This is a genomic window from Microbacterium kunmingense, assembly GCF_023155745.1.
Lineage (GTDB): Bacteria > Actinomycetota > Actinomycetes > Actinomycetales > Microbacteriaceae > Microbacterium > Microbacterium kunmingense.
On sequence record NZ_JAKNUS010000003.1, the window covers coordinates 340,348 to 398,018 of the forward strand.

Annotated in this window: 52 protein-coding genes (2 of these 52 only partly in view); 26 read left to right on the forward strand and 26 right to left on the reverse strand. The window is 68.9% G+C overall.

All coding sequences use genetic code 11. The features are described 5' to 3' along the window. Positions 1-244 carry the 5' portion of a glucose-1-phosphate thymidylyltransferase RfbA gene (rfbA, locus tag MA875_RS06565; RefSeq protein ID WP_248241217.1) on the reverse strand. 626 nt of this gene lie to the left of the window's left edge, so only the first 244 of its 870 coding nucleotides appear in the window; it begins with the start codon at positions 242-244; the stop codon falls past the left edge of the window. 136 nt (positions 245-380) lie between these two features. On the opposite strand from rfbA, the gene MA875_RS06570 reads away from it, so the two are divergent. The 4 genes from MA875_RS06570 to MA875_RS06585 are packed head-to-tail and all read left to right on the forward strand — an operon-like array spanning position 381 to position 4,524. Beyond that, a complete protein-coding gene (locus MA875_RS06570) occupies positions 381-2,429 on the forward strand; it encodes a hypothetical protein (protein ID WP_248241220.1) in 2,049 nt (682 codons plus the stop codon). Between the two features lie 39 nt (positions 2,430-2,468). Continuing rightward, the gene (locus tag MA875_RS06575; RefSeq protein ID WP_248241221.1) at positions 2,469-3,206 is read left to right on the forward strand and encodes a glycosyltransferase family 2 protein; all 738 of its coding nucleotides are present in this window, start codon (positions 2,469-2,471) and stop codon (positions 3,204-3,206) included. Further along, positions 3,203-3,589 (forward strand): DUF2304 domain-containing protein, encoded by a 387-nt coding sequence (locus MA875_RS06580; RefSeq protein ID WP_248241223.1) that lies wholly within the window; start codon positions 3,203-3,205, stop codon positions 3,587-3,589. Before MA875_RS06575 ends, MA875_RS06580 begins: the two co-directional genes overlap by 4 nt. Continuing rightward, positions 3,586-4,524, forward strand: coding sequence for a glycosyltransferase (locus MA875_RS06585; RefSeq protein WP_248241226.1), 939 nt, complete (start codon positions 3,586-3,588; stop codon positions 4,522-4,524). The genes MA875_RS06580 and MA875_RS06585 overlap by 4 nt, the downstream gene beginning before the upstream one ends. Before the next feature lie 10 nt (positions 4,525-4,534). Here the strand turns inward: MA875_RS06585 and MA875_RS06590 are convergent, their stop codons facing one another. Beyond that, positions 4,535-5,569, reverse strand: a complete 1,035-nt coding sequence (locus tag MA875_RS06590) for a polysaccharide biosynthesis protein (RefSeq protein ID WP_248241227.1) — start codon at positions 5,567-5,569, stop codon at positions 4,535-4,537. A 248-nt stretch (positions 5,570-5,817) separates the two neighbouring features. Here MA875_RS06590 and MA875_RS06595 point away from each other — a divergent pair, with 248 nt between their 5' ends. Continuing rightward, a complete protein-coding gene (locus MA875_RS06595; protein WP_248241231.1) occupies positions 5,818-6,576 on the forward strand; it encodes a glycosyltransferase in 759 nt (252 codons plus the stop codon). Here MA875_RS06595 and MA875_RS06600 read toward each other — a convergent pair. The 4 genes from MA875_RS06600 to MA875_RS06615 are packed head-to-tail and all read right to left on the reverse strand — an operon-like array spanning position 6,561 to position 11,998. Continuing rightward, entirely contained in the window at positions 6,561-7,445 is an 885-nt protein-coding gene (locus MA875_RS06600) for a glycosyltransferase (protein WP_248241232.1), read from the reverse strand. The two genes, MA875_RS06595 and MA875_RS06600, sit on opposite strands and share 16 nt — an antisense overlap. After that, complete coding sequence (locus tag MA875_RS06605) at positions 7,442-9,379, reverse strand: DUF6541 family protein (RefSeq protein WP_248241234.1); 1,938 nt, start codon at positions 9,377-9,379, stop codon at positions 7,442-7,444. The genes MA875_RS06600 and MA875_RS06605 overlap by 4 nt, the downstream gene beginning before the upstream one ends. Before the next feature lie 7 nt (positions 9,380-9,386). Beyond that, positions 9,387-10,325: a glycosyltransferase family 2 protein gene (locus MA875_RS06610; RefSeq protein WP_248241236.1), complete on the reverse strand. Its 939-nt coding sequence runs from the start codon at positions 10,323-10,325 to the stop codon at positions 9,387-9,389. Next, positions 10,319-11,998 (reverse strand): glycosyltransferase, encoded by a 1,680-nt coding sequence (locus MA875_RS06615; RefSeq protein WP_248241376.1) that lies wholly within the window; start codon positions 11,996-11,998, stop codon positions 10,319-10,321. The genes MA875_RS06610 and MA875_RS06615 overlap by 7 nt, the downstream gene beginning before the upstream one ends. A 152-nt stretch (positions 11,999-12,150) precedes the next feature. Between MA875_RS06615 and MA875_RS06620 the strand changes: the two genes are divergently transcribed. From MA875_RS06620 to MA875_RS06630, 3 genes are read left to right on the forward strand one after another with little or no spacing between them, the layout of a single operon-like run. After that, entirely contained in the window at positions 12,151-13,017 is an 867-nt protein-coding gene (locus tag MA875_RS06620; RefSeq protein ID WP_248241238.1) for an ABC transporter permease, read from the forward strand. Beyond that, positions 13,001-13,747: an ABC transporter ATP-binding protein gene (locus MA875_RS06625; RefSeq protein WP_248241240.1), complete on the forward strand. Its 747-nt coding sequence runs from the start codon at positions 13,001-13,003 to the stop codon at positions 13,745-13,747. The genes MA875_RS06620 and MA875_RS06625 overlap by 17 nt, the downstream gene beginning before the upstream one ends. 59 nt (positions 13,748-13,806) lie before the next feature. Next, complete coding sequence (locus MA875_RS06630) at positions 13,807-14,799, forward strand: glycosyltransferase family 2 protein (RefSeq protein WP_308221507.1); 993 nt, start codon at positions 13,807-13,809, stop codon at positions 14,797-14,799. Positions 14,800-14,802: 3 nt separating this feature from the next. On the opposite strand, the gene MA875_RS06635 is transcribed toward MA875_RS06630, so the two are convergent. The 6 genes from MA875_RS06635 to MA875_RS06660 all read right to left on the reverse strand — a co-directional run bounded on the left by MA875_RS06635 (position 14,803) and on the right by MA875_RS06660 (position 20,753). Further along, the gene (locus tag MA875_RS06635; RefSeq protein ID WP_248241241.1) at positions 14,803-15,936 is read right to left on the reverse strand and encodes a glycosyltransferase; all 1,134 of its coding nucleotides are present in this window, start codon (positions 15,934-15,936) and stop codon (positions 14,803-14,805) included. After that, the gene (locus MA875_RS06640) at positions 15,936-17,387 is read right to left on the reverse strand and encodes an LCP family protein (RefSeq protein ID WP_372492537.1); all 1,452 of its coding nucleotides are present in this window, start codon (positions 17,385-17,387) and stop codon (positions 15,936-15,938) included. Before MA875_RS06640 ends, MA875_RS06635 begins: the two co-directional genes overlap by 1 nt. Next, the gene (purE, locus tag MA875_RS06645) at positions 17,384-17,851 is read right to left on the reverse strand and encodes a 5-(carboxyamino)imidazole ribonucleotide mutase (protein ID WP_248241382.1); all 468 of its coding nucleotides are present in this window, start codon (positions 17,849-17,851) and stop codon (positions 17,384-17,386) included. The genes MA875_RS06640 and purE overlap by 4 nt, the downstream gene beginning before the upstream one ends. A gap of 209 nt (positions 17,852-18,060) precedes the next feature. Continuing rightward, positions 18,061-19,194: a 5-(carboxyamino)imidazole ribonucleotide synthase gene (locus MA875_RS06650; RefSeq protein ID WP_248241243.1), complete on the reverse strand. Its 1,134-nt coding sequence runs from the start codon at positions 19,192-19,194 to the stop codon at positions 18,061-18,063. A gap of 101 nt (positions 19,195-19,295) precedes the next feature. After that, on the reverse strand, positions 19,296-19,880 hold the full coding sequence (locus MA875_RS06655; RefSeq protein ID WP_248241246.1) for a PH domain-containing protein: 585 nt from the start codon (positions 19,878-19,880) through the stop codon (positions 19,296-19,298). A gap of 75 nt (positions 19,881-19,955) precedes the next feature. Next, the gene (locus MA875_RS06660; protein WP_248241247.1) at positions 19,956-20,753 is read right to left on the reverse strand and encodes a biotin--[acetyl-CoA-carboxylase] ligase; all 798 of its coding nucleotides are present in this window, start codon (positions 20,751-20,753) and stop codon (positions 19,956-19,958) included. Positions 20,754-21,193: 440 nt separating this feature from the next. On the opposite strand from MA875_RS06660, the gene MA875_RS06665 reads away from it, so the two are divergent. The 3 genes from MA875_RS06665 (at position 21,194) to MA875_RS06675 (ending at position 24,079) form a co-directional block, all read left to right on the forward strand. Further along, positions 21,194-22,036 (forward strand): endonuclease domain-containing protein, encoded by an 843-nt coding sequence (locus tag MA875_RS06665; protein WP_248241250.1) that lies wholly within the window; start codon positions 21,194-21,196, stop codon positions 22,034-22,036. A 187-nt stretch (positions 22,037-22,223) separates the two neighbouring features. Next, on the forward strand, positions 22,224-23,822 hold the full coding sequence (locus MA875_RS06670) for an acyl-CoA carboxylase subunit beta (RefSeq protein WP_248241251.1): 1,599 nt from the start codon (positions 22,224-22,226) through the stop codon (positions 23,820-23,822). Positions 23,823-23,878: 56 nt separating this feature from the next. After that, entirely contained in the window at positions 23,879-24,079 is a 201-nt protein-coding gene (locus tag MA875_RS06675; protein WP_248241253.1) for an acyl-CoA carboxylase subunit epsilon, read from the forward strand. Between the two features lie 279 nt (positions 24,080-24,358). On the opposite strand, the gene MA875_RS06680 is transcribed toward MA875_RS06675, so the two are convergent. Genes MA875_RS06680 through MA875_RS06695 form a run of 4 tightly spaced genes read right to left on the reverse strand, consistent with a single transcriptional unit; the run spans position 24,359 to position 28,633 of the window. After that, positions 24,359-25,411, reverse strand: a complete 1,053-nt coding sequence (locus MA875_RS06680) for a hypothetical protein (RefSeq protein ID WP_248241255.1) — start codon at positions 25,409-25,411, stop codon at positions 24,359-24,361. Then, positions 25,408-26,661, reverse strand: a complete 1,254-nt coding sequence (locus MA875_RS06685) for a sensor histidine kinase (RefSeq protein WP_248241257.1) — start codon at positions 26,659-26,661, stop codon at positions 25,408-25,410. The genes MA875_RS06680 and MA875_RS06685 overlap by 4 nt, the downstream gene beginning before the upstream one ends. After that, on the reverse strand, positions 26,645-27,325 hold the full coding sequence (locus MA875_RS06690; protein WP_248241259.1) for a response regulator transcription factor: 681 nt from the start codon (positions 27,323-27,325) through the stop codon (positions 26,645-26,647). Before MA875_RS06690 ends, MA875_RS06685 begins: the two co-directional genes overlap by 17 nt. Positions 27,326-27,334: 9 nt before the next feature. Then, a complete protein-coding gene (locus MA875_RS06695) occupies positions 27,335-28,633 on the reverse strand; it encodes a class I SAM-dependent RNA methyltransferase (RefSeq protein WP_248241260.1) in 1,299 nt (432 codons plus the stop codon). A gap of 50 nt (positions 28,634-28,683) precedes the next feature. On the opposite strand from MA875_RS06695, the gene MA875_RS06700 reads away from it, so the two are divergent. Both MA875_RS06700 and MA875_RS06705 read left to right on the forward strand, forming a co-directional pair. Next, positions 28,684-29,334 carry a Maf family protein gene (locus tag MA875_RS06700; RefSeq protein WP_248241261.1) on the forward strand — a complete coding sequence of 217 codons (651 nt, stop codon included), beginning with the start codon at positions 28,684-28,686 and terminating at the stop codon, positions 29,332-29,334. 92 nt (positions 29,335-29,426) lie between these two features. Further along, the gene (locus MA875_RS06705; protein WP_248241262.1) at positions 29,427-31,193 is read left to right on the forward strand and encodes an acetyl/propionyl/methylcrotonyl-CoA carboxylase subunit alpha; all 1,767 of its coding nucleotides are present in this window, start codon (positions 29,427-29,429) and stop codon (positions 31,191-31,193) included. A gap of 171 nt (positions 31,194-31,364) precedes the next feature. Here MA875_RS06705 and MA875_RS06710 read toward each other — a convergent pair whose 3' ends face one another. Continuing rightward, positions 31,365-32,486 (reverse strand): alpha/beta hydrolase, encoded by a 1,122-nt coding sequence (locus MA875_RS06710; RefSeq protein ID WP_248241265.1) that lies wholly within the window; start codon positions 32,484-32,486, stop codon positions 31,365-31,367. 155 nt (positions 32,487-32,641) lie between these two features. Continuing rightward, on the reverse strand, positions 32,642-34,096 hold the full coding sequence (locus MA875_RS06715) for an NAD(P)H-quinone dehydrogenase (protein ID WP_248241267.1): 1,455 nt from the start codon (positions 34,094-34,096) through the stop codon (positions 32,642-32,644). A gap of 81 nt (positions 34,097-34,177) precedes the next feature. On the opposite strand from MA875_RS06715, the gene MA875_RS06720 reads away from it, so the two are divergent. The 5 genes from MA875_RS06720 (at position 34,178) to MA875_RS06740 (ending at position 39,893) form a co-directional block, all read left to right on the forward strand. Continuing rightward, the gene (locus tag MA875_RS06720; protein ID WP_248241269.1) at positions 34,178-35,011 is read left to right on the forward strand and encodes a purine-nucleoside phosphorylase; all 834 of its coding nucleotides are present in this window, start codon (positions 34,178-34,180) and stop codon (positions 35,009-35,011) included. Next, positions 35,008-36,729: a phospho-sugar mutase gene (locus MA875_RS06725; protein ID WP_248241271.1), complete on the forward strand. Its 1,722-nt coding sequence runs from the start codon at positions 35,008-35,010 to the stop codon at positions 36,727-36,729. Before MA875_RS06720 ends, MA875_RS06725 begins: the two co-directional genes overlap by 4 nt. Continuing rightward, positions 36,726-38,126 (forward strand): MFS transporter, encoded by a 1,401-nt coding sequence (locus MA875_RS06730; RefSeq protein ID WP_248241273.1) that lies wholly within the window; start codon positions 36,726-36,728, stop codon positions 38,124-38,126. The genes MA875_RS06725 and MA875_RS06730 overlap by 4 nt, the downstream gene beginning before the upstream one ends. 10 nt (positions 38,127-38,136) lie before the next feature. Further along, complete coding sequence (locus tag MA875_RS06735) at positions 38,137-38,721, forward strand: GNAT family N-acetyltransferase (RefSeq protein WP_248241275.1); 585 nt, start codon at positions 38,137-38,139, stop codon at positions 38,719-38,721. A 218-nt stretch (positions 38,722-38,939) separates the two neighbouring features. Further along, complete coding sequence (locus tag MA875_RS06740; RefSeq protein ID WP_248241276.1) at positions 38,940-39,893, forward strand: type IV toxin-antitoxin system AbiEi family antitoxin domain-containing protein; 954 nt, start codon at positions 38,940-38,942, stop codon at positions 39,891-39,893. A 163-nt stretch (positions 39,894-40,056) separates the two neighbouring features. Here the strand turns inward: MA875_RS06740 and MA875_RS06745 are convergent, their stop codons facing one another. Further along, entirely contained in the window at positions 40,057-41,988 is a 1,932-nt protein-coding gene (locus MA875_RS06745; protein WP_248241278.1) for a BglG family transcription antiterminator, read from the reverse strand. 170 nt (positions 41,989-42,158) lie between these two features. Between MA875_RS06745 and MA875_RS06750 the strand changes: the two genes are divergently transcribed. From MA875_RS06750 to MA875_RS06785, 8 genes are all read left to right on the forward strand, one after another. Next, positions 42,159-42,515, forward strand: a complete 357-nt coding sequence (locus MA875_RS06750) for a PTS sugar transporter subunit IIB (RefSeq protein WP_248241280.1) — start codon at positions 42,159-42,161, stop codon at positions 42,513-42,515. 44 nt (positions 42,516-42,559) lie between these two features. Further along, positions 42,560-42,835 carry an HPr family phosphocarrier protein gene (locus MA875_RS06755; protein WP_248241281.1) on the forward strand — a complete coding sequence of 92 codons (276 nt, stop codon included), beginning with the start codon at positions 42,560-42,562 and terminating at the stop codon, positions 42,833-42,835. Between the two features lie 71 nt (positions 42,836-42,906). Continuing rightward, positions 42,907-44,538, forward strand: a complete 1,632-nt coding sequence (gene ptsP / locus MA875_RS06760; RefSeq protein ID WP_372492539.1) for a phosphoenolpyruvate--protein phosphotransferase — start codon at positions 42,907-42,909, stop codon at positions 44,536-44,538. Next, complete coding sequence (locus MA875_RS06765) at positions 44,535-46,199, forward strand: PTS mannitol transporter subunit IIBC (RefSeq protein ID WP_248241284.1); 1,665 nt, start codon at positions 44,535-44,537, stop codon at positions 46,197-46,199. Before ptsP ends, MA875_RS06765 begins: the two co-directional genes overlap by 4 nt. 108 nt (positions 46,200-46,307) lie before the next feature. Further along, positions 46,308-46,745, forward strand: a complete 438-nt coding sequence (locus tag MA875_RS06770) for a PTS mannitol transporter subunit IIA (protein ID WP_248241285.1) — start codon at positions 46,308-46,310, stop codon at positions 46,743-46,745. After that, positions 46,742-47,896, forward strand: coding sequence for a mannitol-1-phosphate 5-dehydrogenase (locus MA875_RS06775; RefSeq protein ID WP_248241286.1), 1,155 nt, complete (start codon positions 46,742-46,744; stop codon positions 47,894-47,896). The genes MA875_RS06770 and MA875_RS06775 overlap by 4 nt, the downstream gene beginning before the upstream one ends. Before the next feature lie 70 nt (positions 47,897-47,966). Beyond that, positions 47,967-48,788: an alpha/beta hydrolase gene (locus MA875_RS06780; protein ID WP_248241288.1), complete on the forward strand. Its 822-nt coding sequence runs from the start codon at positions 47,967-47,969 to the stop codon at positions 48,786-48,788. Between the two features lie 199 nt (positions 48,789-48,987). Beyond that, a complete protein-coding gene (locus tag MA875_RS06785; RefSeq protein WP_248241290.1) occupies positions 48,988-49,869 on the forward strand; it encodes a DUF559 domain-containing protein in 882 nt (293 codons plus the stop codon). Positions 49,870-49,930: 61 nt separating this feature from the next. On the opposite strand, the gene MA875_RS06790 is transcribed toward MA875_RS06785, so the two are convergent. The 7 genes from MA875_RS06790 to MA875_RS06820 form a co-directional block, all read right to left on the reverse strand. Then, the gene (locus tag MA875_RS06790; protein WP_248241291.1) at positions 49,931-51,046 is read right to left on the reverse strand and encodes an adenosine deaminase; all 1,116 of its coding nucleotides are present in this window, start codon (positions 51,044-51,046) and stop codon (positions 49,931-49,933) included. Between the two features lie 28 nt (positions 51,047-51,074). Beyond that, positions 51,075-52,385, reverse strand: a complete 1,311-nt coding sequence (locus MA875_RS06795; protein WP_248241293.1) for a thymidine phosphorylase — start codon at positions 52,383-52,385, stop codon at positions 51,075-51,077. After that, complete coding sequence (locus MA875_RS06800; RefSeq protein WP_248241385.1) at positions 52,382-52,795, reverse strand: cytidine deaminase; 414 nt, start codon at positions 52,793-52,795, stop codon at positions 52,382-52,384. Before MA875_RS06800 ends, MA875_RS06795 begins: the two co-directional genes overlap by 4 nt. 71 nt (positions 52,796-52,866) lie before the next feature. Continuing rightward, positions 52,867-54,162, reverse strand: a complete 1,296-nt coding sequence (locus tag MA875_RS06805) for an ABC transporter permease (RefSeq protein WP_248241295.1) — start codon at positions 54,160-54,162, stop codon at positions 52,867-52,869. Next, positions 54,159-55,520, reverse strand: coding sequence for an ABC transporter permease (locus tag MA875_RS06810; RefSeq protein ID WP_248241297.1), 1,362 nt, complete (start codon positions 55,518-55,520; stop codon positions 54,159-54,161). Before MA875_RS06810 ends, MA875_RS06805 begins: the two co-directional genes overlap by 4 nt. After that, entirely contained in the window at positions 55,517-57,049 is a 1,533-nt protein-coding gene (locus MA875_RS06815; protein WP_248241298.1) for an ABC transporter ATP-binding protein, read from the reverse strand. Before MA875_RS06815 ends, MA875_RS06810 begins: the two co-directional genes overlap by 4 nt. An 82-nt stretch (positions 57,050-57,131) precedes the next feature. Continuing rightward, positions 57,132-57,671, reverse strand: the final stretch of a protein-coding gene (locus tag MA875_RS06820; protein ID WP_248241301.1) for a BMP family lipoprotein. It continues 573 nt past the right edge of the window; the window shows 540 of its 1,113 coding nt (coding positions 574-1,113); its start codon lies off the right edge, out of view; its stop codon occupies positions 57,132-57,134.

Sequence of the window (57,671 nt, forward strand, 5' to 3'; positions counted from 1 at the left end):
AGGGCTGCTGGGCGAAGGTCAGCGAGACGCCGAACTGCGACCCATCACCCAGGAGGCGCTCGAAGAACGGTGCGTCGTGCGGAGTGGTGATGATGAGGATGTCCCGGATCCCCGCCAACATCAGCGTCGACAACGGGTAATAGACCATCGGCTTGTCGTACACCGGGATCAGCTGCTTCGACACACCCAGGGTGATCGGATGCAGACGCGTGCCGGAGCCGCCGGCGAGGATGATGCCCTTCACACGTCCATCGTGTCACAGCCGCTGAACAGGGCTCGATCGGCAGGGGCGGCTGAGACTTTCGCAAAAACACCGCGTGTCACATCAGTCACAAAAACCACAGTGGTAATACAGGGCAACTTCCGCAACAATGTGGAGCGTGACTCGACTCAACGGCTGGAAGCTCGGCCGACCGCATGCGATCCTCACCGCCGCGTCGCTAGCGATGGGATTGCTCTTCGCGTCTCCCGCGGGCGCCATGGATGACGCGCAGGCGGCGAGCCAACTCGCCGGGACGCGAATCGTGCCGGCAGCCGATCTGAGTCAGTTCCGGCCCGGCAACATCATTTCGGACGACCGCTTCTTCGACTCCTCCACGATGACGGAGTCGCAGATCGACGCCTTCCTCAGGCAACGGGTGAAGTCCTGCCAGTCCGGGTACGTGTGCCTGAAGGACTTCCGCCAGACCACCACGACGAGAGCCGCCGACCGATACTGCGGTGAGTATCGTGGCGAGACATCGGAGACAGCGGCTCGCATCATCGCCAAGGTGGCGCAGGCGTGCGGACTGAATCCCCAGGTCCTGATCGTCACTCTCGAGAAGGAACAGGGTCTCGTGACGCACACGTGGCCATCGGATTGGCGATACACCATCGCCATGGGCCAGGGGTGCCCCGACACCGCGGCGTGCGACACCCGGTACTACGGGTTCTTCAACCAGGTCTATGGTGCGGCGCGACAGTTCCAGATCTACACAGAGGGTCGCTACTTCACCTATTACGCGCCGGGGAAGACCTGGAATGTTCGTTACAGCCCGAATGCCTCGTGCGGGTCTTCTCCTGTCTTCATCGAGAATCAGGCAACGGCGAATCTCTACTACTACACGCCCTACCAGCCCAACGCCGCATCGCTGCGCGCGGGTTATGGACAAGGCGATGGGTGTTCGACGTACGGCAACCGCAACTTCTATCAGCGCTTCGTCGACTGGTTCGGCAGTACGCAAAGCAGAGTCGGTGCCATCGTTCAGGCGACCGGGCGGTCAGAGATCTACGTGGTGATGAACGGACGGAAGCATCACGTGCCTGATCTGGCGATGCTGAACCTTCTCCGGACACGGCTTGGAGCCGTGGCCAGCGTCCCGACCAAGTACGTCGATGACCTCCCCGAGGCGCGGCCGATGTCTCGATACGTGCATGATGCGCGCAGCGGAACTCTCTTCCTGCTGGAACCGGACGGGACAAAGCATCGGTTCGCATCCGCCGCCCAGATCGCGATGTTCGGCTACGCGTTTGCCGATTACGTCGACTTGGACAGCCGAGTGGCCGACGCGTTCCCCACGGGAACCGATGTGGCCTCCTTCATCCAGGTCGCCGGACAGCCCGAGATCTATGTCCTCGAGGCTGGGCAACGACGCCACATTTATGACTGGCCGGCATGGGAGTACGCGAGCCGCGGCCTTTCCCGTTACGTGGCCACCATCGACCAGGGCCCAGCAGGTGCGATACCGGTCGGCGCGTCCTACTTGAAGCCCCATACCCTCGTTCGCGCACAGTCTTCGGGCGACGTGATGCTGGTGATGCCGACCACGAAGGTCCTTCGTATTCCCAGCTTCGCTCTTGCGGCCGATTTCGGCGCCGCCGCCTACCAGGTCGTGCCCGACGCCGTGCTTGCGGGCTGGCAGAGGGCCGAGGGAAGCCTCACCCCCTTCGTCTCGTGCGGCACGCAGGTGCTGGCAGCTGACAATGGGAGCGCCCGCATGACGTCAGGCTCCGTTCCCGCGGGTGTCACGGCGGTTCGATTGACCGAGGCTGACTGCGCCGCGATGCCACGCGGCGGCGTGGCGACCGGAGCGCCCTACTTCGTGCAACCGACTACTGCGGGCGAGGTCTACCTGTTGGATTCGGGGCGACTGCGACACGTGCGCACGTACGAGCAGCTCACCGCGCTGAACGGCCAGCGACCGTTGAGCATCCTGCGATGGTCGAAGACCGTCGTCGATGAGGTCGGTATCGGGGCACCCCTCCTGGCAAACGGGACGTTCGTCCAGTTCCAGGGCACTGCCGAGGTCTACCGAGTCGAGCAGTCGACGCTTCGCCACGTGCAGTCCATGGAGACGCTCGTGAGGTTGGGGAACGGCCGTGTTCCACCCATCGAGGCTCTTCCCGCAGAGTTCTTCTCGGCTTACGTCGTCGGTTCGCCACTCCCCTGAACGGGGGTACGTCCCGGCGGTTGATAGGATCGTCGCACTGTGCCCTATCGAGTGTTGATCATCGTTCCCGCATGGAACGAGTCGCGAAACATCGGTGTGACCGTCTCAGAGATCCGGGCAGCTGGCATCGCACATGACGTGGTTGTGATCGACGATGGCTCAACCGATGACACCGCAAACGTCGCACGATCAAGCGGTGCCGTCGTCATTCCTCTTCCTTTCAACCTCGGTGTAGGAGGTGCGATGCGGGTAGGTTTCACCTACGCGCAGCGGCACGGTTACGACGCGGCGATCCAGGTCGACGCGGACGGCCAACACAACCCGGCTGACATCGACCGCGTCCTCGCCGGGTTGAGTGTCGCCGACATCTCGATCGGCGCCCGCTTCGCCGACGTCGGAGACTATTCGGTGAGAGGGCCACGCCGGTGGGCGATGATCTTTCTCGCGCGCGTCATGTCGCGCGTGGCGAACACCCGGCTGACGGATGCTACCAGCGGGTTCCGGGCCGCGAATAAGCGGGCAATCGATCAGTACGTCAGGTACTACCCCGCAGAGTACTTCGGCGACACCCTCGATTCTCTTGTCGCGGCGTGCCACTCGGGCTTGACCGTGACGCAGGTGCCTGTAGCGATGCGACCTCGCCTCCACGGGCAGCCAAGTCAGGGGACCTTCGCGGCAACGGCTTACCTGCTTCGGGCAGTCTTCGCGCTCACCCTTGCGATCCTGCGTCGGTCCAAACGCACTGGGCTGCGTGTAGCCGGAGGGGCGCAGGCATGATCGTCATCTTCGGCATCGGGCTCGCGCTCGTCATACTCGCAATCGTCGTCTGGATGCTGCTGGCGAGGAAGCTCCGCGAGAAGTACGCGGCGATGTGGCTCGTCATCGGACTCGCTGTGCTGGTACTCGGCATCTTCCCCGAGTTGCTCCTCGGGTTGACGCGGCTGCTGGGTGTTCAGGTTCCCGCGAACCTGCTCTTCGCTCTGGCTATCGTCCTCTTGCTCGGCGTGACATTGCATCTCTCGTGGGAGTTGTCCCAGGCTGAGGAGGAGATCCGGCGGGTCGCCGAAGAAGCTGCGATCTCACGAGCCGAGCTGGAGAGCCTCGAGGCACGGATCGCAATGCTCGAGAGCACCGAAGGACGAGCTGGGCAGGACCCGTGACTTTGGAGCCCGTCTGGGCGGTGATCACCTCATACCGACCAGACTCAGGACTGCTCAGTGCGATTGAATCGATCCGCCATCAAGTCACTGGGGTCATCGTCGTGGACGACGGGAGCGAGCCTGCTGCTACTCCCGTGCTCGAGGCGGCACGGGCGACCGGTGCCATGGTCCTGGTGTCGGAGATCAACCGGGGCATCGGGAACGCGTTGAATCGAGGCATCTCGGCGGCCATCGATGCCGGCGCCGCCGGGATCGTGACTCTCGACCAGGACTCCCGGGTGCCGCACGGATTTGTCGACGCGCTCACATCAGCCCACCGCCGCGCGTGCTCGACCGGCGTCACGCCCGGGCCGGTCGTTCCCGAGTATTTCTCACAGGTGCGTCAGGCGTACGCGCACGACTCACACGGGAATCTTCTCGCGCGAGACGTCATTCAGTCAGGCATGCTTCTCGATTCCGAGACCGTGAAGTCGCTCGGCCCGATGGACGAGGACCTTTTCATCGACCTTGTGGACATCGAGTTCGAGTTGCGGAGCCTCGATGCTAGGAGGCCCGCCGTGGCGGCGCCGGGCGCCCGTCTTGAGCATTCACTGGGTCAGCGCTTCCGACGAAGAGGTCCGCGTCTTCCCGGTGTCCCCCGGGTGATGATGCTGAGCTCTCCATTCCGCTACTACTATCGCGCTCGCAATCGCGTACTCGTGGATAGCCGGTACCTGCGTACTCACACGCGCCGGCTGATCCGGCATTCCCTGCGGGACTATGCATATTTCCTGATCGTGCTGACGCTCGCGAGACCGCGGCGGTCGATGTGGCGCCTGCTCAGCGCGGGATTCCGGGATGGCGTCCGCGGAAGCGGCGGCAAGATGCCTCAGCCGCTCGAACGAGTTGCGGCGACAATTCGGTGGGCAGCTGATCCGCTTCCACGGCCTCGCTGACACAGGGACGTCACTGCGGTCGTCGCGGGAGCCGGTGATACTCGCGCAGCGCGGGAATGATAAGAACGGCCAGGACGGAGAATTCCGAGGCAGCAACACCGAGGGCCACAACGGAAGGTGATCCGATGGCAGATCCGCTGATCATCACCGCAAGTCCCACAATGGCCGCCACTATCGTTGCGGCGAGTACAGTCTTGACTCTGTGTCCTGGGATCAAGAGATTCCGGATGAGTGGCGTCGCCGTTGAGATGCACAGAAACGCGACACCGAAGAGGATACTGGGCAGCACCTGTGCAGCGACTGCCGCCCCAAACAGAATTCCCGTCACCCAAGGTCCGAAGAGGGCTATTGAGGCTCCTCCCGCAACCCCGAGGCCGAGGTGTGCGAGGATGGCGGCTCGATTGCGGGCTCGCGCGTCGCGGGCATGCGGATCGAGCACCCAGGCCTGAAAAGCGTTCGCGATGGCTACCACCGCAAGAATTCCGATACGGTACGCACGGTCCGCCGAGGCGAATGAACTCGCGTCCGTCGGGCTCAGCCCGGCGGTGGCAATCGGGATCGCCGTGGAACCGTATGCGTTACCGGTCGCATCGATCGCAGCGGTGGGAGCGAGGGTTCGGAGAACGTGTCGCAACTCGCGATTCATACCGTCGGCGCGAATATAGGCGAACGCTGTCGACCGAGCGTGGATTGCGTAAAGCGGGAGAGTCAGAACCAGCAGCAGGACGGGATACCAGAGCACGGCGCCGGTGAACGCCACGATGGGCAGCGCAACCAGCGAAGCCGCCAGCTTCGGGAGGGCGTCGAACACCATCAGCCCACGAGGATTTCCTTCGCCGATGCAGAACCACGCGGGGGTGAACCCGCCGGCAGTCATCGCGACCGCGATCGCGATCGATTCCAATCGATAATCGGGGCCGCTCACCAGATAGGTGGCGGCAACGACGGCGGGGAATGCGATGACAGCCGTTACAAGGCGCGAGTGAATGCTCTCATGCAGCACGACAGCTTTCTCGCGGGCGTCGGTCGCACGGGCGACTCGCACGGGCCCGACGATACCCCACCCGAAGAGTACCCCGACCATGCCGAGGATTCCTATCGACTGCCCCGCTGAGAAGTTCGCCCAGCCGTCCGCCCCTACGATCCGAGAGATCACGGGAAGTATGATGAACGGAGCGAACGCAGAAAGGATTGGCGCTCCCGTGAATCCCGCGAGCCTGAGCATGAGCGACCGCATTGCGACGAGTCTACTGGCCCAGGCACACCGCACCGGGCGTCTGAGAATCGATGGGAATGAATACAACCACGCGCGTTAGCGTGTGCATGGCGAGTTACAACGGTTCGCGCTTCATCGTCGATCAACTGCGGTCGATCCTTGACGAGCTCGAAGTCGAGGATGAAGTGATCGTCGTCGATGACGCCAGCTCGGACGACACGGTGTCACTGGTCGAAGGGATCGAGGACGACCGAGTCCGCCTTATTCGCGGAGCACAGAACGTCGGTTATGTCCGAGCTTTCGAAAGAGCCATGGAGGCTGCTCGCGGCGATGTCATCTTTCTCGCCGATCAAGATGACGTGTGGGTCTCCGGCCGCAGGGCGGTGTTGCTTGGGGCACTTGACGACGCCGATCTCGCGGCCTCGAATCTCAGATTGCTCCACTCAGGCGACCCGCTTCCCTCGCCTATCACCCGTCGCCCTTGGATGCTCAGCGCGTCAAGCTCTGCGCGGTGGACCTGGAACCGACTGAGGATCCTCTTGGGCATCGCTCCGTACTACGGCTGCGCCATGGCGATGACGAGGAGCTTCAGCGACTTGGCTCGTCCATTCCCCAGGTTTCTGACCGAGTCGCACGACCTCTGGTTAGCCATCCTCGCGAACACGCAACACAGCGTCCGCCACGTTGAGACAGCCACCTTGCTCCGACGGATACACGATTCGAATTCATCGCCATCACGTCCGCGTGGAGTAGCCCCAGCGTTGCGCTCACGGATCATGCTGATCCGCGCGGTGCTCGAGGCGCGGAGGCGAGTGCGAGCTCACCCCGCGATGTGAGCAAGCGCGGCGAGAATCGCTTTTCGATTGCCCTTGCGCAGGATCCGCGGCAGCTCAGCCAATGCGTGAAGGCGCGACATCGGACGGAGCCGGGCTGCTCGTTCCGCACGCTTCCATCCAGCCTCTCGAGCCTGATCTCTGGCGTCGTGATAGTAGCGACGTTCATCGCTGAACCTGACCCCGTTGTACAGGGCCAGTTGGGAGGCGCTGGAGTCGTGACGTCGATAGACGAAAGCAGGCGCTGGCGTGCGGACCAGTACCCCGCTGTCGAAGGCGATGTCCACTAGAAGGGCGAGATCCTGGATTACGGCCAGGTCGTCCCGGAAGTCGTAGCGGCGGATCGTCTCCGTCCGGAATGCGAGTGACGGCCAGTACAGCCAGTTCCCTCGCAGGAGGCTTGCCACGAGGTCTTCCCCCTGGATATGGGAAGTCTGTTTCGCGCTCGGAGCCAGCACCCCCTTGACCCTGTCGACGAGTGGCATGACGCGGGCACCATCTCCGTCCACGATCTCGACGCCAGGTTGGATGATGTCGGCGTCGGGATGTTCTCCCGCGGCCGCGAGCACGGTGCTCACGTAGTTCGGCAGGAGGCGATCATCGAAACCCATGATTGTCACCCAGGGTCCATCAGCCACGTTCACCGCCTTGCGGAAATTCGCCGTGATGCCGAGATTGACAGGATTCCTGATATATCGCACCCGCGGATCACTGATGCCCCCCATGAGGAGACCGGCATCCGGCGACGGATCACAGTCGTCTATGACGGTGAGACTCCATCGCTCGTCGGACTGTGCGAGGACGCTGTCGACCGCCGTCTGGAGGAGACTCACCTCACCCCAGTAGGGAATGACGATCGAAACAAACGTCACTTGTTCACCTCGTCCAAGCCGCAGGACACGACTCGGTAAAGTCTTGCTTCGCCTTCCTCGGCGACGAGCTCGACGAACGGGGAATTCGCAAGCTCGTCGAGCCCCGAGTAGTCGCCTTCGTTCGGCATGAATTCCTCGGGGCCAAAATCGAGGATGAATCTGACATCGGTCTCCGCCAACGCGTCGCAGACCTGCGGAGAGTCACCTTGCGAATCGAACTCGGTATTGATGACGTGCGCCGCATCCGTTTCGTCCATCAAGAGATGGGGCATGAGCACACGACGTCCCGAAATCCCGTAGGCGAAGGACGCGCCCGTCCAGGGATTCGCCGCGATGACCTCCCCCTCGGGCACCAGCGCCGATATTCGATGCATGAGTGCGTACTCGTCCGGAGTTAGGATCGGGCCTCCTGCGCGAAGTTCGTATGTGAACTCAATGTCTGCGGCAGCTTGGCGAATGGCCTCCCCCTGAGTGAGTACGAGCAGAACACCCCCCACGACGGCCAGCGTCACTTTCGACAGCCTCGACGTCCGGCGCCTCAGCGCAACCGCGCCGATTCGGCGACCGACGAAGCGGCTGACTGTGTTCAAACCCAAGACGGCCAATGGCACCACACCGACCGCCCAGACCGACGCAAGTCTCGGAGCGTTGTTGTACCACGGTCCCGTCAACCACATCCGGAGTGTCTCGATGTCCGAGCCGGCAACGATCGCATAGAGCGTCGCCCCGATACCGGCCATACCGAGGATCATCCACCGGGCATACGTCGGACGGCGCACAGCGGAGTACGCACCGACGAGGATGAGCAGAGCGACGACAGTCGCGGCCGGGTATTCATAGACTGCAGCCGAAACCACCTCGCCGATGGCTTGCGGGAACCGCTCTATTCTCGGCCAGTAGATCTGGCTGAGCGGGGGGCGCACGATCCACAGCACGAGGATGCCGAATCCCACATATCCGCCCAGCGCCACCAGCCATAGCCATCGGCGGCTACGGCCCGTGACGAAGCCATGAATTGCGAATCCCACGACAAAGGGCACGCTCAGCGCGAGAAACGCCAGGAGGGCTCCGGGGTGCGCAATGGCCGTACCCGGCACCAGAAGAACGAGCATCAGCACCCAGAACATGCGAGGCCCGAACTGTGGGCCTGGACGAAGCAGGCGGAACGCGCTGGCAAGAATTACCGGCACGCACGCGAGGCCGAGAAAGAGAGGATACAGAACGCCGTAGTGCAGAGGGAGATATGGGAAGGCGGGCAGAGATGCCGCGAGCACGCCGGACCCGACGACGAGCATTGGACGAGACCCCAGCATGGTTCTCGTCAGGAGCATCACTCCGAGCGGCCAGACAAGCGCTGCGATGACGAAGATGAGAGCGTTCGTCGCGGATGCCGCAGACGCGCCCGTGAGCTGAACGATGAGCGACGCAAGAGCGTGCCACCCCGACGGATAGAAGGGCAGCCCTTCCGGTGACGTCATGTTTCCGAGCCACAGCGGTGAAGCGTTGCCCGTATCGATGACGAACTCGATCGCATTCAGATGGAAGAAGTTGTCGTACCGCTGCGAGATCCAGCCCGGGTCACCGATGCTGCGGAACAGGACGAAGGCGATGGTTGCGCCACCCAGAACTGCACCGATCGCGGTGGCGAATGATCGCGACGGGAGCCTCACGGGGCACGGAGTGACCCATCGCGACCACGCCAGGGCCGCGACAACAGCGAGTGCGGTCAGGCCCAGGACCGGCGGCAGTCCCCACGGAAGGCCGAGCCACGGCGCGATAACCGCCGCGACTGACACGAGCGAAACAGTCAATGGCGCCGACGCGGCGACGAGCCAGGCGCCCCGCAATCGCAACGCGGCTCCAACCGCCATTCCCGGCAACCACAGCAGGACGAACGTCGCGAGCAGGACCGGGATGAATTCGAACCAACCCATCGGCACCCTACGAGTCCACGTCGACGAGCAGCGAATCGCGGACGGCCGAGCGTCGAGGCTCCGGGTACCGAACGCTGGGGTTGAACGTCACGCCTGACAGCCACTTGCGCATCAACCGCGCGCGCAGACTCACGGGGACCCGACCACGGTGAAGACTGACGAAGAGCCGAGCACCGAACTCGAGGAAGTAAAGAATTCCTCGGTGATGGAGCTGGTAAGACGCTTCGTTCCTGACGCCGTACTCGAACTTCCAGGCGCTCTTCGCGTCGACCATCGCAAAGTTCACGCCGCGGTTGTCGCCCATGTCATGGACGACCACGCTGTCTAGAACCTGCACGCCGGGACAACGGCGAGTGAGTCGTAGCGTGTACTCCCGATCGTCGAACCAGATGAAGTACTCCGCATAGGGCAGCCCATACTCGGCGATAACCCACCGAGGAATGAGCACCGACACGAAGGAACAGGCGGTCACCATGACATTGCGCTGACCCTGGACCAGGAGTCGACCCCAATCCCACGTCGGAAGAGGGTTGTTCATCTCGCAGATGTTGCCGTCGGTGTAAGTGACGACCGAGCAGGCGAACGGCACGTCCTGTCCCAGGGCCTCGACGGCCTCGTCGAAGCCATCCACCAGTCGGGCCAGCGCCTCGGGCTCCGGGTAGCAGTCGTCGTCCATGATCCAGATGTGATCAGCTCCGAGGCTGTATCCGCGTCGCATGCCCTCAGTGAATCCGCCCGCTCCCCCGGTGTTCTCCGGCATCGTGACCACGACGAGCGGAACAGTCGTGCTGAGGGACGCCAGGTACTGATCGGTGCCGTCCGTGGAGGCATTGTCCACCACGAGCAGCGTGGAGACAGCATGCGTCTGGCGCTCGATGGACGAAATGACCTTCTTCAGCTTCTCGAGTCGGTTGTAGGTGACGACCACCGCTGCCACGGTCACCATGCGGTCACCACGTTCGTGAACCACTCTGTTGCAGACGGGTGTGACAACAACGTGTTCTCTGCCTCTCGTTCACTTCGCCACAAGTCGTACCGGGCCTGTTCGTCGCGGGCGAGCCACGTGACTTTCGCGGCCAGCTGTCCCACCGCCCGATGCGCATTTCGAGACGTCAACGCCCTCGGGGGAATCACGTCTGCCTGGGCGCCCACGTCCGTTGAAACCACCGGAACCCCGTGTGCGATGGCTTCTAACGTCGTAAGAGTCAGTCCTTCGTTATGCGAAGGAATGACCAGGAGATGCGCATCCGTCAGTGTTTCCACGACAGGAACGGCAGATGTCCGGCGCTCGATTGTGCCTTCCAGCCCCAGGGCACGGATGAAGTGATCGATTGCCCCTGCCATATCGCCGTCGCCGTGCATGATGAAGCGGACACGGACGCCGGCCCGGCGAAGTCGGTGCGCCATCGCCACGAAGACCTCAGGGGCCTTCTGCCGAGCCATACGGCCGATGAAGGCGACGGTGAACGGGTCCGCGTCGTCCCTGCGGCGAAATTCCTCGGAGCGGTCCGCGACCGTCAGGCCAACGAGAGGCGCCATGATGACCTTCTCCCGAGGAATGCCCTGGGTTTGTGTCATCCATCGTTCGAGCGCAGGGGAGATCACATGGTGGGTTGTGATCACCTCTTCCACAAGAGCGCTGCTCATGGGGTAACCACCGCCGCGGAACTCCAAGATGTGAGTCGAATCCACGATCGGAATGTCAGGGCGGGAGTCCGAGATCCAGTGGAGGCGGTCGTAAAGCCACTGGTTGTGGTGCACGACCACGCCGCGGATGTCAAAGGAGCGGAGGATGCCGCGGAGAAGCTGCTCGACGCCTGGGGTCTGCGATCGCGCCGTCGGTTCCGAGAACGGGATGAGCAGAGCTCCGTCGAGTTCGGGTCGGGCCAGCCAGGGGTGGTGGGACTCTCTGTTGCTGAGCACGATGGGAAGCAGCCCTGCCTCGCGCACGAGACGGACAGTTTCGAAAGCCCAGCGCTCCGCTCCGCCCATTTCGAACCAGTGCATGCCGACGATGACGGCGCGGGGCGCACCGTCTGGTGGAGTTGGCGCGGGAATGATCGAGAATTCCTCGTGGACCCCGCCCGGCTCGAATTCCTGGTGAAACTGACGGCGAGGCGCGCGCCGCATGTAGCTTCTGTGACGAAGGAGTTCCAGGTCGCGCGCCTCGTCGTAAAGAAGCGGGGCACGAAGACGGACGTCACGCAGTACACGCCGGATCGGGTTGGGCGAACGGTCTCTTGGCGGGTCGTGCGCGAGCACGTCGTCTCGCGAGACGTGGATGTGGCGAACGGGGCGTTCGGCCAAGGACGTCGCGTATGCCTCGCCCGGTTGCGGTTGCCTCTCCTCGGCCTCGATCTCGCTTTTCATCCCGAGCGAAAAGAGCCGGCGGCGGAAGGCGCGAGACAATCCCGTGAACGTCGCGTCGTCGGTCGTCCGCGGAAGGGTTTCCCACGACCCGTCGTATGCGTGCACCGTGAGTTCCCTCGAAGGCGCCATGAGGGCATGAAAGTTGAGCGCTCCGACGAGGAGGCGGCGCTCCCTCAGCGACAGATCGCCGGGGACATCTGCGGCGTCGGGAAGGGAGAACAGAGCAGGCTGGCCGAGGACGAGTGGCATGGTCACGACAGGTCGCTCTCTCGGTGGGATCGGTTCGGACGGCCGGGCGGCAGACTGACGAAGCCTAGCAACGCGTGCTTGGAGCAACCCGACAGCCACGCCTCAGTAGGATGAGACGGCCCATACCGGGCCCCGATCTCCATGAGGAACCAATGTCTCGCGCCCTGACGGACACCACCGCGCTGGAGCAGCCCGGCCGCAGCGTCGGACTGCTCGACGTCTTTCGGCGGCGCTATCTGCTTTCGCTGATCGTTCGGAAAGAAGTCCAGATCCGGTATCGCGGATCAGTCCTCGGCTGGGCGTGGTCGTACGTGAAGCCCCTCGTCCAATTCGTCGTTTTCTACGTCGCGATCGGCGTCTTCCTCGGGATGAACGGCCGAGTCGACTTCTTCCCCATCTACCTGCTCGCGGGCATCACCGTGGTGACGTTCTTCAACGAGGCCTTTGCGAACGGCACCCGGTCACTTGTCGACAACGCGGCACTCATCAAGAAGATCTATCTCCCTCGGGAGATGTTCCCCGTCTCCAGCATGATGATCGCTGCGGTGAATTCGCTTCCGCAGATTCTCGTCATCATCGTCATCGCGCTGTTCTTCGGATGGGCACCCTCCCTGGCACACATTGCCGCGCTCCTCCTCGCTCTCGCGATCGTCGCCTGCCTGGCGACCGGGCTCGGTCTTCTCTTCGGCGCGATCAACGTGACTTTCCGCGACGCGCAGAGCTTCGTCGAAATCATCGTGATGATGTCCGTTTGGGCATCGCCGGTCATGTACCAGTGGGAGATGGTCGCGGGGCAGCTACCTGAATGGCTCTTTACGGTCTACCGACTCAACCCCATCACCCCCGCGGTAGAGCTCTTCCACTATGGGATCTGGTCGCCGCTCAACCCCCGCAACGGACAGTTGTTGCCCGATCTCTGGCTCTTCTCCGGGATCGCGATGGCAACATCCCTCATCGTGCTCGTCGTCGGGCAACTCGTCTTCCGCAGATTGGAGGGGCGCTTTGCTCAAGACCTCTGACCTGACAGGAACAACGTCGAGCATCGTCGTCGAGGACGTGCGAAAAGAGTTCAAGCTCCGGCACACCCACTCGATCAAGGAGACATTCCTTGCAGCCGTGCGGCGGAAACCGTTGACGACGGACTTCCGCGCGCTCGACGGAGTGTCCTTCGCCATCGAAGAAGGCGAGTCGGTTGCCCTCCTCGGCTTCAACGGCTCTGGCAAATCAACGATGCTGAAGCTGATTTCGGGAGTTCTGACGCCGGACCACGGATCGGTCCGAACCCGAGGCAGAGTGGCCGGGTTGATCGAAGTCGGCGCTGGGTTCCACCCGGATCTCTCCGGGAGAGAGAACATCTATCTGAATGCTGCGATTCTGGGGATGACCAAGAAGGAGACGCTGGCGCGCTTCGATGACATCGTTGCCTTCAGCGAGATCGAGCAGTTCATCGATACCGAGGTCAAGCACTACTCCTCCGGTATGTTCCTGCGTCTGGCGTTCTCCGTCGCTATACACACCGAAGTCGACATTCTGCTCATCGACGAGATTCTGTCGGTCGGAGACGAGCCGTTCCAGAAGAAGTGTCTGGCGCGCATCCGCGAGTTGCACGCCGACGGGAAGACGATGGTCGTGGTCTCTCACGACCTCGACATGGTGTCGCAGCTCTGTCAGCGAGGCATCCTTCTTCGCTCGGGGCAGGTGGAGTTCGACGGCGACAGTAAGCGGGCCGTGGAACTGATGCGTTCCTGACCTCTGGTCTAGGTCAACATCGACAGGGAGCGAGCACACTGATTTCACCGAAAGTATCCATCGTCGTTCGTACGAAGGACCGACCCGACCTGCTCAGCCGTGCGTTCCGGAGCATCCTGCACCAGACGTACAACGACTGGGAGTGCATCGTCGTGAACGACGGGGGTGATCCGGCCGTCCTGGAGGGTGTGCTCACGTCGGTCCAGATGGATATGGACGAACGGGTCAAGATCATTCGGAACGAGGAATCGTTGGGACGCTGGCCTGCTGCGAACGCAGGAATACGCCAATCCGCTGGTACCTACGTCGCACTCCATGACGACGATGACTCATGGCACCCACGCTTTCTCGAAGCGACCGTCGGCTTTCTGGACGTGAACTGCGACGAGCTAGGGGTGATTGCGCGCGCTGAGGTGATTCACGAGGCACTTCGCGGAACGGAGGTTGTGGAAGAGGGCCGATACATCCTGGAGGAGCACAATCCGGAAGTTCTCCTCGTCGACCTCCTTCACTTCAACCGATTCGTGCCGATTCAGTTCCTCTATCGCCGAAGCCTCCACGACCAGTTCGGTCTCTACGACGAGCGACTCCCGGCGGCTGCGGACTGGGCGTTCAACCTGCTGGTGTGCTCGGCGAAATCGATTCGATACGTCTCCGGTGAAGTGCTCGCCTACTGGCATCAGCGTCCGTCGGAGACGGGCCCGGAGGGAAACAGCGTCTTCGCAGCCACCGACGATCATGAGAGGGCGGACCGGGCGTTTCGAGATGAGCAACTCCGCGCCTTCATCGCGACGCACGGTGCCGGACTTCCCCTCATCCTTGCGTCACAGAAAGACGCGATCACGTTGCGCGCTGAGCAGACGGATGCCCGGCAGGATCGGCACACTGAAACGCTTCTCGCTGCGATCAGGGAGCAACAAGCGCGGCTCGAGCAATTGTCCACATCCGTCGACAGGATCCAGCATCACCTCGATCGGATGTTGGACACACGCATCCGCGGATTCCTGTGGCGACAGAAGCAGCGCCTCAAGCAAAGGCGCTTCCGCCTCTGACGCTCACAGGTCGGCGTGCAGGTGCCAGACCTTGTCGGCCGCCTCGGCCCATGAGAACGCCCGCCCGCGGTCGGCCGCGAGCACGCCCAGCCGCTCCGCGGCCGACACCGACCCGAGCGCCTCTTCCAACGCCGACCCGAGCGCCTCACTGAGCACCGCGTCATCCGCCTCGTCCACGAGCTGACCGCCGTCCGAGATCACCTCGGCGTGCGAATCGGATGCCGCGGCGAGAACCGGCACGCCGAGGGTCAGCGCATCGACAACCCGCCACGGGAACGCCTCGCGCCGCGACGGCGCCAAGAAGGCCAGTGCCGCACCGAACACCGCCGCACGGTCCCAGGTCTCCAACGCCCCGCGCACGTGCAGCCGTCGCTCCGGAAGCCCCGCCGCTTCGGCGAGGTCGGCGATCGCCGGCTCCTCCCCCTCGGGCGCATCGATGACCACGACGGGCAGGTCCACGCCCGCTCGCGCCACCGCGGCCAGCCCGACCGCAAGACCGTCCGAGACTCGTGACGCCGATCCGGCGAGCAGCACGAAGCCCTCAGGCAGATCCAGCTCGCGCCGCCGGCCCACCTCGTCGTTCGGCACCGCGAAGCCGAGCGGCGCGGCGCCGGGGATCACGCGGATCCGCTCTCCCAGATTCACGACCCCGGCGATGCGGCGTGCGAGCGCGTGGGTCGGCACCACGACGGCGTCGGCGTGCTTCGCGGCACGCTTGATCATCGCCCGCTGGAACGACAGCGCACCGCGCGAGAGCTCTCCCGCGGCATCCCATGCCCGGCTGTCCCAGACGGTCACGACGGTCTGATCGTGGTTGTGCACGCGGTCGTGCCGCACGAGCGGCGCCATCAGCGTCGGCGAATGGATCATCCCCGCGCCGATGCCCGTGGGGGCACCCAGCTGCACGGCCATCGACAGCTCGCGGCGCGGCAGCGCCGCAGGATGCACCCCCGCAAGGCCGGGGACGGCGGCACGCAGCGCCGTGGCATCCGTCTGCGCCGGCACGATCGCTTCGACCTCGGTTCCCGAGGGGGCCCCGGCGACGAGTGCGCGGGCGAGTTCGCGGGATGCCTCGGCGAGGTCGTTGTCGGTCGGCACCGCGACCTGGTCGAGCATGACTCGGAGCGTGGCGGTCATCAGCCCTCCGGCGTGGGCGTCGGGGTGGGCGGATGCAGGGCGGTGCGCACGAGCTCCTGCACGTAGGCGTAGTCGGGGTCGTACTCGTCGATGCCGAACTCGGGGATGAGCTCGATCGTGGTGACCGGCTGCTCCTGCGCCTTCAGCGCCAGGTCGGCAAGATACGGCAGAAGCGACTGCGGCAGGTCGGTCTGGACGATGTCGGCACCTGCTGCGGCGATGTCCTGGAAACGGGTCAGCACCGTCTGCGGCGTGAACTGGTTGAGGATCGCCTGCTGCAGGATGCGCTGGCGCTGCATGCGGTCGAAATCGCTCGTGGTGTACCGCGAGCGGGCGTACCACTGGGCGGTGTCGCCGTCCATGCGCTGCAGCCCGGGCTCGATCCAGCCGATCGCCCACTCCTCGGCGGGCTGGCCGTCGTAGGCCGGACCGCCGCCCTTGGGCAGTCGCTCGGCGACCTCGATCTCCACACCGCCGAGCGCGTCGACGAGGGAGGCGAAGCCGTGCATGTCGATGAAGACGTAGTACGGGATCTCGATCCCGAGGATGCCTTCGGCGGCATCTTTCGTCGCCTCGATCCCGGGAGCCGAGCCGTTCGCGACGGCGTCGGGGTAGAGGGCGTTGCCGTCCTGGCAGACCTCCACCTCGGTGCGCAGCTGATTGATGCCGCTCCCCCACCCGCAGGTCGGGTCGGCGACGCCCTGGTGGCCGTCGGGATAGCGGTCTTGCATCGGTCCCGGTGCGAAGGGGAAGTGGGGCATGTCGCGCGGGATGCCGGTGATCGTCGTCGCACCGGTGTCGGCGTTCACCGACACGACCGAGATGCTGTCGAACCGCATCGAATCGCGACCCTCGCCGCTGTCGGCACCCAGGAGCAGGATGTTGTAGTACCCGTCGGAGGGAGGAACGGAGGGGCCGCTCACGCCGAAGATCGCCCCGAGGGTGTCACGCGCGGTGCCCGTCACCTGGGCGGCGTAGCCGACGGTGCCGCTCGCGACCACGAGGAGGGCGACGGCGAGCGCGGCGATGCCGAAACGGGCGCCGCGCCCGGTGCGCACGAGGCGGACGAGGCGGAGCGTGTCGATGGTCAGCACGATCCACAGGGCGGCATACGCGATGAGGATCACCTGGATGAGGAGGAGCACGAACCAGTTCGTCGCGAGGGTGAGGAAGATCGTCTGCGCGAACGCGGAGGTCAGCACCGCGCCCACCGCGAGCAGCCAGGAGATGAGGGTGGCGGTGATGCCCACGCGACCGAGACGCCGATTGCCGGCGACCACCTGGGCAGAGCCCGGGAGGAGGAAGTTGAGCCCGACGAGCCACCAGCCGCGCTTGGTCATCATCGCGGTCGACCCGGCGTCGGGGAAGCGCAGCGGACGCTCTTCCAGCACGCGGCCACGTGCGCCGGACGATCCGCGCGCCGTCGTGCGCGGAGGACTCGCCACACTCACAGCGAATCCTTCAGGCGACGGTTCTTCTCCTCGACAGCGGCTTCGAGGTCGCGGGCGTACGCCTCGACCTGCTCCGCGACGCGGGGGTCGCCCGAACCGAGGATGCGGACGGCGAGGAGCCCGGCGTTCTTCGCGCCGTTGATCGACACGGTGGCGACCGGGATGCCCGCGGGCATCTGCACGATGCTCAGCAGCGAGTCGAGGCCGTCGAGCGTCGCCAGCTGCACCGGCACGCCGACGACGGGCAGAGCGGTGACCGAGGCCAGCATGCCCGGGAGGTGAGCGGCGCCTCCGGCGCCGGCGATGATCACTCGGATGCCGCGGGCCCGCGCCCCGCGCCCGTAGGCCATGAGCTTGTCGGGCGTGCGGTGGGCTGAGACGACCTCGACCTCGTGCGGGATTCCGAAGTCGGTCAGCGCCTGGGAAGCGTCGCTCATGACGCGCCAGTCGGAGTCGGACCCCATGACCACGCCGACCAGCGGATCGGTGGCCGCGTGCAGCGGGGTGTCGTGATGCGGAGCGGTGCGCGCGTCGGATTCAGCGCTCGCGAAAGACCCAGTCACCCGATAAGGCTAGGGCGCCGAACTGGAAGAAGCCCGCAACGGCGCGCAAGCGCCGGTGCTGAGGGTGCCGTCGGCGCGCTGCGCCGCTGCTGAGGGTACCGTCGGCGCGCTCAGTCGAGGAAGACCGCCGCCGCCGCCCGCGCAGCGTAGGCGACATCGTCGAGGTCGTCGCCTGACACGTTGACGTGCCCCACCTTGCGGCCCGGCCGCGGCGACTTGCCGTACGTGTGCACCTTGGCCTCGGGGTGGCGGGCCATCGCGTCGCCGAAGCGGTCGGTGAGCCCGCCGCTGGACGGCCCGCCGAGGATGTTGATCATGACCGTCCACGGAGCCTTGGGCGCCGGGTCGCCGAGCGGCAGGTCGAGAACCGCGCGGAGGTGCTGCTCGAACTGGCTCGTGACGGCGCCGTCCTGCGTCCAGTGGCCGCTGTTGTGCGGCCGCATCGCGAGCTCGTTCACGAGCACCCGGTCCGCAGTCTCGAACAGCTCGACCGCCAGCATCCCCGCCACATCCAGCCCTTCGGCGATGCCGACGGCGATCTCGCTCGTCACCTGCTGCTCGCGCTCCCCGGTGCGCTGCGCAGGAGCGAGCACCTCGGCGCAGACACCGTCGCGCTGCACGGTCTCCACGAGCGGATACGCGCGCACCTCCCCGGAGGGGCGCCGCGCGACCTGCTGGGCGAGCTCGCGGGTGAAGGGCACGAGCTCTTCGATGAGCAGCTCACCCCCGCGTCCGTCCTCGGCGAGCGCCGTGAACCAGTCGTCGGCGTCGTGCGCCGACGACACCACCCGCACCCCCTTGCCGTCGTAGCCGCCCCGCGGCGTCTTCACCACGGCGCGGCCGCCGTGGTCGGCGAGGAACGCTTCGACCCCGGCGGCGTCGCCGACCGCCGCCCAATCGGGCTGCGGCATGCCGAGCTCTGCGAGCCGGCGCCGCATGTGCAGCTTGTCCTGCGCGAACTGAAGGGCATGCGGGCCCGGGCGTACGGCGACGCCCGCGTCGACGAGAGCAGCCAGAACATCCTGCGGCACGTGCTCGTGATCGAAGGTGATGACATCGACGTCGCGGGCGAAACGCAGCACGGTGTCGGCGTCGCGGTAGTCACCGACCGCGGTGGCGGCGAGCGCCGCGGCCATGCCCTCGTCCTCGGCGAGCACCCGCAGCTCGACGCCCAGCTCGACGGCGGGCGCGATCATCATGCGCGCCAACTGTCCTCCGCCGACGACTCCGACTCGCAACGCCATGGGGCATCCTTCCGCTCGACGCATTCTCTGCCGTGGCCATCTTCGCGCAGACGGCCCGTTCGTGCAGGCCGGCGGTCGCCACCCGAGGCGGCGCCGTCGTCTCAGCCGTGCTGCGGCAGTGGCGGGGGCGGCCCGGGCGGATACGGGCCCGACACCGACGACTGCGCGTCACGGTGAGCGAGGATCTGGTTGACCTCGACCTGGTCGACGAGCACCTCGTGCACGAGGACGACGCCGGGGATGTTCTTCATCCGCATCGGCTCGTCGGCCCCGTTGGACAGGGTGAGGGTTCCCGCACCCCACAGCCGCTGCAGCAGTCCGCGGCGCACCTGGATCGTGTAACCCCGCACATGCGACAGGTCGCGACGGCGGGTCGCGAAGATGCCCGAACGCTCGATGACGCGCCGGGTCGTGATCGTGTAGACGCGGCTCCACCACGCCACGAACGGCAGCAGCACCAGGAGGAAGACCACCACGGCGGCTGCGGTCAGCAGCATCCAGTTCTCAAAGGGTGCCGGGAGGTTGCCCCAGAAGTATCCGGCGGCACCGGCCACCGCGATGAGGATGAGGGCCGACCAGAACAGCCGCCGCGCGTGCGAGCGCACCCGGGCGATCCGCAGCTCGGGCGTCGGCACCCCCGGCGCGGGAGTGGCGGGACGCCCGGCGAAGCTGGTCGGGTGCGTCATGCACCCATTGTCGGGGCGGGGCCCGACAATCCGGCGCACCACACCCGGCGCGCGGCGCTCTCGGCCGCGACCGGATCAGCGCACGTGCACGATGTCGCCGGCCGAGACCGCGGTCTCGATGCCCGTGGCGTCCGCGACGACGAGACGTCCGTCCGCGTCGAGTCGGGTTGCGCGGCCGGTGAGCCGGGTGCCGTCGGGCAGCTGCACGGCGACGTCGGCGCCGAGGGTGGAGCACAGGGCGCTCACCTCTCCGGAGACTCCGGATGCCGCGGCATCCCCTCCCGCGGCGACAAGGGCGCTGAGCTGCTCGTCCAAAGCCGAGAGGAAGTCGGCCACGAGGCGGTCGTCGTCGCACGTGAGGCCGAGGGCCGTGAAGGAGATGGCAGTGTCGACGGGGAGGTCGGCCCGCGTCATCCGCGTGTTCACCCCGGCGCCGACGACGACGGTGTCGGGATCGCCGGCGACCACCTCGGCGAGGATGCCGCAGACTTTGCCGCCGTCGATGAGCACGTCGTTCGGCCATTTCAGCGTGGCCGAGTGCGGCGTGCCGCGCAGCTGTGCGCCGACCGCGCGCGCCATCGCGGCGCCTGCGACGAGCGGGATCCACCCGCGCGCGGCGACCGGCAGGTCGGGCACGCGCACGACGACCGACATCGCCAGGGCGGTGCCGGGCGGTGTGGTCCAGCTGCGGTCGAGCCGGCCGCGACCGGCGCGCTGGTCGGTGGTGAGGAGGACAGACAGGTGCGGCCAGCCGGCGGGGTCTGCGGCGGCGGCCGCGAGGACGTCGGCGTTCGTGGAGTCGGTGGACTCGGTGATCTGGACGCGGGGGCTGACGGCGGCGGCGCGGGGATACCCGTCGGTGGGGATCGGCATGCCTTCACCCTATGCGCGGGTGGCGCGCCGCGCGGGGGGCTTGCGCGTGGGGCGGTGCGCGCCCTCGACCTCCCGCGCCGCGCCTGCGCGCTTCGCTTTGTCCGGCGCGCTCGCCTTCCCGCGCCTCCCGCGCCGCGCCTGCGCGTCTTCGCTTAGTCCGGCGCGCTCGCCCTCCCGCGCCTCCCCGCGCCCGCCCACGTCCGCCCGCGCCTGCCCGCGCCTGCCCGCGCCCGCCCGCGCCCGCCCGCGCGCGGACGATCGGCCGAGCGGAGTACGTTTCCGCGATCGATGTACGCGCCTGGGCAGATCGTACGCGCGCCGGGAAGGCGGACCGGCACCCCCGCGGCAACCCTTCCTGCACATGAGCCGCCGGCGCCGACTCATCCCCAGATCGCCGCGCGGCATGCTCGACCGCCACCCGGCGCCACCATGCTGACCGGATGCGACGCATCATCCTTCCTCCCCAGGGATACCTGCACCGCGCCACGCTCCTCGAGACCGGATGGCGCCCGGACACCCTGCGCCGAGCGATCGCCGAACAGGGACTGCAGCTGCTGCGCCGCACCTGGGTGGTGACGCCCGATCTGGATCCTGACCTCCGCCATGCGGCGACCCTCGGCGGCGTGGTGACCTGTGTGAGTGCCACGGATGCGTTCGGCCTGTGGCGTCCGGACGGCGCGAACCGCCCGCATATCCGTCTTCCGCCCCACTCCAGCAGCGTGTCAGCCGGCGTCCGTTTCCACCGTCAACAGGCGGTCACCCTCGCACCGGCGCGCGAACTCGTCGACGCGATCGAGAATGTACTGGCAGCGGTGGCGACCTGCCTTCCTCTGGCCGACGCGCTCGTCGTGTGGGAGTCGGCTCTTCAGCGCGGCGTCGTCACGCCCGCTCATCTGCGCGCGGTCGCGTGGCGGACGGCGGCTGCTCGCCAGCTGGCGGACATCGCGGGCGCGCTCTCGGATTCGGGCTTGGAGACTCTCTTCGTGCACGGGATGCGGCGGGTGGGCGTGAGCGTCCTGCAGCAGGTGGTGATCGGCGGGCAACCCGTCGATGGTCTCATCGGAGATCGCCTCGTCATTCAGATCGACGGTTTCGCGCACCATTCCGATGCGGCGCAGAGGCGGAAGGACATCCGTCACGACCGGCTGCTGCGTTCCCTCGGATACACGGTCCTCCGCTTCGATTACGTCGACGTCGTGCACAGTTGGCCGCGGGTCCAGGCTGAGGTGCTGCGCGCGATCGCGCAGGGTCTCCATCTCGCGCCCCGCGGGGCGCGGGCGTGAGGACGATCGGCCGACAGGAGTACGAAACTGCCGGCAGGGTACTCTCGCGGACCGATCGTACTCGCGCCGGGAAGAAGGTCGGACGTATGCCGCAGCGCGCGACCCGGCGCCGCGGTTCGCAGCGCACAGCACAACCGCGAACCGCTTGTGCGAACCCTCCAAGGGCTCGCGGGGCCCCGCCGATAGGGTGGAACCCGTGACCGATCAGCCCGACCTCTACACGACCGCCGGCAAGATCGCAGACCTTCGGGCGCGCTATCAGGAGGCCGTTCTCGACGCCGAGGCGACGGCGCAGCAGAAGCAGCATGCCAAGAACAAGCTGACCGCGCGTGAGCGGATCGAGCTGCTGGTCGACACCGGCTCGTTCGTCGAGTTCGACGAGTACGTCCGCCACCGCACCACCGCCTTCGGCATGGACAAGTCCCGCCCCTACGGCGACTCGGTGGTCACGGGCACGGGCACCATCCACGGCCGCACCGTCGCGGTGTACGCGCAGGACTTCTCGACCTTCGGCGGCTCGCTCGGCGAGGTGGCCGGCGACAAGATCATCAAGATCATGGAGTTCGCCCTCCGGGGCGGGATGCCGATCATCGGCATCCTCGACTCCGGCGGCGCGCGCATCCAGGAGGGCGTGGTCGCGCTCGGCAAGTACGGCGAGATCTTCCGCCTCAACACCGCCGCCTCCGGCGTCATCCCCCAGATCTCGATCATCATGGGCCCTGCCGCGGGAGGCGCGGTGTACTCCCCCGCCCTGACGGACTTCGTCATCATGGTCGACAAGACCAGCCAGATGTTCGTCACCGGCCCCGACGTCATCAAGACCGTCACCGGCGAAGACGTCGGCATGGAGGAGCTCGGCGGCGCACACACCCACAACACGCGGTCGGGCGTGGCCCACTACCTCGCCGAGGACGAGGACGACGCGATCGACTACGCCCGGACCCTGCTGGGCTTCCTGCCCGACAACAACATGTCGGAGCTGCCGGTCTACGAGACGGCGTTCGAGTTCGAGACGACCGACGCCGACCGGAGCCTGAACACCGTCATCCCCGACTCGGCGAACCAGCCCTACGACATCCACGGGGTGATCGCGCACCTGGTCGACGACGGCGACTTCCTCGAGGTCCAGCCCCTCTTCGCCCCGAACATCGTCATCGGCTTCGGCCGGGTCGAGGGGCGCACGGTCGGAGTGATCGCCAACCAGCCGTCGCAGATGGCGGGCACCCTCAACATCGACGCCGGTGAGAAGGCGAGCCGGTTCGTGCGCTTCTGCGATGCGTTCTCGGTGCCGATCCTCACCCTCGTCGACGTGCCCGGGTACCTCCCCGGCACCGACCAGGAGTGGACGGGCGTCATCCGCCGCGGCGCGAAGCTGCTCTACGCGTACGCCGAGGCGACGGTTCCGCTCGTCACCGTCATCCTGCGCAAGGCCTACGGCGGCGCCTACATCGTCATGGGCTCCAAGCAGCTCGGCGCCGACGTCAACCTCGCCTGGCCCACCGCAGAGATCGCCGTCATGGGCGGCCAGGGGGCGGTGAACATCCTCTATCGCGGCGAGATCAAGCGCGCCGAGGAAGCAGGAGAGGATGTCGCGGCCGTGCGCACCCGCCTCGCCAACGAATACACCTACAACGTGGCATCCCCGTTCCTCGCCGCGGAGCGCGGCGAACTCGACGGCATCATCGAACCCGCGCAGACCCGGGTCGCCGTCGCGAAGGCGCTGCGCTCGCTCCGCGGGAAGCGGGCGAGCCTGCCCCCGAAGAAGCACGGGAACATCCCGCTGTGAGCGCGGCGAGCGATCCGCGAAACGGCACGGCGGACCAGACCGTTATCCTCCCTCCGGTGGCGATCGATGTGCGCCGGGGCTCTCCCACCGAGGAGGAGCTGGCCGCCCTGATCGCCGTGGTCAGCCAGGAGTACGCGGCCGAATCGGCCGAGGCCGTGGCCGATGACCGCCCCACCCGCAGCGCGTGGTCGGTCTCGCAGCGCGGACTGCGCCGGCCGTTGCGTCGCGACGTCGGGTGGGGCCGCTTCGCCGGCTGAAGAAATCGTCGAAATCGACGATTTGTCCCCCAAACTACCTACAGACAGCCCGTTTCTGACCCTGCATACTGGAGGAGCTGGAACGCTCTGCGTTCGGCCCGACCGCCCGTCGTCTCTTCGACGGTCCAAGCGGTTTGGCTGCGCGAACGGTTTTCGGGTAACCGTTCGCTCAGGCGAGGGGCGGGCGGCTTCGCCGCCCCTCGCCTCCTCCCCCGGATGTGTCGCCCGGTCTCATGACCGCGGGCGGACCCGTGGGCTTGCGATCGTCGGCGGCGCCCGTCACCGTCCGGGGTGATCGATCTCGCGCCAGAGGTCGACGGCATCCTCATCGGACAGGCCGTTCTCGGTGCCCGAGCGCCCGACGACGGTGACCGCCACCCGCGTGTGCGGCGACGTGCGGATGTAGAGCCGGTCCGACGTGGCGGAGCGCAGCGTCTCGGCCAGCTCGGCGCGGATGAGCGCGAGCGAGCGCTCGTCGATGCCGTCCAGGCCCCCCTCGTCGAGCATCGTGACCGACGCGCCCCGGCGCCGCAGGCGCTCCACCTCGGCGCGCACATCGTCGTCGAGGAGTCGCGGTCCGCGCATGTCGTCTCGAAGACGACCCTCCGCAAGGCGCGCCTGCAGGCGCTCCTCGGGCGTCAGCCGTCCACCCGTCGAGACGGTGCGGGTCAGAAGCGGCCCGGCGATCGCGAGGGCCCGCTGCACCTGGATGCGCCGCTCCCGCTGACGGGTGAGCTGAGAGGCCTGCCACGACGACGACACCCGCTGCAGCTCGGCGAGCTGAGCGGTGTCTCGTGCGGCGCGGTCGAGCCCGCGGATGAGCAGCTGGGCGACGACGACCCAGACCACCGATCCGACGAGGCCGAGCCGCAGGGCATCGAGGGGCCCCATCCACAGCGCGGAGAGCACGGCGAGGATCGCGGTGCCGATCCAGGCGAACAGGGGCCGGCGCCGCGCCATCACGATCGTCATGAGGGCGCCGATGCCGCCGAGGTACCAGGTCGCGAACGGTTCGGTGCGGATGTCGGCGGCGACCCCCATCGAGATCGCCGCGGGTACGACGACGGCGTTGGCGATCGCGAGGAGCGCAATCCACACCGGAAGGCGGGTGGGTCCGCGCACCCCAGCAGTCACCGAGGCCTCGACCGGGTCGTCGGCGGCGAGCCGGGGCTCCCAGAAGATGCAGAGCCAGGTCGTGGGGAGGTACAGCAGCAGCGCGGCGATCACCAGCGACGGGTTCTGGACGTCCTCCGTCCACCACAGTCCCCGCGCCGCGAGATAGGCGGTGAAGGCGAAGGCGAGGCCGAGAAGGATGCCGCGGACGGGGATCATGCGCTCACCGGCCGCCATTCCAGGGTGACCGTGGTCCCCCCGGGAGTCGGCTCCACGGTCGCAATACCCCCGACGGCAGCCACCCGGGCGACGATCGACGCCCGGATCCCGAGGCGATCGTCGGGGATGGCATGCAGGTCGAACCCGTCTCCGGTGTCGGAGACGATCACCGCGATGCGGTCGGGCCGGCCCGACACCCGGACGGCCAGGCCTTGTCCTCGCGCGTGCTCGACGGCGTTCGCGACCGCCTGGGTCGCCGCGAGCGTCAGGGCGCGCGCGACCCGCCCCGGAAGCGCCGGCGTACCGGGATCGATGTCGCGGCTGCGCTCAGGGGCGGCTCCGAGGTTCTCGGCGGCACGCTCGACCGCGTCGGCGAGCGCGCCGGCGTCGGTGGGCTCGTCGCTGCCTTCCTCCGCCCCCTGCTCGGTGTTGGCGAAACGGGTGAGCGCCTCCCGGGCCATCGCCACGGCGAGAGTGCGCTCACGCTCGGTGTCGGCCCGCTCGCTGGCGATCAGCGCGGCCAGCACGCTGTCGTGCATGAGCGCGGCGACCGCGATCCGCTCCTCCTCTGCGGCGTTGGCGGCTGCGGCGCGGGCGTAGCTGGCGACGGCCTTGGTGCGGGCGTCATCGACATCGGCCGCGATCCGCCGGAACACCCGACCGAGGGTGATCAGCATCATTCCGAGGATCAGGGCGAAGGAGACGTCCAGGACCAGCGGAATCCACAGCGCGGCGGCCGCGTCGGTCTGCAGGATCCGCACCGAGCCGAAGAACATCGGCACCATCAGCGTCCACGCGACCTGCCACCGGAACGGCACCACGATCACCGAGGCGACCGTGGCGACGTTCACGAGGTACCAGATCCACGGCTGCGTCGTGGGATCCGACGGCTGGCCGGCGGTCGCCGCCGGCCACAGGGCCAGCGCCACGACGTAGCAGACGCAGAAGATCGCCGCGAAGACGCGCTCGGCGCGCCCGACCGCGCAGGCGATCACCATGGCCGCGAGCGGACCGAAGGTGAGGACCATGAGCGGAACGTGCCACCCGGGTGCCTCATCGCTCGGCCCGAGGGCGGTGACGAAAGCCTGAGCGCCGAGGATGAGGCATCCGATGGCGATGGCGATGGTGAGGACGCGCTCGACCCTGCGCCGGGTGAACGAGCCGAGGGATGCCGCGCCCTCCGGCCCCTGCGGGATGCGCGTCGTCGCCTCGGGGGGCGCCGTCCGCTGCGCCTCAGCGCCGACGCTCATGGCCGACCGAGCCCTCCGCCGCCGGCGGGGTGAGGATGCCGTCCTCGATCGCGCGGCGCATCAGGTCGAGCTTGGTGGGCGCGGGCCTGCCGACCTCGACGTACTTCACCCGCACCCGCGTGATGTTCTCCTTCGCCGTGGAGTAGGCCACCCCGAGCCGCTCGGCGACGGCGCGCAGCGGCAGGCCTGCCGCGTACAGGCGCAGCACGTCGCGCTCGCGTGCGGACAGCTGGGCGTCGGCGAACGCGCGGTCTCCTTCGATGGCGCTCGCCCACTCGACGTTGTTCAACGGCTCGCCGCGCGAGACGGTGTCTATGGCGGCGGTGACGTCGTCGATGCGGGAGGACTTGCTGACGATCCCGGCGGCTCCCGCCAGCAGCGCCTCGCGGACGGCCTCGGGCCTGTCGGCGACGCTGTGGATGATGACGCTCGAACCGTCACGGACGAGGCGGCGGACGTTCTCGGACACCGTCGTGCCGTCGCCGAGGGTGAGGTCGAGCACGACGACATCCGCGGGTGCGGACGCGCTGAAGGCGCGCCAGTCGAGGTATTCGGCGACCGAGCTGCCCGAGAACACCACGGTCTGACCGCCCACGCGATCACACGCGGCTTCGAGCCCGAGGCGCACCGACTCGTGATCGTCGATGAGGGCCACGCGGGTCATGTCAGCACTCTATCCACGCGTCCCCTCGGCGGTCAGCACCGCCACCGCTTCGACGTGGTGCGAATGCGGGAACAGGTCGATCGCTTCGACCCGCGCGGTGTCGTAGCCGTGGTCACGGAAGGTGCGCAGGTCTCGCGCGAGGGCGACAGGGTCGCACGCGACGTAGACGACCGCTGCGGGCGCGAGCCCGGCGACGGCGTCGACGACCTCGCGGCCGGCGCCCGCGCGCGGCGGATCGAGGAGGATCGTCCCGCGCGCGAGCGCGTCCGCGTCGGAACGCGAGAGCCCCTGCGCGAAACGGGGCAGCCAGCGGTCGACGCGCCCGGTCTCGGCCCGCGTCGCGGGCCACGCGGCGAGGTTCTCGGTCGCATGGGCGGTGGCGCGGGCGTCGGACTCGACGCTGATCGTCCGGGTGCGGGCGCCGCCGAGGTCGCCGAGCGCCGCGGCGAAGAGGCCGACGCCCCCGTACAGGTCGAGGTGGAGCGCGTCGGGGTCGAACGCGCCGGAGCGACGGAGGGCCTGGGTGACCGTCTCGGTGAGAGTCGCGGCGGCCAGGCGGTGGACCTGCCAGAAGCCTCCGGCGTCGACGCGGAACGCGCGACCGCCGACCCGCTCGGTCACGACCTCCCGGGTCTCGGGACTCTGGTCGGGCCCGCGACGCCCGTGCTCGGGGCGCGGGATGACGCGCACCCGGCCGTCGGCGGGCTGCACGAGGTCGACCCGCCCCTTCTGCAGCCTGCCGAGCGAGGACATCGCCTCCTCGATCTCGGGAGTCGCGAGCGGCAGCTCCGTCACGGTCACCACCCGGTGACTGCGCACCGCGTAAGGTCCCACGGCGCCGCGGTCGTCGACATGGAGGCTCACGCGGGTGCGCCAGCGCGTGGCATCCGGGGATTCCGTTCCGGCCGAGGTCCCCGCCGACACGATGGTGACCTCGCGCTCGGCACCGCCGATGCGGCGGAGGGCGTCTTCGACCACGCGCCTCTTCAGCGCGCGCTGCGCGTCGAGGGCGATGTGGCCGAAGTCGGCGCCGCCCGGGCGATTCGCCGGCGGGGTGGCGAGATCGGCCTGCCGCCAGACGTGCGGCCTCCGGTCGGGCGAGGCCCGGGTCACCTCGACCACCTCGGCACGCCAGAACGCCTTCTTCGAGGTGTCGACGAGCCGGGCCCGCACCTCCTCGCCCGGGAGGGTGTCGGGGACGAAGACGACCCGTCCCCGTTCCCCCTCGCCGGCGCCGTGCCGGGCGACGAACACGCCGCCGTGTGCGACGTCGTCGATGCGGAGATCGAGCTGGTCACCGACATCCATCCCTCAACTCTATGACCGACCGAACCCCGCTCCCTCGCTAGCGTGGGGGCATGCGTGTGCTCCTCGCCTCGACGTCGCCGGCCCGTCTCATGCTGCTGCGCAGCGCCGGCATCGACCCCGAGACCCTCGCGCCCGACGTCGACGAGGAAGCGGTCATCGCCGCGGTCGAGGCCGGGGAGGGGCGCCGGCTCAGCCCGCAGGAGCACGTGCTGCTGCTGGCCCGGCGGAAGGCAGCGGATGTCGCCGCGCGCGTGGTCGCGGACGATCCGGCCTTCGACGGCGTCGTGATCGGCGGTGACTCGATGTTCGAGCTGGACGGGGTGATCCTCGGGAAGCCCTACGAACCCGACGTCGCGGTCGCCCGCTGGCGCGCGATGCGGGGGCGGACGGGGGTTCTGCACTCGGGGCACAGTGTGTTCCGCATCGCGCCGGGCGCACCGGCGCATGAGGAGCACGCCGTCGCCGAGGCCTCGGTGAGCTTCGCCGCCGACGTCACCGACGACGAGATCGACGCCTATGTCGCCACCGGCGAACCGCTCCAGGTCGCGGGCGCCTTCACCGTCGACAGCCTCGGCGGACCCTTCATCGAGCGGGTCGAGGGCGATCCGTCGACCGTGGTCGGGATGTCGCTGTCGACCCTGAGACGCCTGATCACGCGCCACGGCATCACGTGGACCACGCTCTGGCAGTCCCCCGCATGATCGCCCCCTTGTCGTAGGACGCCCACGTTTCTCGCCGGTTCTTGTACGAACCAGTCAAATGACCGACCATCCGCGTCGGTAGGCTGGCCACCATGCCTCGAATCGCCAAGGTGCTCATCGCAAACCGCGGCGAGATCGCCGTCCGCGTCATCCGTGCCGCCCGCGACGCCGGGAAGGCCTCCGTCGCCGTCTACGCCGACCAGGACCGCGACGCCCTGCACGCCCGCCTCGCCGACGAGGCGTACGCCCTCGAAGGCGCCACGAGCGCCGAGACGTACCTGTCGATCGACAAGATCCTCTCCGTGGCCCGCCGCTCCGGCGCGGACGCGGTGCACCCCGGCTACGGGTTCCTCGCCGAGAACGCCGACTTCGCCCGCGCGGTCATCGGCGCGGGCCTGGTGTGGATCGGCCCGTCGCCCGAAGCCATCGAGGCGCTCGGCGACAAGGTGACCGCCCGCGCCGTCGCCGAGAAGGTCGGCGCTCCCCTGGCGCCGGGAACGCCGGGGCCGGTCGCCGGCGCCGACGACGTCGTCGCCTTCGCCGAGTCGGTCGGGCTTCCGATCGCGATCAAGGCGGCCTACGGCGGCGGCGGGCGGGGCCTGAAGGTCGCGCGGACGCTCCACGAGGTGCCCGAGATGTTCGAGTCGGCGACCCGCGAGGCGATCGCGGCCTTCGGACGCGGCGAATGCTTCGTGGAGAAGTACCTCGACAAGCCGCGGCACGTCGAGACGCAGTGCCTGGCCGACAGCGCCGGCAACGTCGTGGTGGTCTCCACCCGTGACTGCTCGCTCCAGCGCCGCCACCAGAAGCTCGTCGAGGAGGCGCCGGCACCGTTCCTCACCGACGAGCAGAACCGCATCCTCTACGACGCCTCCAAGGCGATCCTCCGAGAGGTCGGGTACCTCGGCGCGGGCACGTGCGAGTTCCTCATCGGCGCCGACGGCACGATCTCGTTCCTCGAGGTCAACACCCGCCTGCAGGTGGAGCACCCCGTCTCGGAGGAGGTGACCGGGCTCGACCTCGTGCGCGAGCAGTTCCGCCTCGCCGAGGGCGAGGAGCTCGGCTACGACGACCCGGCGCCGGTCGGACACTCGATCGAGTTCCGCATCAACGGCGAAGACCCCGGGCGCGGCTTCCTCCCCCAGCCGGGCCCCATCCACGTGTTCAAGACCTTCGGCGGACCGGGCCTGCGCCTGGACTCCGGCGTCACCGCCGGCGACAGCGTCTCCGGCGCGTTCGACTCGCTGCTGGCGAAGATCATCGTCACCGGCCGCGACCGCGCCGAGGCGCTCGAGCGCGCGCGGCGGGCTCTCGACGAGTTCGAGGTGGCGGGCCTTCCCACGGTGCTGCCCTTCCATCGCAAGGTGGTCCGCGACCCCGCCTTCACCGCCGAGGACGGCGTGTTCGGCGTGTACACGCGGTGGATCGAGACGGAATTCGACAACGACATCCCGCCGTGGGACGGCGAGCTCGACGCCCCGGCTCCCGGCGAGGGGCGCCACACCGTCGTCGTCGAGGTGAGCGGCAAACGTCTCGAGGTGAGCCTCCCCGACCGGGTCGCCACCACGTCGCACACCGCCGGCCGGCCCGCCGCGGTGCCGCCCTCGCGACGCTCCCACACCGCCTCGGCGGTCGCGGGCGCGTCGGGTGACGCGGTGAAGGCGCCGATGCAGGCGACGATCGTCAAGGTCGCCGTGGCGGAGGGGCAGCAGGTCGTCAAAGGAGACCTCGTCGTGGTGCTGGAGGCCATGAAGATGGAGCAGCCCATCCAGGCCCACAAGGACGGCACCGTCGGCGCCATCAACGCCGACCCGGGCACGACGGTCTCCGCCGGGCACCAGCTGCTGACGATCGCGTAGCGCCGCCCCCGCGCGGGCCGCCGCGCCGCGGCATCCCTCCCCACCCCGCCCGACAGCGCGCGCGTTCGGGGCGCCTTTCGTCGTTCGGGGCGCGACGATCGCGCCCCGAACGGAAATGGGTGCCCCGAGCACCCGGGATCGACGCGCGCGGCCGGCGCGCGGTGTGACCCGCTACGTGGCGCGCAGCTTCGCGAGGAAGGCAGCGGTGCGCTCGAACGCCACGTCTCCCTCGGGCACCTGGACGTCGGGGAAGAAGTAGAACCCGTGCGGCATCCCCTCGGGGAAGTAGCCGTCGACCGTGACGCCCTCGGCGGCGAGCGCCTCGGCGAACGCCTTCGCGGAATCGACGATCGGGTCATGGGTCCCGGTGGCGAGGAAGGTCGGCGGGTAGCCGGCGAGATCGCCGTAGATGGGGCTCGCGAGCGGGTCGGTCCAGGGCGTCGTCGGCAGATAGGCCCCCCGGATGAACCCGAAGAACGCGCTGTCGTAGACGATCCCCCGCGGCGCCTGCGCCTGGAAGGACGGCCACCTCTCCTGCGCGAAGTCGACGAACGCGCCGTACATCAGCACCGCGTCGGGGGCGGCGAGCCCGCGCTCGCGCGTGAGGAGAGGCAGTGCCGCGGCGAAGTTCGACCCGGCCGAGTCGCCCGCGACGGCCACCCACCCCGGGTCGCCGCCGAGCCGGTGCGCGTCGGTGCGGAGCCACGCGTACAGGTCGGCGACATCCTCGAGCGGGGTCGGGAAGGGGTACTCCGGCGCGAGCCGGTAGTTGGCCGAGACCACGATCACCCCGTTGTCCTTCGCGAGGCGCCGGGTGATGTAGTCGGTGTCGGCAGCCGATCCGACGGTGAACCCGCCGCCGTGGACATACAGGATGACGCCGAGCGCGTCGCCGGGGGCGACACCCTGCGGGCGGTAGACGAGGGCGGAGGCGACGCCGTCGCGCACGGGCAGGTACACCGTGTCGACATCGACGTCGGGCACCGCCTCGGCGCCGGTGGGCGGCACGAGGGCAGGGTCGGGCTTGACGCGGTCCTGACCGATGTAGCCCGTGCGCACCGGGAGAATCATCATGTCGCGCAGCGCCACGGGTTGACGGTTGTTGGCGATCACCCGGTAGGAGGGCATCGCCGGATCATTCGGCTCGATGTAACTCAGCCCGTCGATCTCGCGGACGACCGTCACATCGACCTGGCCGTCGGGTACCGACAGCAGGGAGGGATCGATCGGACCGGATGCTGCGGGGGCGGCGTCGGCGCTCGACATCGAGCGCGCCGCGGGATTGATCGGCACGGGGGCAGTCTAGGGGTCGCCCCCACCGCTCGTTGAGCGCGGAGCGCGGTGCGTTTCGACTCGCTGCGCTCGCTCAACGACCGGGTCGACGCACCCCCCCCGGTCGTTGAGCGAGGAGCGCAGCGACGAGACGAAACGCTCGCCGGGCGAGCGGGTCAGACCTGCGCGGCGTCCATCGGACGGTCGACGATGTGCATCGCGCGCGCGGCGTCGGTGATGCTCCCCGAGAGCGACGGGTAGACCGCGAACACCCGCGACACCTGGTCGACCGTGAGCCGGCGCTCCACGGCGATCGCGATCGGATAGATCAGCTCCGAGGCACGCGGGGCGACGATGACCCCGCCGATGACGGTGCCGCTCCCGCGGCGGGCGATCAGCTTGACGAAGCCGTCACGCACGCCCATCATCTTCGCCCGCGGGTTGGCCGAGAGGGGGAGCTTCAGCACGAGTCCGTCGGCGTCGCCGGAGGTGACATCCTTCTCCTGGAATCCGACCGTGGCGATCTCGGGAGCGGTGAAGATGTTCGAGGTGATGCGGCGCTGCTCGAGCGGGATGACGACGTCGCCGAGCGCGTGGAACACGGCGGTGCGGCCCTGCATCGAGGCGACCGAGGCGAGCGGCACGAAGGTGGTGCAGTCTCCCGCCGCGTAGATGTTCGGCACGCTCGTACGCGCGACCCGGTTGACCTGGATGTGGCCGGAGTCGGTCATCTGCACGCCGGCCTGCTCGAGGCCGATGCCGGCGGTGTTGGGGATGGCGCCCACCGCCATGAGGCAGTGACTCCCCTCCACGACACGGCCGTCGCCGAGGGTCACGCGGACTCCGTCGCCGGTGTTCTCGACACTCTCGGCACGGCAGCGCGACAGCACCGTCATCCCGCCGCGCTTGAACACCTTCTCCAGCACGGCCGCGGCGTCGGCATCCTCCCCGGGAAGCACCTGGTCGCGGCTGGAGATGAGCGTGACCTCGGCGCCGAGGTTCATGTAGGCCGAGGCGAATTCGGCCCCGGTGACCCCCGACCCCACGACGATGAGGTGGGACGGGAGGGCGTTCATGCTGTAGAGCTGCGTCCACGTGAGGATGCGCTGCCCGTCGGGCTTGGCGCTCGGGAGCTGACGGGGTGAGGCGCCGACCGAGACGACCAGGGTGTCGGCCTCGACCCGGTCGAAGTCGGTGCCGCCGATGTCGGTGGAGACGATGACCTCGTTGCGCCCCTCGAGGCGTCCGTGACCGGAGATGATGCGCACCCCCGCCTCGACGAGCGAAGCGCGCATGTCGTCGGACTGCTGACGGGCGAGGGACAGCACCCGCTTGTTCACCGCCGCGAGATTGATGGCGATCTCGGGCTTCAGGGGCTTGCCGCTCTCGCCCCGCGCGAACAGCTGCACGCCCAGGTCGCCCGCCTCCGAGATCGCCACGGCGGCGTCGGCGGTGGCGATGAGGGTCTTGGAGGGGACGACGTCGGTGATGACGGCCGACCCACCGACGCCCGCGCGCTCGACGAGGGTCACCTCGGCGCCCAGCTGTGCGGCGGCCAGCGCCGCCTCGTACCCGCCGGGACCGCCGCCCAGGATCGCCACGCTCTGGGTCCGCTCGAAGCTCAACGACATGTCTCCATTCAAACAGTCGCGGGGCCCCGCCCGGGGGCGGTGCGGTGGCAGGGTGTCGGATCTGGTCCGTATCGTGATCTCATGCATCATCCCCGCACTCATCCGCTCGACGACCCGAACGCCGATCCGTTCGCCGTCGCCGCACAGGCGGCCGACGACATCGCCCGCCTCACCGGCGTGGACCACCACGACATCGCCCTCACCCTCGGCAGCGGCTGGGGGAAGGCGGCAGATCTCCTCGGCGAGACCGTCGCGACGATCCCCGCGACCGAGGTGACCGGGTTCAGCCGCCCGGCGCTGGAGGGTCATGTGGGCACGATCCGCAGCATCCTCACCCCCGCCGGCCGACGGGTGCTCGTCATCGGGGCCCGCACCCACTTCTACGAGGGTCACGGGGTGCGCCGCGTCGTCCACAGCGTCCGCACCGCGGCGGCGACCGGAGCCCGCATCATGGTGCTCACCAACGGTGCCGGCGGGATCCGTCGCAGCTGGCGCCCGGGCCAGCCCGTGCTGATCAGCGACCACATCAACCTCACGGCGGCCTCCCCGCTCGAGGGTGCGACCTTCATCGACCTGACCGATCTGTACTCCGCGCGCCTGCGCGAGATCGCGCGCTCGGTCGACCCGACGCTCGACGAGGGCGTGTACTGCCAGTTCCGAGGCCCTCACTACGAGACCCCGGCCGAGGTCCGGATGGCCGAGCGCATCGGCGGCGACATCGTGGGCATGTCCACCGCCCTCGAGGCGATCGCCGCCCGCCAGGCCGGCATGGAGATCCTGGGCTTCTCGCTCATCACCAATCTCGCCGCCGGCATCCAGACGACGCCGCTCAGCCACGAGGAGGTGCTCGAGGCCGGGCGCGAGGCCGAGCCGGTGATCTCGTCCCTCCTCGCGCGGGTGGTGGAGAAGCTGTGACCACACCGGCGGAGGCGGGGGTGATCGCGCTCGCGCGCGCCTGGCGTGCGCAGGACCCCGACGACGAGACCCGCGCCGAACTCGACGCGCTGATCGCGCGCGCCGAGGCGGGCGACGACGAGGCGGACGCCGAGCTGCACGACCGCTTCTCCGAGCGACTGGCCTTCGGCACCGCGGGTCTTCGCGGGGAGCTCGGCGCGGGGAGCAATCGGATGAACCGGGTGCTGGTCTCGCAGGCCGCGGCGGGGCTCGGCGCGTACGTGCGCGCCCAGGCCGACGAGATCGGCGCAGGAACCGGCGCCGGGGCCCCGCTCGTGGTGATCGGGTACGACGGGCGTCGGAACTCCGACGTCTTCGCCCGCGACTCCGCCGAGATCATGGCGGGCATGGGGCTGCGGGTCGTCGTGCTCCCGAGGCTTCTGCCGACCCCGGTGCTCGCCTTCGCCGTCCGCCACCTCGACGCGCACGCGGGCGTCATGGTGACGGCGAGCCACAATCCGCCGAACGACAACGGCTACAAGGTGTACCTCGGCGGCGTGCACGCCGGATCGCAGATCGTCGCGCCCGCCGATGCCCTGATCGCCGCCGAGATCCAGCGCGTGGCCGACACCCTGAGGGTCGACGAGCTGCCGCGCTCGGACGGCTGGGAGCTCGCCGACGAGTCCGTCGTCGACGCCTATGTCGCCGCGACCGCGCGGGTCGCCCCGGCGGGTCCGGGGGCGGCGGGGCTCCGGTGGGTGTTCACCGCGATGCACGGGGTGGGGTGGGAGACCCTGTCGAAGATCCTCGCGACGGCCGGTTACCCCGCGCCGGTCCTCGTCGAGCAGCAGACCGCCCCCGACGGACGCTTCCCGACGGTGGCCTTCCCCAACCCCGAAGAGCCCGGGGCGATGGATCTGGCCTTCGAGACCGCGCGGGCCGCGGGAGCGGAGCTCGTCATCGCGAACGATCCCGACGCCGACCGACTCGCTGTCGCCCTTCCCGATCCGGCCGCCGCAGGCGGCTGGCGCCGGCTCACCGGCAACCAGATCGGGTTGCTGCTCGGGTGGCGCGCCGCGCGGGAGGTCGCCGCCGACCCGCAGCGCGAGCCCGCGGCATCCCTCGCCTGCTCCCTGGTGTCCTCCCCCGGACTGGAAGCGGTGGCACGCCACTACGGCCTGGACTTCCACGCCACCCTCACCGGCTTCAAGTGGATCTCACGGGCGCCGGGCATCGTCTACGGCTTCGAAGAGGCGCTGGGGTATCTGGTCAACCCCGGCACCGTGCGCGACAAGGACGGGATCTCCGCCGCCGTCGCTCTCCTCGGCATCGTCGCCGACGCACGCGCCGAGGGCCGCACCCTCACCGATGTGCTCCGCGAGTTCGACGAGACCTTCGGCTTCTTCGCCAGCGACCAGATCTCGGTGCGCGTCGACGATCTCTCGGCGATCGACCGCGTCATGGCGGCGCTGCGGGCCGCACCCCCGGCGCACATCGGCGCGGTCGCCGTCGAGCGGTTCGAAGACCTGCGGCACGGGCTCGGCGATCTCCCGCCCGGAGACGTGCTGCGCCTGTGGCTGGCCGAGGGCGCGCGGGTGATCGTGCGCCCCAGCGGCACCGAGCCGAAGCTGAAGCTGTACCTGGATGTCCGCGGCTCCTCCGCCGCCGACGCCGGCGCGAGGGTCGCCGACCTCGCCGCGGGCGCGCGCGCCCTGCTGGCGCAGATCGAGGCGAGATGATCCCCGACGCGGACGCTGCGGTGGACCCCGGCTCCGCAGGGACTCGGGGGTGGCTGCGGAACGTGGTCTTCTTCCTCAGCGGTCAGACCGCGAGCCTCTTCGGCTCGATGCTCGTGCAGTACGCCGTCTTCTGGTACCTCACGATCACGTACGAGTCGGGGCTCATCATGACCCTGGCGGCCGTCTTCGGCTTCCTGCCGCAGGCGATCGTGTCGATCTTCGGTGGCGTGTGGGCCGACCGGCACAACAGGAAATTCCTGATCATGGGGGCGGATGCCGCCATCGCGGCCACCACGCTCGGGCTCGCGCTGATCATGCTGACCGGGTACGACGACCTGTGGCTGGTCTTCCTGGCTCTGGCGATCCGCTCCGCCGGCGCCGGGATCCAGATGCCGGCCGTGTCGGCGCTCATCCCGCAGATCACCCCGACGCGTCATCTCATGCGGGTCAACGGCATCAACGGGTCGATCCAGTCCGCGATGGCGCTGCTGGCGCCGGCCGCGGCCGGAGCGATCTACGCGTGGGCGTCGGCGGCGACCGGCGGCACCGCGGCATCCCTCGTCCCCATCTTCTTCATCGACGTCGTCACGGCCGCCCTGGGGATCGGCCTGCTCGCGATGATCCCGGTGCGGGCTGTGCGCCGGGCTGAGGGGGCGCCGACCGCGTACTTCGCCGACCTGGTCGACGGCGTCCGCTACATCGCCCACCACGCGTTCGTGCGGTGGCTGCTGATCGTCTTCGCCATCATCTTCCTGCTCACCGTGGCGCCGTCGAACCTGACCCCGCTCATGCTGGTGCGCTCGTTCGATGCCGGCGAGCAGCAGAACGTCATCAACCTCGCGGTGCTGGAGGTGGCGTTCAGTATCGGGATGACGCTGGGCGGCGTCGTGGTGGCGACCTTCTTCGCACAGCGGAGCCGGATCGGCCTCATCGTGGTGTCGTCGCTGGTGTTCGGGGCTCTGTCGGTCGGTCTGGGCCTGTCGCCGAACGTGTGGGTGTTTTTCGGGTTCATGTTCCTCGTCGGACTCGCGGTGCCGTTCTTCTCGACCCCGTCGATGACCCTCCTGCAGGAGACCGTCGAGCCCGAGCGTCAGGGTCGGGTGTTCGGCTTCGTCGGCATCGTGATGGCCGTGGCGATGCCGATCGGGATGGTGTTCTTCGGGCCCCTCGCCGATCAGCTCCCGATCGAGGTCCTCCTCGTCGCAGCGGGGGTGTTGACGTTCATCGTCATCGGGCTGGCGGTCACGGTGCCGGCCGGACGCCGGGCGATCGTCGCGGCGCGCGAGGCCGCACGCGCATCGGATGCCGCGACCGGCGCCGTCGCGGTCCAGGTCGCGATGGGCGAGGCGCCGGGGCCGCGTGAGGGCGCGCGGGGCGAGGAGGGCGAGCGCGCGTAGGCTGACGGGCGTGCTGCTGACCGATCCCGTTGTGCTGGAGAACGCCCACGTCCGACTCGAGCCGCTGGCGGCGGGGCACGCCGCCGATCTCCGCCGGGCTGCCGAAGGCCTGGAGCACGCCTGGTACACCTCCGTCCCCTCCCCGTCGGGCGTGGACGCCGAGATCGCGCAGCGGCAGGCGTGGCGCGATCGCGGAGAGATGAACCCGTGGGCGATCCTTCGCGCCGACACCGGCGAGGCGGTCGGCATGACGACCTTCTGCAACATCGACCAGCCCAACCGTCACGTCGAGATCGGCTACACCTGGCTCGGTGTGGCGGCGCAGCGGACCGCGGTGAACTCCGCCTCGAAGCTCCTGCTGCTCGGTCACGCCTTCGAGACGTGCGATGCGATCGCGGTCGAGTTCCGCACCCACGTGCACAACCGGCAGTCGCGTGCGGCGATCGAACGGCTTGGCGCGAAGCTCGACGGAATCCTGCGCAACCACCGCCTCGGCCCCGGCGGGTCGCTGCGCGACACCGCGGTGTACTCGATCCTCCCGCACGAGTGGCCCGCCGCCCGGCTCGGCCTGCAGGCGCGGCTGCGCCGCGGCTGACCGGCGCCACCGCGTCCCCAAGCCACGACCGGGCTTGGGGCGGCTTCTTTCGTCTGGGGCGCGTCGATCTTGCCCCGATCGGACCTACCCGCCCCGAGTGAGAACGGGTCGGGCTTGAAGGTGACGCACCTTCCTGCACAGCCACACCTGCGGCGGAGTTCTCCACAAAGGAGTGCCAGGAAACCACGTCAGGCGCCGGAACCCCACAGACTTCAGCGATGCCGACACCTCTCGACATCCGTTCCTGGCCTGAACTGCGGGAGTCGGGCGTTTCCCGTCATGCTCTGGACCGGATGCTGCGGGAGGGGCGGTGTATGAGGGTTCGCCCAGGTCTGTTCGTGCAGGGTGAGGCGTGGGGATCTGCTACGCCTGAATGCCGGGTCGCGACACTTGCAACAGCGCTCGACCGCTCCTCACAACGTCGGCCGCTTTTCAGCGGCGAGACCGCCGCTGCCCTCCATGGTCTCGGCCTCTACCTTCCCGCCACCGACCGCGTGCACGTCATCAGTCCCGAGCACAGGCCCGGATCGGTGCTCGGTGTCGTCCGCCACCGCGGCGATATCGCCGTTGCCGACGTCGTTGAGCGCGCTGCGGTGCTGTGCACGTCTCTCGAACGCACCGTGGCCGATTCGGCGCGCACTCTGACGTTCGACCGCGCGGTGACGATCGCGGACGCCGCGCTGAGACTCCGCTTCGTCACGGGACCGGGCCGCTACGACATCGAGGCCGCGGCGGCGTTCAAGGAATCGTGCCTCGCGATAGCGCGGCAGTCCGCCCACGGCGCATGGCGTGCGGAGCGGGTCCTGAGTTTCGCGGACGGGAGGGCGCAGCTACCGGGCGAGAGTGTGGGCCGTGTTCGGATGCGAGAACTGGGTTTCACCCGGTTCATCCTGCAGGTTCCGATCGTCACCGCGAGGGGTCGCTTCTTTGTGGACATCGGCCTCCCCGAGGTCGATGCGCTTACCGAGTTCGACGGCACGATCAAGTATGTGGACGGTTCCCTGACGCGAGGGCGCTCTGCCGCTGACATCCTCGATACGGAAAAGCAGCGTGAGGACCTCGTGCGCGGTGTGACACAGAGTCGCTTCGTCCGGTACGGGTGGCCGCACATCGGCACGGCACGCGACCTCGGTCGGCGCTTCGCGCAATTCGGGATCTCCCCGCCGCGCTGACGACTCGGGGCGACCGCATCACGCCGCTCCGAGCGACCTCGCCTCGCCGATCGGGGCGGGTTCTTCGGTTCGGGGCGGGAACGTCGCGCCCCGAACCGAGGAATCCGCCCCAAACCCGCGACTGCCCGCGAGCGGGCGGCGGGGCGGAGGCGGGCGCCGCGCGCTACCCGTCGATGACGGCGACGAGCTCGTCGAGGAACGCGGGGAAGTCGGTGCCGCGCCGCACGATCCGCGACACGCTCTCCCGCTCGGAGAAGACCTCGACGAGCTGCTCGAACACCGTCTGGAAGGCCTCGCGGTCTCCCTCGGAGAAAGCCACGAGAGCCACGACCTGCACCCGCGAGTCCCCCCAGGGGATCGACCCCTCCGCCACACCCACGGCGATCGCGGTGCGCGACGCGGTCATCCCGATCGCGTGCGGCACGGCGAGCGCATCGGTGAACGCCGTCGACGACATTCGCTCCCGCTGGATCGCCCGCTCGACGTAGTCGTCGTCGATGATCCCCTGCGCGACGAGCATCGACCCGAGCCGCCGGATCACGCCCTCCTCGCCGGTGTCGTCGACCTCGATCCCGCGGACGAACGCGTCGGCGGGGAAGTACCGCTCGAGCTCGGTGCGCAGCCGCGCCAGGCGCCGCGCGCGCCGCACCCGGCCCGCCGCGGCCTGCACTCGCTCGACGTCGGCATCGGTCAGGAACGGCTGGATGCGGACGATCCGCTCCCCCGCCACCGGTGCGTCGATCGTGGTGAGCACGAGGTCGGTGCCGAGGTTCTCCCAGTCGGGGTCGACCCGCGTCTCGACACCGACGACCTCGATCGCCTGGCCGAGCGACCGGTCGACGCTCGAGCGCAGCAGCTCGTGCAGCTCGTAGTAGCCCGGGCAGACGATCGTGGCGGTGAGCAGCTGCGCGTTCTGCCGGCTCCGCTCGAGCCGCCCACCGACGTGCATCGCGATGTAGGCGATCTCGTCGTCGGGGAGGGGGAACCCCAGCTCGGCGTCGAGCTCTCCGGCGATGTAGACAGCGAGCTCGAAGATCATCGGGTACGTCGACTTCAACGACCGGGTGAGGGGATTGCGCGACCAGGCCTGGTCCTGCGCGCGATGCCGGAGGTTCTGCACGTGCAGCGCCAGCCGGGTGATGAAGTCCTCGTCGTCGATGTCGACGAGGAACTCCCGCGCCGCGCGCCCGACGGCCGCGCGCACCGCGGCCTCGACCTGCGGATCGAGCGCGGGTCGCGCGCGCACCTGCTCGGCGACGCCGCCGGGCGCGATGACGCGAGTGAGCACGAGCGCCGCCAGGTGCTGCACGTCGCCCTCTCCCAGCCGCACACCGAAGTGCTGCTGCACGAGACGCTCGATCACGGCCGCGACGTCGGCACCGGCGACCTCGCCGGCCGCGGGGTCGTGAGAGAGCGGATGCCGGTGGGCGACCCGGTCGGCGGCGATGGCGATGTGCATGACGACGTCGGCGATGCCGAGCTCGTTGACGTAGTACCCGAGGCCGCCGAGCTCTGCCACGAGGTCGGACTTGAACGCGCCGAACGCGTCGGCGTCGACCGCGGTGCCGGCAAGGCTCCGCCGCAGTGCGCCGAGATCGAAGGCTCCGGCGTCCATCTCGTCGTGCGCGAGTCTGCTGAGAAGTCGCCGCCGCGCCATCTCGCCGCCGCGGAGGCGCGCCGTGGACGCCGAGCGCTCGAGCGTCAGCTCCGTGCCGCTGAGAAGACCCCGCACCCGGGCGAGGTCGGCCTCGAGCGTGGCGGGGCTGACGTGCAGCTGCATCGCGGTGTCGAACAGGTCGATCCCGGCGTCGGTGTCGAGCAGACCCCGGATGACGGTGTGCAGGCGATCGCGCGGCGTCCCGGCATCCGTCCCCCCGCCCGCCCGGAGGGCCGCGGCACCCTCGGGCCCCGCCCGGTAGCCGAGCGGTCCCGATTCGATCGCGACGCCGGGCGCGACGCGCGCGTTGACGGAGGTGACATAGGACCGGATGCTGCGGGGCGTGACCCCGAGCGCGTCGGCGAGCGTCGCCGCGGTCGCCCAGGTGCCGTCGCGGAGGAGCAGCGTCAGCAGGCGGTCCTGCCTGGCTCTGGTCACAGCCACCCCTTCGCCGGCCACCCCGCCGCGGTCCGGATCGATCACCAGTCAACCACGCCGGGGCACGCGCGGCCGGGGCGGCAGGCGGCGGTTTCCGCCCGGGCGGAAGAACGCGTGACTTGTCGGCACTCAGCGTCTTCACAAGAATCGCTCACGAGGAGGGCGGATCGATGCGGATCCTTGTCGTGTGTGGAGCGGGTGCGTCCAGCACCTTCGTGGCGCAGCGTGTGCGTCGCGCCGCACAGGATGCGGGACTGCCCTGGACCGCCGTCGCCGGAACCGAGCAATCGCTTCCGATCGACCTCGACGCCGCCGACGTGATCCTCGTCGGTCCGCACCTGGCCGATGCGCTCCCGCACATCGAGCAGGCGGCGGGCCCGCGGATGACGACGGTGGTGCTGCTGCCCGACGACGTCTTCGCCGACCTCGACGGCAGCCGAACGCTGGAGCTCGTCCGTCGCGCGTTCGCCGTCGCGGCGCCGCAGCCCTTGACGGATGCCGGGGCCGAAGGCCCCGCGCACACCTGACTCCCCAAGTCAGCCCCACCGAAAACCGAGGAGAGGAATCCCCCATGGCCCCCATGACCCGCACGGTGCGCATCGGATCGTCGCACGGGCTCCACGCCCGCCCCGCCAAGCTCTTCGCGCAGGCGGCCAAGGAGGCCGGCATCCCCATCACGGTGGCCAAGGGCTCCGGTGAGCCGGTGAACGCCGCCAGCATCCTCGGCGTGATCTCGCTGGGCGTCGACCAGGGCGACTACGTCACCCTCACCGCCGACGGCGAGAACGCCGAGAGCGTGCTGGATTCGCTCAGCGAGCTGCTGACCACCGACCACGACGCCGCGTGAGCGCTGTGGCACGCACCGAGATGCGCGGGGTCGGCATCGGGCTGGGCGTCGCGCAGGGCCCGGTGGCCCGCATGGCCGAGCCGCTCCCCGCGCCCGCCGACGAGCCCAGCACGATCGGCGAGGCCGCCGAGCGCGCGCGCGTCGATGAGGCCGTGAGCGCCGTCGCCCGGGAGCTCGAGAATCGGGCCGAGCAGGCGGGCGGTGCCGCGCAGGACGTCCTCGAGGCGCAGGCGATGATGGCCGAGGACCCGACGCTCTCCGACGAGATCGGCACGCGCCTCGCAGACGGCAAGACCGGCGAGCGCGCGGTGTTCGAGGCGTTCGCCGCGTTCCGCGACCAGCTCACCGCCGTGGGCGGCTACCTGGGCGAGCGCGCCGCCGACCTCGACGACGTCGCGCAGCGCGTCATCGCGCGGCTGCGGGGCGTCGCGGCTCCGGGTGTGCCGGAGCCGGGGCATCCGTTCGTCCTCGTCGCGAAGGATCTCGCCCCCGCCGACACGGCGCTGCTGGATCTCGACCAGGTGCTCGCCCTCGTGACCACCGAGGGCGGACCCACCTCCCACACCGCGATCCTCGCCCGCGAGAAGGGCATCGTCGCCGTCGTCGGTGCCGCCGGCGCCGCCTCGCTCGCCGAGGGGCAGAGCGTGATCGTCGACGCCGCCGCCGGCGTGGTCACCGCCGACCCCACCGACGATGAGCTCCAGCGGGCGCGCGTGCGCGCCGACGCCCGGGCGAACGCCGCCTCGGCGCCGATCACCGCCGGCGCGCTCGCCGACGGCACGGCCGTGCCGCTCCTGGCGAATCTCGGCAAGCCCGACGGCGCCGCCGAGGCCGTCGCCCTCGGCGCCGAAGGCGTGGGGCTCTTCCGCACCGAGTTCCTCTTCCTCAGCGCTTCCTCCGCCCCGACCGTCGAGCAGCAGCGCGCCTCGTACGAGCAGCTGCTCCGCGCGTTCCCCGGCAAGAAGGTGGTCGTGCGGGTGCTCGATGCGGGCGCCGACAAGCCCCTCCCGTTCCTCAACGACGCGCACGAGGAGAACCCGGCCCTCGGGCTCCGCGGCCTGCGCGCGCTCCGCGCGAGCGAGGACATCCTCCGCGAGCAGCTCACCGCGCTGGCGGAGGCGGATGCCGCGACGCGGCGGTCCCCCGAGGGCCCGGCCGATCTGTGGGTCATGGCGCCGATGGTCGCCACCGTCGAGGAGACGGCGTACTTCACCGCCCTGGCGAAGGAGTACGGCATCCGCACCGCGGGCGTCATGGTGGAGGTGCCCTCCGCGGCGCTCCTCGCAGACCGCATCCTCGCCCACGCCGACTTCGCCTCGATCGGCACGAACGACCTCACCCAGTACACCCTCGCGGCCGACCGCCTGCTCGGTTCGGTCGCGGGATTCCAGGACCCGTGGCATCCGTCGGTCCTTCGCCTCATCCGCGAGGTGGGCGACGCCGGACGCACGCACGGCAAACCCGTCGGGATCTGCGGCGAAGCCGCCGCCGACCCGCTGCTCGCCGTTGTGCTGGTGGGGCTCGGCGCGACGAGTCTGTCGATGGCGCCCAGCGCCCTCGCCGACGTCCGCGCCACCCTCCTGCAGTACACCCTCGACGACGCTCGCGCGATCGCCGAGGCTTCCCTCGCCGCGGACAGCGCCGCGGCAGCCCGAGAGGCCGCCGCCAAGGCGGCTGACACCCAGAAGGAGACACAGCAATGACATCGGCGTCAGCTACCGTGAAGAAGCCGGGAGGCGGGCGCGTCGCCGTCCAGCGCTTCGGTACCTTCATTTCGGGCATGATCATGCCCAACATCCCGGCGTTCATCGCCTGGGGTCTGATCACGACCCTCTTCATCTCGGTCGGTTGGCTGGGGCAGTGGTATCCCGTCGCTCCCCTGCTCGGCGGCTTCGGCAACGCCGACGAGGTGGGCTGGACCTTCGCGCGCACGATGGTCGCGCTCACGGAGGACGGCCAGCCGTTCCCGCAGTACGTCGGCCTCGTCGGCTCGATGATCACGTACCTGCTGCCCCTGCTCATCGCCAACACGGCCGGCCGCCTGGTCTACGGCGAGCGCGGCGGTGTGGTGGCGACGATCGCCACGATGGGCGTCATCGTGGGCACGAGCATCCCGATGTTCCTCGGGGCGATGATCATGGGGCCGTTCGCGGGCTGGATCACCAAGCAGATGGACAAGCTCTGGGACGGCAAGATCAAGCCCGGTTTCGAGATGCTGGTGAACAACTTCTCCGCGGGCATCCTCGGCATGCTGCTGGCGATCCTCGGATTCTTCGCCTTCGGCCCGGCGATCAGCTTCGTGAGCACGGCGCTCGGCAACGCGGTCGATTGGCTCGTCTCCCTCGGGCTGCTTCCGCTCGTGTCGATCATCGTCGAGCCCGCGAAGGTGCTGTTCCTCAACAATGCGATCAACCAGGGCGTCTTCACCCCGCTCGGCATCCAGGAGGCAGCCGAGACCGGCAAGAGCATCCTGTTCCTCCTCGAGGCGAACCCCGGCCCGGGACTCGGTCTGCTGCTGGCGTTCAGCTTCTTCGGTGTCGGTGTGGCGAAAGCATCAGCCCCGGGCGCCATCCTGATCCAGTTCTTCGGCGGCATCCACGAGATCTACTTCCCGTATGCGCTGGCCAAGCCGATCACGATCCTCGCCCTGATCGCCGGTGGTGCGACGGGCGTCGCGACCAACGTGCTGCTCAACGGCGGACTGTCCTTCCCGGCCGCTCCCGGCAGCATCATCGCCGTGACGCTCGCCGCGGGCAGCCCCGCCGCGGGAGGCGTCGGCAACCTGCTGGCGGTGTACCTGTCAGTCGTGCTGGCCGCCGTGGTGACCGGTGTGATCGCATCGATCATGCTCCGCGCGAGCCGTAAGCGCGATCTCGAGTCGGGCAACGCGGGTGACCTCTCAGCCGCGATCGCGCAGACCGAGGCGAACAAGGGTCGTTCCTCGTCCGCACTCGCCGGGCTGCGAGAGACCGCGGTCTCCAACGCCGCAGCGGAGGGCGACCTCCTCTCCGGCGAGGGAGCCGTCGCCGCCGACGCGATCGCCCACGGGACAGTCGTCGACCAGCAGGTGATCCGCAACGTCGTGTTCGCGTGCGACGCGGGGATGGGATCCTCCGCGATGGGGGCGAGCGTTCTTCGCAACAAGATGAAGAAGGCCGGTATCGACGACGTCACGGTCACCAACAAGTCGATCGCCAACCTGGACGGGTCGGCCGACCTCGTCATCACGCAGAAGCAGTTGACGGACCGAGCACGCCAGCAGGCGCCCGACGCCGTCCACGTGTCGGTGGACAACTTCATGAACTCGCCCCGTTACGACGAGGTCGTGGAATTGGTGCGCGATCAGCACAAGGATGGTGCGTAAGCATCTGCCGAACCAGGATGCCGGGGGTCGACGCGTGGACGCGCGGCTCCCGGCATCCGTCATCACCGACGACAACGACGCACGACGACACGAGCGAAAGGCGAAATCATGGCACGTGAGGTCCTCACCCCGGGGCAGGTCCGCATCCACTCCGGCAGCGCGACGCGCGAGGAGGCGATGCGCGAAGCCGCAGAGATCCTCGAGTCGGTCGGCGCCGTCACCGGCGGGTACTACGACGCGATGCAGCAGCGCGAGCAGACCGTTTCGACCTACATGGGCAACGAGCTGGCGATCCCCCACGGCACCAACGAGACGAAGGACACCATCCTGGAGTCCGGTCTCTCCGTTGTCCGGTACGACGGCGGCGTCGATTGGGGCGGCGAGCGTGTGACGTTCGTCATCGGCATCGCCGGCAAGGGCGATGAGCACCTCGAGATCCTCTCGCGCATCGCGCTGCTGTTCTCGGAGGAGGACGATGTGGCGCGCCTGAAGGCGACCTCCGACTCGCAGGAGCTCTACGACGCGGTGTCGGCGGGCGTGGAATGAAGGCTGTCCACTTCGGCGCCGGCAACATCGGGCGGGGGTTCGTCGGGCTGCTGCTGCACGAGGGCGGTTACGAGCTGGTGTTCTCGGATGTCGCGGGCGCGCTCGTCGACGCGATCAACCAGGTGTCGGAGTACACCGTGCACGAGGTCGGCGAGGGCGGGCGCGATCACGTCGTCACGGGGTTCCGGGCGATCAACAGCGCCGAGCACCCCGACGAGGTCATCGAGGAGGTCGCGGGGGCGAACGTGGTGACCACCGCGGTGGGGCCCACCATCCTGCGCTTCGTCGCGCCGCATCTGGTGGCGGGGCTGGCGCTGCGCGACCCCACCTCGCCACCCCTGCAGATCATGGCGTGCGAGAACGCCATCAACGCCACCGACCTGCTGCGCGAGGAGATGATCGACGCGGCGGGCGAGGCCTGGGGGGCACTGGAGAACCGAGCGGTGTTCGCGAACACGGCGGTGGACCGGATCGTTCCCGAGCAGCCGGCCGGCGCGGGTGTGGATGTGACGGTCGAGCCCTTCTTCGAATGGGCGATCGAGCGGCATCCGTTCGGTGACCACCCGCCCACGATTCCGGGGGCGCACTTCGTCGACGACCTCGCGCCGTACATCGAGCGGAAGCTGTTCACGGTCAACACCGGGCACGCCGCAACGGCCTACTTCGGCGCGCAGGCGGGGGTCGAGCGGATCGCCGACGCTCTCGCCGACCCGTCGATCGCCTCTGCGGTGGCGGCGGCGCTCGAGGAGACGTCAGCGGTGCTGATCGCCAAGCACGAATTCTCCCCCGAGGAGCTGGCGGAGTACCGTGCGACGATCCTCAGTCGGTTCGCGAACCCCGCCCTGCCCGACCACGTGCGTCGCGTGGCGCGGCAGCCGCTGCGGAAGCTGTCGCGCAACGAGCGGTTCATCGGGCCGGCAGCGGAGGCCGCCGAACGCGGGCTGCCGGTGGATGCGCTCGTGGCGGCCATCGGCGCGGCCCTCGCGTTCGACGACCCGGACGACCCGCAGGCTGTGGAGCTGCAGGCGATGCTGCGAGAGCAGGACGCCGACGCCGTGGCTGTCGCGGTGACCGGGCTCGAGCGGAGTCATCCGCTGTACGCGCGCGTGCGCGACGCGGTCGCCGCCCGGCAGGCGGCGCTCGCGGGCTGAGCGCGGGGGCTTGTGATCGACGGTCTGGGTCCACGGGTGTGGGGCGCACAGGCGGCGGTACGCTCAGGGAGTGGCATCCGGGTCATCCGAAGGATCTGCCGAGGAGTCTTCCCAGCCGTCCGATGAGGCGCCCACCCGCGCGCGGGCGCGGCGGCGGTGGCGACGTGCGCTGGCGTGGGTGTTCGGGTCGCTCGGTGTGCTTCTTCTGCTTGCCGTCGGCGCGCTCGTCGTCTGGAGCCAGGTCGGGGTGATGGCCGCCGAGGCGGGCCCGCTCGAGGACGTGCAGACCAACCCTCAGGTCCGGTTCACCGAAACGTCGACCGCGGTCATCCTCGAGCCTGCCGGCGGACCCGGGGAGGTGGGCCTGGTCTACATCCCGGGCGCCAAGGTCGAAGCCGCGGCCTACGCCCCGACGATGGCCGACGTCGTGGCGGAGGACGGGGTGACGGTCGTCATCACCAAACCATGGCTCAACCTCGCTTTTTTCGACCTGAGACCGCTGTCGGCGTTCACCGACCTCGTGCCGGGGATCGATCAGTGGATCGTCGGTGGCCATTCCCTGGGCGGGGTGCGGGCGTGTCAGCTCGCCGGTGACGCCGACGCCCTCGCACTGTTCGCGTCGTACTGCGCCGGTGACATCTCGGGATCGGATCTGCCGGTGATCAGCATCGCCGGCAGCGAGGACGGCCTCTCCACCCCGGAGAAGATCGCCGACGCTCGACCGCTGCTGCCGGAGGAGGCGGTGATGACGGAGATCGCGGGGGCCAATCACGCGGCCTTCGGCGCCTACGGCCCGCAGGCGGGCGACAACGAGGCGTCGATCACCCTCCCCGAGATGCGGGCGGAGATCGCCGGCCTCCTCGCCCCCTTCGTGGCCGCCCTCCCCCGCTGACCCCCGCGCGCCCCGGCTGCACAACTCCTCAAATCCGGGTCGCCGGGCCCTCGCTCGGGCTGCTTCCGCCATATTGGCCCCGTATCTGAGGAGTTGTGCAGACGACGTCCTCTCCTGCACAGCGTCGATGCCCGGCCAACAATGCACTGATCATCTGTGAAGGCACGTCAGGGAGCGCACGCCGGCGTTGGCTGGAGAGATGCACCGTGACGCACGGATATCCGGACCGATCCTCTCGGCCACTTTCCTGAGCGCGCGGAGCCTCGCCGAGCGTGGCGTCACTCGACACGGCGTGCAGCAACTGCTGAACGCGGGCCGACTCACCCGACTTCGCCGGGACCGCTACGTCGACTCCACGATGTGCCCCGAACTTCAGCAGGCCGGGAGACACGGAGGACGCCTCGACTGCGTCTCCCTGCTCTCGCTCCTCGGCGTGTTCGTTCGCGCGACGACGGGACTCCACGTCCAATTCGACGTCGGCGCAAGTCGCCTTCCCGCTCGTCCCCGCAACGTCACCCCGCACTGGCGCGTCTCCCGTCAGCCGCGAACGTCGATGTCAGCTCCGCTGATCGAGGCGCTCGCCCAGGCCGTGAGATGTCAGATGCCCCGCGACGCGGTCGCAACGCTCGACAGCGCCTGGCACCTCGGACTCATCACCGAGATCGACATCGCCGAAGTCTTCGCTCTTCTTCCCCGGCGCTATCGTCGACTGCGCCAACTTGTTGATCGTCGCAGCGAATCGGGGCCCGAAACCCTCATGCGGCTCCTTCTTCGCGGGCTGGGTCGGGACGTCGAGATCCAAGTGGACATATCAGGTGTCGGCCGCGTCGACTTCGTGGTCGACGGCTGGCTCATCATCGAATGCGACAGCAAGGCGTACCACGAGGGGTGGGACGCTCAGCGTCGCGATCGGCGCCGCGACATCGCGGCGGCCGCGCGGGGTTACACCACCATTCGTCCGCTCGCAGAGGACATTCTGTTCAACTACGGTGAGATTCTCGAGCAGGTGAGAGCGATCCTGGACGCGGGCCCGACCTTCCGTCCGCACAACTCCTCAAGAAGAAGCACGCGAGCCTTCTGACCCCACGGCGAAGGCCGTGTGAGCACGATTCGGAGGAGTTGCGCAGACGCCGGCCGCCCGCCTAGCGGTCGAAGCCGTCGGAGATGATGTCAATGAGCTCCTCGCGCTGCTCCACGGGGAGGAACGCGCCCGCCGCGGCGTTCATCTGGAACGCCTCGAGGTCGTCGAGCCCGTAATCGAAGGCCTCGACGAGGAGGGCGAGCTCACGGGTGAGCGACGTGCGGCTCATGAGCCGGTTGTCGACGTTGACCGTCACCGCGAAACCCAGCTGGTAGAGCAGGTCGAACGGGTGATCCTCGAGGTCGGTCCCCCAGCGCTGGATCGCACCGGTCTGCAGGTTCGACGACGGCGACAGCTCCAGCGGGATCTCGCGATCGCGCACCCACCGCGCGAGGTCGCCGAACTCCACCAGCACCTCCTCGCCCGACCGCTGCACGATCTCGAGATCCTCGGCGATGCGCACGCCGTGGCCCAGGCGCAGGGCGCGCCCGTCGAGGAGGGCCGAGCGGATGGACTCCAGCCCCGCCGCCTCCCCGGCGTGCACCGTCACGGGCAAGAACTCCCCCGCCAGGAAGTCGAACGCCTTCCGGTGCCGTGAGGGGAGGAAGCCGTCCTCGGGGCCGGCGATGTCGAACCCGACGGCGCCGCGTCCCCGCCACTCGACGGCGAGTCTCGCGATCTCGTGCGACCGGTCGGTGTGGCGCATGGCGGTGATGAGCTGACCGACGCGGATGTCGCGGCCGGCGTCGGCGGCGAGATCCTCGCCCTCCTCGATCCCGTCCTGCACCGCCTCGACGACCTCGTCAAGGGTGAGACCTCCGGTCAGGTGCTGCTCGGGCGCCCAGCGCACCTCACCGTAGATCACGCCGTCGGCGGCGAGATCCTCGACGAACTCCCGCGCCACCCGCGTGAGCCCCTCGCGGGTCTGCATCACCGACAGTGTGACGTCGAAGGTCTTGAGGTACTCCACGAGCGAGCCCGAGTCGCTCTTCTCGGCGAACCACTCCCCGAGAGCCTCGGCGTCGTCCTCGGGCAGGTCGACGTCGGCGTCGTCGGCGAGCTCGACGATCGTCGCGGGGCGCAGCCCGCCGTCGAGGTGGTCGTGCAGCGAGATCTTGGGCAGGCTCCGCAGAGACACACCCTCCAGCTGGGCGTCGCCGTGCTGATCGATGGCCATCGTGTACCTCCGGGGTTGGGTGGGCGGATCAGATCGAGTCGGCGGTGATGCGTTCGCGAACGAGGGATGCCGCGGCGGGCGCGTCCTCGCCGATGTCCCACGCCCCCTCGAGAGCGTCCAGTGCCCGGGCGAAACGCGCCGGGTCGTCGCCGGAGAGTGTGAAGACCGGAGCACCCTCGGCGACCTGGTCGCCGGGCTTGACGTGCAGATCGATGCCCGCCGCGTGGACCACGGCGTCCTCGGCGCGGGCGCGGCCCGCCCCCAGGCGCCACGCGGCGATGCCGAAGGGCAGGGCGTCCATGCGGCTGACGACGCCGCTCCGCGGCGCGGTGACGGTGTGGGTCTCCCGCGCCGTCGGGAGCGCCGCGTCGGGGTCGCCGTCCTGGGCGCGGATCATCTGGCGCCAGACGTCCATCGCCCGACCGTCCCGCAGCGCACCCTCGACGTCGGCGTCGGGTTGCCCGGCGAGGGCGAGCATCTCGCGCGCGAGCGCGACGGTCAGCTCGACGACGTCGGCGGGTCCCCCGCCGGCGAGCACCTCGACCGATTCGCGCACCTCGTTGGCGTTGCCGATCGCGAGTCCGAGCGGGGTGTTCATGTCCGTCAGGAGCGCGGTCGTGGCGACCCCCGAGTCGGTGCCGAGACCGACCATCGTGCGCGCGAGCTCGCGGGCGCGGTCGATGTCCTGCATGAAGGCGCCCGAGCCGAACTTGACGTCCAGCACGAGGGCGGCCGTCCCCTCGGCGATCTTCTTCGACATGATGCTCGAGGCAATGAGCGGGATCGCCTCGACGGTGCCGGTCACATCGCGCAGCGCGTACAGCCGCTTGTCGGCCGGGGCGAGCCCGGAGCCGGCGGCGCAGATCACCGCCCCCACGTCGCGCAGCTGCGCGCGGAGTTCCTCGTTCGACAGCGCGGCGCGCCATCCGGGAATCGACTCCAGCTTGTCGAGGGTCCCGCCGGTGTGACCGAGGCCGCGGCCCGAGAGCTGCGGCACGGCCACGCCGAACGCCGCGACGAGGGGCGCGAGCGGCAGCGTGATCTTGTCGCCGACGCCGCCTGTGGAGTGCTTGTCGACGGTCGTCTTGCCGAGACCGTCGAAGCTCATCCGCTCGCCGGAGGCGATCATCGCGTCGGTCATCACGCGGATCTCATCGCGCGACATGCCGTTCAGCAGCACCGCCATGGTGAACGCCGACATCTGGGCGTCCGAGACGTACCCGCGGGTGTAGGCGTCGATCATCCAGCGGAGCGCGTCCTCGGCAACGGCGCCGCCGTCGCGCTTGGCGCGGATGACGTCGACCGCGTCGAAGGGCTCGGGGGCCGGGCCACCGCTCATCGAGCCGACTCCTGCTCGCGGCTCGGCCGCGCGTCCAGATCCCGCGGGCCGAAGGCATCGGGCAGCACCTCGTCGATGGTGCGGATTCCCGACACGGTCTCCAGCAGCATCCCGGGGATCGCGTGCTCGAACAGCAGCTGCCGGCAACGGCCGCAGGGCATGATCGTCTCCCCCTCGCCGTTGACGCAGACGAAGGCGACGAGCTGTCCGCCACCGGTCATGTGGAGCTCGGAGACCAGTCCGCATTCGGCACAGAGCGTCACGCCGTACGACGCGTTCTCGACGTTGCACCCCGCGACGACGCGGCCGTCGGAGACGAGCGCGGCCGCACCCACGCGATAGCGCGAATACGGAGCGTACGCCCGCGCGGCCGCCTCGATGGCGACGGTTCTCAGGTGGTCCCAGTCGATGTCGACCGGGACCTGATCGTCATGATCGTCGGATGACGCGTCCCAGCCGCGTCCGGATCGTCGTGCCACACTCACCCCTTGATGTACGGCTTGCCCGCCGCCGCCGGTCCGCGCACCTGGCCGGCGAAGCCGACCACCGCCAGGACCGTCACGACGTACGGCAGCATCGCCATGAATTCCGATGGGATCGGCGATCCCAGGTTGGTCAGGAGCGTCCGCAGGTTCGTGGCGAACCCGAACAGCAGCGCCGCCAGCGACGCTTTCACCGGATCCCAGCCGCCGAAGATCACCGCCGCCAGGGCGATGAAGCCGAGGCCTCCGGTCATCTCCTTGTCGAACGATCCCACCGAGCCGAGCGTGAAGTACGCGCCGCCGATGCCGGCGACGGCGCCGGCGAGGAGGACGTTCCAGAACCGGGTCGGGTTCACTCGGATGCCGACAGTGTCGGCGGCCTGCGGATGCTCGCCGACCGCGCGGAGGCGCAGGCCCCAGCGCGTCTTGTACAGACCCCACGCCACGAGCGGGACGGCGACGTACATGATGTAGACGATCAGCGTCTGGTTGAACACGACGGGCCCGATGACGGGGATGTCGGAGAGGAACGGGATCGCCCACCGCGGGAAGCGCGGCGGGGAGTTCAGCGCCTCGGAGTTGGGGGTCAGGAGCGCCCCGTGGAGGAAGCTCGTGAGGCCGGTGATGAGGACGTTGAGCACCACACCGACGATCACCTGGTCCACCAGGTACTTGATGGAGAACGCCGCCAGGACCGAGGCCACGAGCGCTCCCGCGAGCATCGCCGCGACGAGCCCGAGGAGGAACGAGCCGGTGATCGAGGCGACGATCGCCGACGAGAACGCCGCGAAGAGGAACTGCGCCTCGATGGCGACGTTGACCACGCCCGCGCGCTCGCCGATGACGCCGCCGAGCGCGCCGAAGACCAGCGGCACCGACAGCGAGACCGCGCCGAACAGCAGACCCGTCACGGGGACCAGGCCGTCGGCGGCCGACCAGGTGAGGAAGGCGAACACCGCCACGAACGCGAAGACGATCGGGAGCCACAGCCCCGGGCGCCGGTAGGTGTAGGCCGCCCACACCGCGTAGGCGGTCATGATTACCAGCAGCACGACGCACACCGCGACCGTGGCGAAGGTCGGAAGACCGATGTCGCCGAGGTCCACCGTCGAGGTGCGGTCGCCGAGGCGGTAGGTGCTGATCCCGTCGCGCGGGAAGGCGAACGCCATGAGGGCGATGAGGACGGTGCCGACGACGAACGAGATCGCCAGCTTCCAGCGCCGCTGACGCACGGTCTGGCGGGTGATGACCTCATCGGCCTCGGCGTGCGCGGGGTTCACGGTCGTGGTGCTCATGCGCTCACCTCCTCCTTGCGTGCGGGGGCGGTCGGGTTCTTCGCAGCCTTCGCGGCGCGCCGCGCGCGACGCCCGGCAGAGAGCTCGCCCGGGTCCTTCGGGAGGAAGAAGATCGTCCTCACCAGCGGCGGTGCGGCGATGAAGAGCACGATGAGCGCCTGGACCACCACGACGATGTCGACGGGGATCCCCTCGGACACCTGCATGGTGAAGCTGCCGGCCTTCAAGGCTCCGAACAGGATGCCGGCGGCGAAGACGCCCCACGCCTTGCTGCGACCCAGCAGCGCGACGGTGATCGCGTCGAAGCCGATCCCGGCGTCGATGCCGTTGCCGAAGCCGCTGGTGATCGTCCCCGAGATCTGGTTGACGCCCGCCAGCCCGGCAAGACCGCCGGCGAAGGCCATCGCGTAGATGATAATGCGCTCGACGTTGATGCCCGCGGCGCGGGCGGCGAAGGGGTTCTCTCCGACCGCGCGCATCCTGAATCCGAGGCTCGACCGCTCCACGAGCCACCAGACGAACACGGTGGCGGCGATGGCGACGATGAACCCCCAGTTGACCGTCAACGGCGCCCCGAAGAGGCTGGGGAACTGCGCCGAGGCGGGCGTGGGTGAGGAGATCGGCTGCGAGCCGCCGGGACGCTGCAGGAGACCCGGCGTGTTCAGGAGCCAGGAGAGGAAATAGAACGCCACGAAGTTGAGCATGATCGTGAGGATCACCTCGTTGGCCCCGGTGCGCGCCTTCAGAAGACCCACCAGGCCGCCCCAGATCATGCCCCCCACGATGCCGGCGGCGATCGTCAGCGGCAGGTGGATGAACAGCGGGGCGCTGAACCCTGTCGCGACGAACGCGGCGGTCGTCACGCCGATGAGCATCTGGCCGCGGGCGCCGATGTTGAACAGGCCGACGCGGAACGCCAGGCCCACGCCCAGGCCCGCGGCGATCAGGGGCGTGGCGAAGTTCAGGGTGTCGGTGATCGGCTTGATCGCGCGGACGAACGTCTCGGCCTCGTAGTTCCAGATCGCGCCGCGGAACAGGGCGGCGTACGCACCCGAGACCGCGTCCCAGATCGCCACCAGGGTGTCCTGCGGACGCGCGAAGAAGTAGCCGGATGTCCGCTGCACCTCGGGGTTGGTGAAGGCCACCAGCACCCCGCCGATGAGCATCGCCAGCACGATCGCGAGGACGGTGGCCACCGCATTGCTGCGGAGGATCTCGCGGATGATCTGGTTCTGGCGAGGTGGGGGCGGGATGTCGGCGACCGGCGTCTGAACGGCCGGCTCGCCGTGCGCACTGCGCGTGATCCCGGGGTCGACGCCGGGTCCGAGGTTCGTTCCCTCGGGGGGAAGCCCGCTCATGCCGACACCCCCTGCGCGGAAACGGCTTCGGCGGGCAGCTCGCCCGCCATCATCAGGCCGAGGGTCTCGCGCGGCGCGTCGCCGGGCACGATGCCGACGATCTTGCCGCGGTACATCACCGCGATGCGGTCGGCCAGGGCCGACACCTCGTCGAGTTCGGTGGAGACCACGATCACGGGCACTCCTGCGTCTCGGGTGGCGACGATGCGCTTGTGGACGAATTCGATCGATCCGACGTCGATGCCGCGCGTCGGCTGGGACGCCACGAACAGGTTCAGCTCCCGGCTGAGCTCACGGGCGAGCACCACCTTCTGCTGGTTGCCGCCCGACAGTCGCCCGGCGGCGAGGTCCGGACCCTGCGTGCGGATGTCGAACTCCGCGATGCGCTCCTCGGCGAACGCGCGCAGGACGCCCCGCCGGAGGGTCGCCGCGGAGAAGAAGGGCGCTCCGCTGGAGCGGTTGAGGATGAGATTGTCGGCGACGCTGAACTCCCCGACCAGGCCCTCCACCTTGCGGTCCTCGGGCACGAATCCGACGCCCTGGTCGATGATCTGCTTCACCGACTTGCCGGTCAGCTCGGTGTCGTCGAGGCGGATCGACCCGGTCACCTTGCGCTGCAGTCCGATGATCGCCTCGGTGAGCTCGGTCTGGCCGTTGCCCTGCACCCCGGCGATCGCGAGGATCTCACCCGGACGCACCTCGAAGCTGACGTCGTCGACGACGATCTGGTCGTGGTCGTCGAGCACGCGGAGATTCTCCACGACGAGACCTCCGGGGGCCGGGGTGGCCGGCTCCTTCCGGACGGTGAGCTCGACGGCGCGGCCGACCATCAGGTTCGCGAGGTCGGCGTTGGTGGCGGTGGGCTCGGCCTCCCCCACGATCTTGCCCAAACGCATGACGGTGATGCGGTCCGCGACCTCGCGGACCTCGCGCAGCTTGTGGGTGATGAAGACGATCGCCGTGCCGTCGTCGCGCAGCTGCCGCATGATGGCCATGAGCTCGTCGGTCTCCTGCGGGGTCAGAACCGCCGTCGGCTCGTCGAAGACGAGCACCTTGGCGTCGCGGGAGAGGGCCTTGATGATCTCCACCCGCTGCTGCGCGCCCACGGGGAGGTCGCCGACGAGGGCGTCGGGGTCGATCTGGAAGCCGAACCGTGCCGCCACTTCGCGGACGTGGGCGCGGGCCTTGTCGAGGTCGAGGGCTCCGGCGAACCGGGTGTCCTCATGGCCGAGCATGACGTTCTCGGCGACGGTGAAGACGGGGATGAGCATGAAGTGCTGGTGCACCATGCCGATACCGGCGGCCATCGCGTCACCGGGCCCGGTGAAGCTCTGCACCTCGTCGTCGAGGAGGATCTCACCTTCATCGGCGGTGTAGAGGCCGTAGAGGACGTTCATGAGAGTCGACTTGCCGGCGCCGTTCTCGCCGAGCAGGCAATGGATCTCTCCGGGCTTGACCACCAGGTCGATGTGGTCGTTCGCCACGAGGGCGCCGAACCGCTTGGTGATGCCCCGAAGTTCGAGGGTCATAGCCGCCAATCTAATCGAGTCGTGAGGCGGCCGGACAGATGCACGCATCTGTCCGGCCGCCCGGTGTGTATCGAAAGAGGTGTTACGGCGATGCCGGCGAACGGGCGTCGATCGACCCGTCGATGATGCCGGCGCGGATCTCCTCCAGCTCGTCCGCGAGCGCCGGGTCGACGAGCGACTCGAAGTCGTGGAACGAGGAGATGCCGACACCGTCGTTCTCGAGCGTGCCGATGAACGGGGTCGGGTCGAACGCGTCGTTCGCCGCCTCGGTCGCGGCCTCGCTCACCGCGACATCCATGCCCTTGAGCACCGAGACCAGCAGCAGGTCGGCGACGCTCGGGTCGGTCTCGTACACGTCGGCGTCGACACCGAGCAGCGCGATGTTGCCGCCCGAGTCGCGGATCGCCTCAGCGGCGGACTGGTAGATCGGGCCACCGACCGGCAGGAGCACGTCCGCACCCTGGTCGATGAGGCCCTGGGCGACCTGCTTGGCGGTGTCGTTCGCGAGGAACTCCTCGGTGAACTGGCCCTCCTGGGTCTCCATGTCCCAGCCGACGACCTGGACGTCCTCGCCCTTCTGCTCGTTCCAGTACTCCACGCCCATCTGGAAGCCGTCCATGAA

Bases quoted from the DNA above. Each gene is read 5' to 3' on its own strand.
- MA875_RS06580 (WP_248241223.1), top strand. From the start codon at position 3,203: ATGATCGTCATCTTCGGCATCGGGCTCGCGCTCGTCATACTCGCAATC.
- MA875_RS06595 (WP_248241231.1), top strand. From the start codon at position 5,818: ATGAATACAACCACGCGCGTTAGCGTGTGCATGGCGAGTTACAACGGT.
- MA875_RS06605 (WP_248241234.1), bottom strand. From the start codon at position 9,379: ATGGGTTGGTTCGAATTCATCCCGGTCCTGCTCGCGACGTTCGTCCTG.
- MA875_RS06610 (WP_248241236.1), bottom strand. From the start codon at position 10,325: ATGGTGACCGTGGCAGCGGTGGTCGTCACCTACAACCGACTCGAGAAG.
- MA875_RS06615 (WP_248241376.1), bottom strand. From the start codon at position 11,998: ATGCCACTCGTCCTCGGCCAGCCTGCTCTGTTCTCCCTTCCCGACGCC.
- MA875_RS06620 (WP_248241238.1), top strand. From the start codon at position 12,151: ATGTCTCGCGCCCTGACGGACACCACCGCGCTGGAGCAGCCCGGCCGC.
- MA875_RS06635 (WP_248241241.1), bottom strand. From the start codon at position 15,936: ATGACCGCCACGCTCCGAGTCATGCTCGACCAGGTCGCGGTGCCGACC.
- purE (WP_248241382.1), bottom strand. From the start codon at position 17,851: ATGGGGTCCGACTCCGACTGGCGCGTCATGAGCGACGCTTCCCAGGCG.
- MA875_RS06650 (WP_248241243.1), bottom strand. From the start codon at position 19,194: ATGGCGTTGCGAGTCGGAGTCGTCGGCGGAGGACAGTTGGCGCGCATG.
- MA875_RS06655 (WP_248241246.1), bottom strand. From the start codon at position 19,880: ATGACGCACCCGACCAGCTTCGCCGGGCGTCCCGCCACTCCCGCGCCG.
- MA875_RS06660 (WP_248241247.1), bottom strand. From the start codon at position 20,753: ATGCCGATCCCCACCGACGGGTATCCCCGCGCCGCCGCCGTCAGCCCC.
- MA875_RS06665 (WP_248241250.1), top strand. From the start codon at position 21,194: ATGCGACGCATCATCCTTCCTCCCCAGGGATACCTGCACCGCGCCACG.
- MA875_RS06680 (WP_248241255.1), bottom strand. From the start codon at position 25,411: ATGATCCCCGTCCGCGGCATCCTTCTCGGCCTCGCCTTCGCCTTCACC.
- MA875_RS06685 (WP_248241257.1), bottom strand. From the start codon at position 26,661: ATGAGCGTCGGCGCTGAGGCGCAGCGGACGGCGCCCCCCGAGGCGACG.
- MA875_RS06690 (WP_248241259.1), bottom strand. From the start codon at position 27,325: ATGACCCGCGTGGCCCTCATCGACGATCACGAGTCGGTGCGCCTCGGG.
- MA875_RS06695 (WP_248241260.1), bottom strand. From the start codon at position 28,633: ATGGATGTCGGTGACCAGCTCGATCTCCGCATCGACGACGTCGCACAC.
- MA875_RS06700 (WP_248241261.1), top strand. From the start codon at position 28,684: ATGCGTGTGCTCCTCGCCTCGACGTCGCCGGCCCGTCTCATGCTGCTG.
- MA875_RS06705 (WP_248241262.1), top strand. From the start codon at position 29,427: ATGCCTCGAATCGCCAAGGTGCTCATCGCAAACCGCGGCGAGATCGCC.
- MA875_RS06715 (WP_248241267.1), bottom strand. From the start codon at position 34,096: ATGTCGTTGAGCTTCGAGCGGACCCAGAGCGTGGCGATCCTGGGCGGC.
- MA875_RS06720 (WP_248241269.1), top strand. From the start codon at position 34,178: ATGCATCATCCCCGCACTCATCCGCTCGACGACCCGAACGCCGATCCG.
- MA875_RS06730 (WP_248241273.1), top strand. From the start codon at position 36,726: ATGATCCCCGACGCGGACGCTGCGGTGGACCCCGGCTCCGCAGGGACT.
- MA875_RS06740 (WP_248241276.1), top strand. From the start codon at position 38,940: ATGCCGACACCTCTCGACATCCGTTCCTGGCCTGAACTGCGGGAGTCG.
- MA875_RS06750 (WP_248241280.1), top strand. From the start codon at position 42,159: ATGCGGATCCTTGTCGTGTGTGGAGCGGGTGCGTCCAGCACCTTCGTG.
- MA875_RS06755 (WP_248241281.1), top strand. From the start codon at position 42,560: ATGGCCCCCATGACCCGCACGGTGCGCATCGGATCGTCGCACGGGCTC.
- ptsP (WP_372492539.1), top strand. From the start codon at position 42,907: ATGGCCGAGCCGCTCCCCGCGCCCGCCGACGAGCCCAGCACGATCGGC.
- MA875_RS06765 (WP_248241284.1), top strand. From the start codon at position 44,535: ATGACATCGGCGTCAGCTACCGTGAAGAAGCCGGGAGGCGGGCGCGTC.
- MA875_RS06770 (WP_248241285.1), top strand. From the start codon at position 46,308: ATGGCACGTGAGGTCCTCACCCCGGGGCAGGTCCGCATCCACTCCGGC.
- MA875_RS06775 (WP_248241286.1), top strand. From the start codon at position 46,742: ATGAAGGCTGTCCACTTCGGCGCCGGCAACATCGGGCGGGGGTTCGTC.
- MA875_RS06785 (WP_248241290.1), top strand. From the start codon at position 48,988: ATGCACCGTGACGCACGGATATCCGGACCGATCCTCTCGGCCACTTTC.
- MA875_RS06790 (WP_248241291.1), bottom strand. From the start codon at position 51,046: ATGGCCATCGATCAGCACGGCGACGCCCAGCTGGAGGGTGTGTCTCTG.
- MA875_RS06795 (WP_248241293.1), bottom strand. From the start codon at position 52,385: ATGAGCGGTGGCCCGGCCCCCGAGCCCTTCGACGCGGTCGACGTCATC.
- MA875_RS06805 (WP_248241295.1), bottom strand. From the start codon at position 54,162: ATGAGCACCACGACCGTGAACCCCGCGCACGCCGAGGCCGATGAGGTC.
- MA875_RS06810 (WP_248241297.1), bottom strand. From the start codon at position 55,520: ATGAGCGGGCTTCCCCCCGAGGGAACGAACCTCGGACCCGGCGTCGAC.
- MA875_RS06815 (WP_248241298.1), bottom strand. From the start codon at position 57,049: ATGACCCTCGAACTTCGGGGCATCACCAAGCGGTTCGGCGCCCTCGTG.